The 57,671-nt window shown below is 41.4% G+C and carries 45 protein-coding genes, 3 pseudogenes and 1 other annotated feature (1 of these 49 running past the window's edge); of the genes and pseudogenes, 28 read left to right on the top strand and 20 right to left on the bottom strand.

What is annotated here, in order from left to right:
• Positions 1 to 565: 565 nt before the first annotated feature.
• Both Xvie_RS08960 and Xvie_RS08965 read left to right on the top strand, forming a co-directional pair.
• Positions 566 to 1,381, top strand: a complete 816-nt coding sequence (locus Xvie_RS08960; RefSeq protein WP_086108985.1) for a BPSS1780 family membrane protein — start codon at positions 566 to 568, stop codon at positions 1,379 to 1,381.
• An 89-nt stretch (positions 1,382 to 1,470) separates the two neighbouring features.
• Entirely contained in the window at positions 1,471 to 2,301 is an 831-nt protein-coding gene (locus Xvie_RS08965; RefSeq protein ID WP_086108986.1) for a BPSS1780 family membrane protein, read from the top strand.
• 71 nt (positions 2,302 to 2,372) lie between these two features.
• Here the strand turns inward: Xvie_RS08965 and serS are convergent, their stop codons facing one another.
• The 6 genes and pseudogenes from serS to lrp form a co-directional block, all read right to left on the bottom strand.
• Positions 2,373 to 3,662 carry a serine--tRNA ligase gene (gene serS / locus Xvie_RS08970; protein WP_086108987.1) on the bottom strand — a complete coding sequence of 430 codons (1,290 nt, stop codon included), beginning with the start codon at positions 3,660 to 3,662 and terminating at the stop codon, positions 2,373 to 2,375.
• A 190-nt stretch (positions 3,663 to 3,852) separates the two neighbouring features.
• Complete coding sequence (locus Xvie_RS08975; RefSeq protein ID WP_086108988.1) at positions 3,853 to 5,196, bottom strand: replication-associated recombination protein A; 1,344 nt, start codon at positions 5,194 to 5,196, stop codon at positions 3,853 to 3,855.
• A gap of 7 nt (positions 5,197 to 5,203) precedes the next feature.
• Positions 5,204 to 5,815 (bottom strand): outer membrane lipoprotein periplasmic chaperone LolA, encoded by a 612-nt coding sequence (gene lolA / locus Xvie_RS08980; protein WP_086108989.1) that lies wholly within the window; start codon positions 5,813 to 5,815, stop codon positions 5,204 to 5,206.
• A 72-nt stretch (positions 5,816 to 5,887) separates the two neighbouring features.
• Positions 5,888 to 8,215: pseudogene (locus Xvie_RS25710) on the bottom strand (DNA translocase FtsK); the annotation flags it as partial.
• A gap of 795 nt (positions 8,216 to 9,010) precedes the next feature.
• Positions 9,011 to 9,412 (bottom strand): annotated as a pseudogene (locus Xvie_RS25715) (DNA translocase FtsK 4TM domain-containing protein); the annotation flags it as partial.
• Positions 9,413 to 9,655: 243 nt separating this feature from the next.
• Complete coding sequence (gene lrp, locus Xvie_RS08990; protein ID WP_004256338.1) at positions 9,656 to 10,150, bottom strand: leucine-responsive transcriptional regulator Lrp; 495 nt, start codon at positions 10,148 to 10,150, stop codon at positions 9,656 to 9,658.
• A gap of 779 nt (positions 10,151 to 10,929) precedes the next feature.
• Between lrp and trxB the strand changes: the two genes are divergently transcribed.
• The 5 genes from trxB (at position 10,930) to infA (ending at position 16,610) form a co-directional block, all read left to right on the top strand.
• The gene (gene trxB / locus Xvie_RS08995) at positions 10,930 to 11,889 is read left to right on the top strand and encodes a thioredoxin-disulfide reductase (protein WP_086108991.1); all 960 of its coding nucleotides are present in this window, start codon (positions 10,930 to 10,932) and stop codon (positions 11,887 to 11,889) included.
• A 105-nt stretch (positions 11,890 to 11,994) separates the two neighbouring features.
• Positions 11,995 to 13,764 (top strand): heme ABC transporter permease/ATP-binding protein CydD, encoded by a 1,770-nt coding sequence (cydD, locus tag Xvie_RS09000; protein ID WP_086108992.1) that lies wholly within the window; start codon positions 11,995 to 11,997, stop codon positions 13,762 to 13,764.
• Between the two features lie 2 nt (positions 13,765 to 13,766).
• Entirely contained in the window at positions 13,767 to 15,527 is a 1,761-nt protein-coding gene (gene cydC / locus Xvie_RS09005; protein ID WP_086108993.1) for a heme ABC transporter ATP-binding protein/permease CydC, read from the top strand.
• Positions 15,528 to 15,535: 8 nt separating this feature from the next.
• Entirely contained in the window at positions 15,536 to 16,225 is a 690-nt protein-coding gene (aat, locus tag Xvie_RS09010) for a leucyl/phenylalanyl-tRNA--protein transferase (RefSeq protein WP_086108994.1), read from the top strand.
• Between the two features lie 163 nt (positions 16,226 to 16,388).
• Positions 16,389 to 16,610 (top strand): translation initiation factor IF-1, encoded by a 222-nt coding sequence (infA, locus tag Xvie_RS09015; RefSeq protein ID WP_086108995.1) that lies wholly within the window; start codon positions 16,389 to 16,391, stop codon positions 16,608 to 16,610.
• A 132-nt stretch (positions 16,611 to 16,742) separates the two neighbouring features.
• Here the strand turns inward: infA and clpA are convergent, their stop codons facing one another.
• Together clpA and clpS are read right to left on the bottom strand one after the other, a co-directional pair.
• Positions 16,743 to 19,028, bottom strand: a complete 2,286-nt coding sequence (gene clpA, locus Xvie_RS09020) for an ATP-dependent Clp protease ATP-binding subunit ClpA (RefSeq protein ID WP_086108996.1) — start codon at positions 19,026 to 19,028, stop codon at positions 16,743 to 16,745.
• Between the two features lie 31 nt (positions 19,029 to 19,059).
• Positions 19,060 to 19,380: an ATP-dependent Clp protease adapter ClpS gene (clpS, locus tag Xvie_RS09025; protein ID WP_086109132.1), complete on the bottom strand. Its 321-nt coding sequence runs from the start codon at positions 19,378 to 19,380 to the stop codon at positions 19,060 to 19,062.
• 324 nt (positions 19,381 to 19,704) lie between these two features.
• On the opposite strand from clpS, the gene cspD reads away from it, so the two are divergent.
• Positions 19,705 to 19,935 carry a cold shock-like protein CspD gene (gene cspD / locus Xvie_RS09030; protein WP_086108997.1) on the top strand — a complete coding sequence of 77 codons (231 nt, stop codon included), beginning with the start codon at positions 19,705 to 19,707 and terminating at the stop codon, positions 19,933 to 19,935.
• A gap of 62 nt (positions 19,936 to 19,997) precedes the next feature.
• On the opposite strand, the gene macB is transcribed toward cspD, so the two are convergent.
• The 3 genes and pseudogenes from macB to Xvie_RS09045 form a co-directional block, all read right to left on the bottom strand.
• The gene (macB, locus tag Xvie_RS09035) at positions 19,998 to 21,953 is read right to left on the bottom strand and encodes a macrolide ABC transporter ATP-binding protein/permease MacB (RefSeq protein WP_086108998.1); all 1,956 of its coding nucleotides are present in this window, start codon (positions 21,951 to 21,953) and stop codon (positions 19,998 to 20,000) included.
• A 2-nt stretch (positions 21,954 to 21,955) separates the two neighbouring features.
• Positions 21,956 to 23,101 carry a macrolide transporter subunit MacA gene (gene macA, locus Xvie_RS09040; RefSeq protein WP_086108999.1) on the bottom strand — a complete coding sequence of 382 codons (1,146 nt, stop codon included), beginning with the start codon at positions 23,099 to 23,101 and terminating at the stop codon, positions 21,956 to 21,958.
• 232 nt (positions 23,102 to 23,333) lie between these two features.
• Positions 23,334 to 23,573 (bottom strand): annotated as a pseudogene (locus Xvie_RS09045) (DUF2813 domain-containing protein); the annotation flags it as partial.
• Between the two features lie 216 nt (positions 23,574 to 23,789).
• Between Xvie_RS09045 and Xvie_RS09050 the strand changes: the two are divergent.
• From Xvie_RS09050 to artM, 5 genes are all read left to right on the top strand, one after another.
• Positions 23,790 to 24,692 carry a LysO family transporter gene (locus tag Xvie_RS09050; protein ID WP_086109001.1) on the top strand — a complete coding sequence of 301 codons (903 nt, stop codon included), beginning with the start codon at positions 23,790 to 23,792 and terminating at the stop codon, positions 24,690 to 24,692.
• Between the two features lie 226 nt (positions 24,693 to 24,918).
• Positions 24,919 to 25,647, top strand: coding sequence for an arginine ABC transporter ATP-binding protein ArtP (gene artP, locus Xvie_RS09055; protein ID WP_086109002.1), 729 nt, complete (start codon positions 24,919 to 24,921; stop codon positions 25,645 to 25,647).
• A 99-nt stretch (positions 25,648 to 25,746) separates the two neighbouring features.
• Positions 25,747 to 26,484, top strand: a complete 738-nt coding sequence (gene artJ / locus Xvie_RS09060) for an arginine ABC transporter substrate-binding protein (protein WP_086109003.1) — start codon at positions 25,747 to 25,749, stop codon at positions 26,482 to 26,484.
• An 11-nt stretch (positions 26,485 to 26,495) separates the two neighbouring features.
• A complete protein-coding gene (gene artQ, locus Xvie_RS09065; RefSeq protein ID WP_086109004.1) occupies positions 26,496 to 27,209 on the top strand; it encodes an arginine ABC transporter permease ArtQ in 714 nt (237 codons plus the stop codon).
• Positions 27,209 to 27,877 carry an arginine ABC transporter permease ArtM gene (artM, locus tag Xvie_RS09070; protein WP_086109133.1) on the top strand — a complete coding sequence of 223 codons (669 nt, stop codon included), beginning with the start codon at positions 27,209 to 27,211 and terminating at the stop codon, positions 27,875 to 27,877. Before artQ ends, artM begins: the two co-directional genes overlap by 1 nt.
• 87 nt (positions 27,878 to 27,964) lie before the next feature.
• Here artM and rlmC read toward each other — a convergent pair whose 3' ends face one another.
• From rlmC to Xvie_RS09085, 3 genes are all read right to left on the bottom strand, one after another.
• Positions 27,965 to 29,098 carry a 23S rRNA (uracil(747)-C(5))-methyltransferase RlmC gene (rlmC, locus tag Xvie_RS09075; protein WP_086109005.1) on the bottom strand — a complete coding sequence of 378 codons (1,134 nt, stop codon included), beginning with the start codon at positions 29,096 to 29,098 and terminating at the stop codon, positions 27,965 to 27,967.
• 24 nt (positions 29,099 to 29,122) lie between these two features.
• A complete protein-coding gene (locus Xvie_RS09080; protein ID WP_086109006.1) occupies positions 29,123 to 29,638 on the bottom strand; it encodes a type III secretion system chaperone family protein in 516 nt (171 codons plus the stop codon).
• 88 nt (positions 29,639 to 29,726) lie between these two features.
• Positions 29,727 to 30,032 (bottom strand): YbjC family protein, encoded by a 306-nt coding sequence (locus Xvie_RS09085; RefSeq protein ID WP_086109007.1) that lies wholly within the window; start codon positions 30,030 to 30,032, stop codon positions 29,727 to 29,729.
• Positions 30,033 to 30,243: 211 nt separating this feature from the next.
• On the opposite strand from Xvie_RS09085, the gene Xvie_RS09090 reads away from it, so the two are divergent.
• From Xvie_RS09090 to Xvie_RS09100, 3 genes are all read left to right on the top strand, one after another.
• The gene (locus tag Xvie_RS09090) at positions 30,244 to 30,507 is read left to right on the top strand and encodes a GrxA family glutaredoxin (RefSeq protein ID WP_086109008.1); all 264 of its coding nucleotides are present in this window, start codon (positions 30,244 to 30,246) and stop codon (positions 30,505 to 30,507) included.
• A 502-nt stretch (positions 30,508 to 31,009) separates the two neighbouring features.
• Positions 31,010 to 31,618: an undecaprenyl-diphosphate phosphatase gene (gene ybjG / locus Xvie_RS09095; protein WP_086109009.1), complete on the top strand. Its 609-nt coding sequence runs from the start codon at positions 31,010 to 31,012 to the stop codon at positions 31,616 to 31,618.
• A 972-nt stretch (positions 31,619 to 32,590) separates the two neighbouring features.
• Positions 32,591 to 33,901, top strand: a complete 1,311-nt coding sequence (locus Xvie_RS09100; RefSeq protein ID WP_086109010.1) for an HAAAP family serine/threonine permease — start codon at positions 32,591 to 32,593, stop codon at positions 33,899 to 33,901.
• Positions 33,902 to 34,031: 130 nt separating this feature from the next.
• Here Xvie_RS09100 and Xvie_RS09105 read toward each other — a convergent pair whose 3' ends face one another.
• Positions 34,032 to 35,240 carry a serine hydrolase gene (locus Xvie_RS09105; protein ID WP_167376251.1) on the bottom strand — a complete coding sequence of 403 codons (1,209 nt, stop codon included), beginning with the start codon at positions 35,238 to 35,240 and terminating at the stop codon, positions 34,032 to 34,034.
• 195 nt (positions 35,241 to 35,435) lie between these two features.
• Between Xvie_RS09105 and Xvie_RS09110 the strand changes: the two genes are divergently transcribed.
• Entirely contained in the window at positions 35,436 to 36,056 is a 621-nt protein-coding gene (locus tag Xvie_RS09110) for a glutathione S-transferase family protein (protein WP_086109012.1), read from the top strand.
• Between the two features lie 19 nt (positions 36,057 to 36,075).
• Here the strand turns inward: Xvie_RS09110 and Xvie_RS09115 are convergent, their stop codons facing one another.
• Positions 36,076 to 36,930, bottom strand: a complete 855-nt coding sequence (locus Xvie_RS09115) for an SDR family oxidoreductase (RefSeq protein WP_086109013.1) — start codon at positions 36,928 to 36,930, stop codon at positions 36,076 to 36,078.
• A 332-nt stretch (positions 36,931 to 37,262) separates the two neighbouring features.
• Positions 37,263 to 37,384, top strand: a sequence feature (His leader region).
• 56 nt (positions 37,385 to 37,440) lie between these two features.
• Between Xvie_RS09115 and hisG the strand changes: the two genes are divergently transcribed.
• The 8 genes from hisG to hisIE are packed head-to-tail and all read left to right on the top strand — an operon-like array spanning position 37,441 to position 44,624.
• Positions 37,441 to 38,340 (top strand): ATP phosphoribosyltransferase, encoded by a 900-nt coding sequence (hisG, locus tag Xvie_RS09120; RefSeq protein WP_086109014.1) that lies wholly within the window; start codon positions 37,441 to 37,443, stop codon positions 38,338 to 38,340.
• Between the two features lie 2 nt (positions 38,341 to 38,342).
• Positions 38,343 to 39,689: a histidinol dehydrogenase gene (gene hisD, locus Xvie_RS09125; protein ID WP_167376252.1), complete on the top strand. Its 1,347-nt coding sequence runs from the start codon at positions 38,343 to 38,345 to the stop codon at positions 39,687 to 39,689.
• Between the two features lie 9 nt (positions 39,690 to 39,698).
• Positions 39,699 to 40,817, top strand: coding sequence for a histidinol-phosphate transaminase (gene hisC / locus Xvie_RS09130; RefSeq protein ID WP_086109016.1), 1,119 nt, complete (start codon positions 39,699 to 39,701; stop codon positions 40,815 to 40,817).
• Positions 40,814 to 41,881, top strand: a complete 1,068-nt coding sequence (hisB, locus tag Xvie_RS09135; RefSeq protein WP_086109017.1) for a bifunctional histidinol-phosphatase/imidazoleglycerol-phosphate dehydratase HisB — start codon at positions 40,814 to 40,816, stop codon at positions 41,879 to 41,881. The genes hisC and hisB overlap by 4 nt, the downstream gene beginning before the upstream one ends.
• Before the next feature lie 23 nt (positions 41,882 to 41,904).
• A complete protein-coding gene (hisH, locus tag Xvie_RS09140; protein ID WP_086109018.1) occupies positions 41,905 to 42,495 on the top strand; it encodes an imidazole glycerol phosphate synthase subunit HisH in 591 nt (196 codons plus the stop codon).
• Positions 42,496 to 42,499: 4 nt separating this feature from the next.
• Positions 42,500 to 43,237, top strand: coding sequence for a 1-(5-phosphoribosyl)-5-[(5-phosphoribosylamino)methylideneamino]imidazole-4-carboxamide isomerase (gene hisA / locus Xvie_RS09145; RefSeq protein WP_086109019.1), 738 nt, complete (start codon positions 42,500 to 42,502; stop codon positions 43,235 to 43,237).
• Positions 43,219 to 43,995: an imidazole glycerol phosphate synthase subunit HisF gene (gene hisF / locus Xvie_RS09150; protein WP_086109020.1), complete on the top strand. Its 777-nt coding sequence runs from the start codon at positions 43,219 to 43,221 to the stop codon at positions 43,993 to 43,995. Before hisA ends, hisF begins: the two co-directional genes overlap by 19 nt.
• Positions 43,989 to 44,624 carry a bifunctional phosphoribosyl-AMP cyclohydrolase/phosphoribosyl-ATP diphosphatase HisIE gene (gene hisIE / locus Xvie_RS09155; RefSeq protein ID WP_086109021.1) on the top strand — a complete coding sequence of 212 codons (636 nt, stop codon included), beginning with the start codon at positions 43,989 to 43,991 and terminating at the stop codon, positions 44,622 to 44,624. Before hisF ends, hisIE begins: the two co-directional genes overlap by 7 nt.
• A gap of 150 nt (positions 44,625 to 44,774) precedes the next feature.
• Here the strand turns inward: hisIE and yiaY are convergent, their stop codons facing one another.
• Positions 44,775 to 45,926: an L-threonine dehydrogenase gene (yiaY, locus tag Xvie_RS09160; protein WP_086109022.1), complete on the bottom strand. Its 1,152-nt coding sequence runs from the start codon at positions 45,924 to 45,926 to the stop codon at positions 44,775 to 44,777.
• A gap of 169 nt (positions 45,927 to 46,095) precedes the next feature.
• On the opposite strand from yiaY, the gene Xvie_RS09165 reads away from it, so the two are divergent.
• On the top strand, positions 46,096 to 46,587 hold the full coding sequence (locus tag Xvie_RS09165) for a YbaK/prolyl-tRNA synthetase associated domain-containing protein (protein ID WP_086109023.1): 492 nt from the start codon (positions 46,096 to 46,098) through the stop codon (positions 46,585 to 46,587).
• Between the two features lie 361 nt (positions 46,588 to 46,948).
• Here Xvie_RS09165 and gndA read toward each other — a convergent pair whose 3' ends face one another.
• Positions 46,949 to 48,355 (bottom strand): NADP-dependent phosphogluconate dehydrogenase, encoded by a 1,407-nt coding sequence (gndA, locus tag Xvie_RS09170; protein ID WP_086109024.1) that lies wholly within the window; start codon positions 48,353 to 48,355, stop codon positions 46,949 to 46,951.
• A 290-nt stretch (positions 48,356 to 48,645) separates the two neighbouring features.
• Here gndA and Xvie_RS09175 point away from each other — a divergent pair, with 290 nt between their 5' ends.
• A complete protein-coding gene (locus tag Xvie_RS09175) occupies positions 48,646 to 50,226 on the top strand; it encodes a TerC family protein (protein WP_086109025.1) in 1,581 nt (526 codons plus the stop codon).
• A gap of 270 nt (positions 50,227 to 50,496) precedes the next feature.
• Positions 50,497 to 55,191 (top strand): phage tail protein, encoded by a 4,695-nt coding sequence (locus Xvie_RS22220; protein ID WP_086109026.1) that lies wholly within the window; start codon positions 50,497 to 50,499, stop codon positions 55,189 to 55,191.
• Positions 55,192 to 55,358: 167 nt separating this feature from the next.
• On the opposite strand, the gene asmA is transcribed toward Xvie_RS22220, so the two are convergent.
• Positions 55,359 to 57,227 (bottom strand): outer membrane assembly protein AsmA, encoded by a 1,869-nt coding sequence (asmA, locus tag Xvie_RS09185; protein ID WP_086109027.1) that lies wholly within the window; start codon positions 57,225 to 57,227, stop codon positions 55,359 to 55,361.
• A 63-nt stretch (positions 57,228 to 57,290) separates the two neighbouring features.
• Positions 57,291 to 57,671, bottom strand: partial view of a dCTP deaminase gene (dcd, locus tag Xvie_RS09190; protein ID WP_086109028.1) — the 3' portion only. The gene runs 201 nt beyond the window's last position; only the last 381 of its 582 coding nucleotides appear in the window; its start codon lies off the right edge, out of view — the gene reads right to left on this strand; its stop codon occupies positions 57,291 to 57,293.

Here is a 57,671-nt window from a genome sequence, read left to right on the forward strand (position 1 = left end):
TTTCATGTCACGTTGCCAGAAAAAGCCAGTGAACTCATTACCCGTCTGACTGATAATTTCCAGATTTTAAAACCCGCATCTTCAAGTTAATTGCGTATATGTAGATATCCTAAATATTATTGCTAGTTACCACCCATTTTTAAGTAAAATCAATTCACTATAAGCAATTAATATCTAATGCATTTTGTTATTCTATCCATTAGAAGGAAATTATCCCTCTATATTTAGAGGAAAAAAATCGAAATAATCTACTAACAGTAGTGTTAAATACTTTATTTAAAAAAATACAATACCTGATAACCAAAATAAAATCATTTACCTTCAGTAAAAATAATATTAGTAACTAAACGTCATATCAGCATAAGTAATAAAGAACCTAAAATCATTCGTTATTACCTATAAAAATGCACCTTTCTCTGTTGATAAAAATCAAAATTAATACTTGTTGATTAATAATTTTTATATGATAATCCCGACGTTTTCTCTAACAATTCGTGTTAACAGGATGGAAATAGAGAAAAATCAATTCGGAAGTTGCCATTCAATAAGATAAACCGGAAAAAAGATGGATAATCAAGAGATTAATTTAAACTCAGGAGAGAACAACGTTTCCCTGAGTAAAGAAAAAGATATATTTATTCCAGGTGGTCGTGCCGTAGGAGCTGGAGCAGCAACAGAGTGGATTGGTAGTGCATGGGAAATATTTAAAGTAAACCCAATGAAATGGATACTGCTAACCTTAATTTACTTAGCTATCCTGACCGGAGTTCAATTCATTCCTTTCTTCGGTATCGTCACGATGCTATTTGGATCTGTATTTGTTGCTGGTTTTATCGCCGTAGCTGAAAAACAACGGACGACAGGTGACTTTGACATAGGGCTAATCTTCTATGGATTTAAGAATAAATTAGGTTCACTTGTTGCTGTTGGGGGGCTATTCTTTGGTATATATCTGCTTGGTATGATAGCTGCTATGATTGTTGGCGGAGCAAGTATATTCCAATTAATTTTATCAGGACAAAATTCAGATCCTGCACTGTTACTAGGTAGCCTATCTACTTTATTTTTGGCAATCCTTATTCTATACCTTTTCATGATGGTTGCTCTTGCATTTAGCTGGTTTGCTCCTGCTCTGATTATCATTAATGATTTAAAATTTGGTGAAGCAGTATCAATGAGCTTGAGTGCTGTAAAGAAAAACCTATTCGGTGGTTTTCTTTTCTTCTTGTTGATGGGAATTCTGATGGTTATTTCTGCAATTCCATTATTATTAGGTCTGCTTATTACTTTTCCTATGTATATGGCAACTTATTATACAACTTATCGCAGTATTTTTTATGCGCCAGAGCCCCAAAAGACTAAATCTCGCTTGATCAGCTAAACATTTTTCAATAGAAATTTATATTTAAAGAGCGCTAGAGATAGCGCTTTTTTACTATTCAATGTCATATGTATTGAGATGAAAAAATAATGAATAACAAAGATATTCATCTAGGTTTGGAAAAATCACCCAATAATTCAGACAATAAAAACAGTATCTTCACTCCCAATGGCCAATCAATTGGAGCAAGTGCAGCTATTGCCTGGATAGGCGATGCATGGGATTTTATATCACCTAAATTTGGTATGTGGATATTGATGGGAATTATCTATGGTGTTATCACTGTAGGTATTGAATTCATTCCCTATTTCGGCTTTATCCTTTCTAATTTACTGGAACCTTTATTTTTTGCTGGAATTATTGCCATTTGTGAAACACAAAGAATAACTGGTAAATTTGAGTTAGGAAAATTATTCTATGGTATCCATAATAAATGTGGTGCTCTGCTGACAGTCGGTATCATTATTTGTGGAATAAAGACATTAGGGAGTCTTATTTCTGCTCTGCTAGATGGTAACGATCTCTATCAATCTATTTTAAATGATCTCTCTTTATATAGTAATTATGATTCAATGCACATTGGTTATAATTCAGAAATATCATTTTTATCTTTCTTTACTCTCCTAATTTCCTTGTTTTTATCTAGCGCGAGCTCTTGGTTTGCATCTGCATTGATTATACTGAACGGTTTTAACGTAGAAAAAGCTCTTTCAACCAGTCTAAAAGTTATATGGAAAAACCTCTTAGGGGTATTACTATTCCTTCTCTTTATGTACCTTTTGATCTTTATTTCTGCAATTCCTCTATTCTTGGGGCTTTTTTTCACAATACCATTGAATCTGGCAACATCTTACACCTCTTATCGCAGTGTTTTTTATAAACAAGAAACAAAAAGAGATGAAGACACCATGATAAATTAATTCATGATATTTACTCATAAAAAAAGCGCCATTATTCGGCGCTTTTTTATTAAGAATAAGAATAGATGGAATTAACCAATGTATTCCAATCCCTTCATATAAGGACGCAATACTTCCGGAATTTCAATGCGGCCGTCAGCCAATTGATAGTTTTCCATTACTGCAACCAGAGTACGACCTACCGCAAGACCAGAACCATTCAATGTATGTACCAATTGAGTTTTCTTGTCATCTTTACCGCGGAAACGCGCTTGCATGCGACGTGCCTGAAAATCCCACATATTAGAGCAAGAGGAGATTTCGCGATAAGTATTTTGCGCAGGTAGCCAAACTTCCAGATCGTAAGTTTTTCTTGCGCTCGCTCCCATGTCACCCGTGCACAACAGCATTTTACGATAAGGCAGATTCAGTAATTGCAATACCTTCTCTGCATGCCCTGTCAGTTCTTCCAGTGCATCCATAGATTTCTCAGGATGAACAATCTGAACCAATTCAACTTTATCAAATTGGTGCATACGGATCAGACCACGGGTATCACGGCCATAAGATCCCGCTTCGGAACGGAAACAAGGTGTATGTGCCGTCATTTTCAGTGGTAATACGCTTTCATCCAGAATCTCATCACGAACTAAGTTAGTCACTGGTACTTCAGCAGTTGGAATCAAGGCATAATGACTGCCAGATTCTTCTTCCAATGGCCTAGTATGGAACAGATCCTCACCAAACTTAGGTAACTGGCCTGTACCATATAAAGAATCATGGTTAACCAGATAAGGAACATATGTTTCCAAATAACCATGCTGCTCTGTATGCAGATCCAGCATAAACTGCGAGATGGCACGGTGCAGACGAGCAATCTGACCTTTCATTACCACAAAACGTGAGCCAGTCAATTTAACCGCAGCAGCAAAATCAAGACCGCCAGCCAGTTCACCCAGTGATACATGATCTTTGACTTCGAAGTCATATTGGCGTGGTTCACCCCAACGACTAATTTCCAGATTATCACTGTCATCTTTTCCATCTGGAGAAGAGTCATCTGGCATATTCGGCATACTTAATACGATGCTACGGATCTCAGCCTGCAGGGTTTCCAGCTCAGCTTTTGCTGAGTCCAGTTTTTCGCCCAACTGATTAACTTCCTGACGCAGTGGTTCAATATCTTCACCACGGGCTTTCGCTGCACCAATAGCCTTCGATCGGGAATTACGTTCTGCCTGCAGGGTTTCAGTTTCAACTTGTAAAACTTTGCGGCGCTCTTCTTGTTTGCGCAGCGTCTCCACATCAAGGGTATAACCCCTGCGAGCCAGTTTTTCGGCGACTGCGTCTAGCTCATTACGCAGTATATTTGGATCGAGCATGCTAGTCCTGTGCTTGTTGTTATTGAGAAAATTGTTATTAAAAAATCGTTCTTGAGAAAAAGTGGCGCGCTCAGCTTGGATAAATTACCCAAACTAATACCTTTACCGTATATACCCTTCATTTTCAAAAATACAGTTTTGTAGCTGCAATTTGAAATTGCTGATTACAAACCTTACCGTATCAAGAAAATTAACGGTAGCGTTTTATTGGGCTATTTTGATCCTGTTCCATTAGCCAGTTTAATTTCTCACCAATCTTGCCCTCTAGCCCCCTGGCAGTCGGATAATAATAACGTGTTCGCTGTATTTCCGGTGGAAAATAAACTTCTCCGGCAGCATACGCGTTCGCTTCATCATGGGCATAACGGTACTCCTCGCCAAATCCAATTTCTTTCATCAACTTAGTCGGAGCATTACGTAAATGATCAGGAACATCATAATCTGGCTTGTTTTGTGCATCCGCCATAGCTGCTTTAAATGCTGTATAAACCGCATTGCTTTTCGGTGCACATGCAAGATAGACAATCGCCTGTGCAATTGCCCTTTCTCCTTCTGCTGCCCCTACACGCGTAAAACAATCCCATGCAGCAATAGCTATCTGCATTCCGCGTGGATCAGCATTGCCCACATCTTCAGAGGCAATTGCCAGTAACCGGCGAGCAACATAAAGTGGATCACCACCAGCAGTAATAATTCGGGCATACCAGTAAAGCGCTGCATCAGGTGCTGAACCACGGATTGATTTATGCAAGGCAGAAATTAAATCGTAATATCGATCACCTTTATTATCAAACCTCGCACTCCTTTCCCCACTTACTTCTTTCAGCAATTCCGGTGTCAAAACCCGCAGCCCTTGCGCATTGGTTTCCGCCATATCCGACATCATTTCTAATAAATTCAGTGAGCGACGAGCATCTCCTGCAACAAGCTCTGCTACCATTTGACGAGTATTGTCCGGTAATACGATATTTTGCTCACTAATACCACGTTCTTTATCGTTCATGGCCTGAATAAGCACCTGTTCAATTTCAGCCGTCGAAAGTGATTTCAATAAATAGATGCGAGCCCGTGACAACAAGGCTGAATTTAATTCGAAAGAAGGGTTTTCGGTTGTTGCACCAATAAATGTGATCGTACCATCTTCAATATGTGGTAAAAACGCATCCTGCTGACTTTTATTAAATCGATGAACCTCATCGACAAATAAGACTGTTCTGCGCCCTGCATTACGGTTTTGTCGTGCTTTTTCTATGGATTCACGGATTTCTTTAATGCCCGAAGTGACTGCAGAAATGCGTTCAATATCGGCTTGCGCGTAATAACCGATAATTTCAGCCAACGTTGTTTTCCCTGTTCCGGGTGGCCCCCATAAAATCATGGAATGGAGGTGGCCGGCTCGGATTGCCCGTGGCAAAGGTTTTCCTTCCGCCAATAAGTGTTGTTGGCCGATATAATGATCTAATGTGGCTGGCCGCATTCTTGCGGCCAGTGGCTGAAATTCATTCTGTGAAAAATCAAGAGAAAGATTGTTCACTTAAACCTCACTGGCGTTGATCATCCAGCGTGACACCTTCTGGTACGGTAAACTTAAATTTTGCCGCATCCGCGTTTGTATTTTGCTGCCCTTTCAATTGATAAGCACTTTTTTGCCCATCCTGTTCAACAGCAGTAAATTTTTGGATAGTTCCCTCTGGAGTCACGGTAATTGAAAAATGTTTTAAATTGCCATTGGCATTATGAGGAGTCAATTCAAAGCTATTGCCATTCTGCACAACCTTATACTGCTTCCAGTCAGCCGGATCATTACGCGCAATTAGCATAAATGGCGTATTCCCTGTTGCTTCTTTTAACCAATTTGCTGTCACCTGTTCAACAAAAGGATTATAAAACCACAGAGTTTTACCATCAGACACTAAAACACTCTCATCAGGTGATATCATATGCCAGTTAAACAAATTAGGCCGTTTGAGCCAAAGTTCCCCTTCTCCTTTTTGGATCGTTGAACCATCATTACTCGTGACTGTTTGAGTGAAACTAGCATGAAAACTATTCACTTTCCCCAAACGCCCTTGTAGATCCTGCGTCACATCAGCCCACGCAGAACCTATGCCCACCCCCATCACCAAGCAACCAATCAACATCAGTTTTTTCATGTGCGAGATACCTTTAATTCGTTTAATTATCAGCCATTAATTGCCAATACTGTATTACATTTCAAGTGGTAATTAATGTTCATGCGGCGGAGGTGCCAAAACTTCACGATTACCATTATGCCCTGGTGCACTGACTATCTGCTGTGCTTCCATTTGTTCGACAATCCGAGCGGCTCGGTTATATCCGATACGGAATTGGCGTTGTACACCCGAAATAGAAACACGACGTTTTTCAACCACAAATTCAACAGCTTGATCAAACAGGGGATCCAGTTCTTCATCACTATCAAATCCCATGCTGCCTTCACCGTCTTCTCCCCCTTTGATAATACTATCTATGTATTGAGGGCGACCGCGAGCTTTCCAATCATTCACGACTTCATGAACTTCTTGATCTCGCACAAATGCTCCATGAACACGCACAGGAATGGAAGAGTTTGGTGCTAAATAAAGCATATCTCCCATGCCAAGCAATGATTCTGCACCACCTTGATCAAGAATGGTACGGGAATCTATTTTGCTGGATACCGTAAACGCAATACGCGTCGGAATATTCGCCTTAATCAGCCCTGTAATAATATCAACAGAAGGGCGCTGTGTTGCCAGTACCAAGTGAATCCCTGCTGCCCGTGCTTTCTGGGCTAAACGTGCAATTAACTCTTCCACCTTTTTCCCGACTGTCATCATCAAGTCGGCAAATTCATCAACCATTACCACAATATAAGGCTCTTTTTTCAGCATAGGATGCGTTGCATCCATACTGTCACCCGGCTTCCAGAACGGATCAGGAATCGGACGCCCCATATTTTCCGCTTGCTTTATCTTGTCGTTATAGCCCGCAAGATTGCGCACCCCTAAAGCTGACATCAGCTTGTAACGTCGCTCCATTTCATTTACACACCAACGCAAGGCATTGGCTGCATCTTTCATATCGGTAACAACTTCAGTCAATAAGTGCGGAATGCCTTCATACACTGACAATTCAAGCATTTTCGGATCAATCATAATAAAACGAACATCTTCAGGTTTCGCTTTATACAAAATGCTGAGGATCATTGCATTGACCCCTACCGATTTACCTGAGCCAGTAGTTCCCGCTACAAGTAGGTGAGGCATTTTACCCAAGTCAGCCACAACCGGCTGGCCCGCAATGTCTTTTCCTAAAACGATAGTTAACGGTGAAGGATTATCACGGAATTTCTCACAATCCAGAACTTCCCGCAGATAAACTGTTTGACGTTTTTTATTGGGTAATTCCAGACCAACATAAGGTTTCCCCGGGACAACTTCCACGATACGAACAGCTACCGCTGAAAGCGAGCGAGCAAGGTCACGCGATAAGTTAGAAATACGGGAGGCTTTGACTCCCGGAGCCAAATCCAATTCAAATCGTGTAATTACAGGCCCTGGAGAGAATCCAACAACATCCGCTTTGACACGATAATCATTCAACCGCACTTCAATTAAACGAGAGATTTGCTCAAGCGCAAACATATCAACCGGTTCTTCTTCCGCTGGAGGTTCCGCAAGAAGATCCAGAGAAGGCATCGGTGTTGTTGGTTTTGGCAATAGCTGATCATTACGTACCAAAAATGGATGGAACAAGCTATCTTGCTGCGGTTGCTGCGGTTGCTGCGGTTGCTGCGGTTGCTGCGGTTGCTGCGGTTGCTGCGGTTGCTGCGGTTGCTGCGGTTGCTGCGGTTGCTGCGGTTGCTGCGGTTGCTGCGGTTGCTGCGGTTGCTGCGGTTGCTGCTCAAAAATATGCTTATTTTTCAATTCGTGAGAGTCAAGATCAATAGGTTTATTTTTTCCCTGAATTTGTTGAAGTGCTGATTCTATTGGCACACATGCAGATTCAGCAGGTCGAAATGTATTAAGATCACTAACCTGAGAAAAATAATTGGGCTCTGATTTTACATCCTGAGCTGAAACTTGTTTTGAAGGGGTAGTCTGACCCATTTGGTAACGTTCACGTTGCTGCTGTTCAAATGCTATTCTCAGCGCTTCTTCCTGTGCATGCTGTTCATCTAGCCCTTCATCTACATGTTCACCTGCTACCTGTTCATCTACGTTATTTTTCGTAAATTCTGCTACTGATGGTTGTTTATGTGTCAACGAGTCTTCTTCGCGATGCTCTCTATTTTCTTTTTCAAAATTGGCACCATAGCGTTCACGCTGCTGCTCAAGAAATTGTTGGCGCAACATATCTTGCTGTTGAGCATCTATTTGCTGTTCATTGGCTTCTGCAATCAACTCATCTTGTTTTTCCTTTTCCTCCCGTTGCATGTGTTCTGCTAAACGATGAGAAGGCACTTTAATACCATACAATTCTCGGCGTGTTGGGATCCTAACAGGATTAGGGCGAGGCATTTCAGGACCAATACCTTGTTTAACCTGTGGATTTTTTGCCACAACGGCAGAACTGGCAACATCTGCTACCGTATTATTCAAATTGGCATTATCATTTGGAGGAAAAACAAATACATCTGTTACATTATCTTGTAACTGCGTATTCGTATCAGTAAGGTTGTCTGTAGATCGCTTCGAAACAGTTTGGGAAACGTGACCCACTTCTGGATTTGTATCTAATTGGTGATTATCAGGTAATTCAAAAGAATAACGAACCGGTTCATGTTCCTTACGCTCCTTTTCCTTATTTTCCCTTTCCCAATATTGTAATTCAGGTAAATCTAATTCCGGAGAGGTTACAACTGTCGATGTATTTGACTGTAGTGCATGTTGGTGGACAAGTGAATGTTCGCCTGTTTCGGATGATCCGTTTTTTTGTGCAACTATTTCTACTAAGTCTGTAGAGTAAGATTCTTCTGAAATATTTTTTTGAGGTTTTTCACTCTCTTCCATAGTCAGAGAAGCTAATGTAGGTTGTAAATCTGGCTGTGCATTAGCTAATTCGACCACTGTTGGAGCTGTCAATAATACATCATTTTCATCTGCGTCTAGCGTTTCAGTAGCAATCGCAGATTTATCCATATCATGTTTATCTACATGCTCCGCTTGTTTCTGTTCATTGGTTGGGTGTTCGGAAACTAACGCATCTTCTGCACTATTTTCATCATATTCAGCATCATTACGACTACGGTTGATCACAAAACTCAGTGAGTCCAGAATAACTGCACCAATTTTTTCTGCAATCGTAAGCCATGACCACCCTGTAAACAACATGAAACCAACGGCCCAGACACCAAGCAGAGCTAATGTTGTTCCAAGGGGGCTAAACCAAGGCAGAATCGCATTACTGAATAAATTGCCAACAATTCCACCTGCAGAAAAATTATTTAGATCATCAACATTAAGTGCAGCCAAGCCGCATGAAGTCAGTATCAGGGCTAAAACGCCAATGACGCGCAATGCAAGTGTGAAGAAATCAATATACTCTTGCCTATCTTTCTGACGGAAAGCATTCCAACACCCTAAAAACATAAACGGCGGGACTGCATAGGCAAGAATACCAAATGCCGAGAACAGTGTGTCAGATAACCAAGCACCAACACTACCACCCCAATTTTGAACAGGCTCATGCCATGATGTTTGTGACCAACTGGGGTCGGATGGGTTGAAACTAATAAGTGCGACCATCAAGTACACTGCACAAATAGCAACAATCAACAAAACAGCTTCCAGAAGCCGACGGCCGCTGCTTATTTTCTTTAATTTAACACGTTTGTCTTCTGTATATTCCTGGTTCAAGAAAGGCTCTCCAGGTTTTCCTGTTGATTAAACGGAACAACGCTGAGGATAGCTCAGCGTTGAAACTGTATACATAAACAGGAGTGTACCTAAGTTTTTCCTGTTTTGCATCTGTACATTTTAGACAAAAGCTTAACGAGTCTTAATTACCAAACGGTTACTCTGTTTCACTTCTTCCATTACAACATAGGTACGGGTATCGTTAACGCCAGGAAGACGTAACAGGGTTTCACCGAGCAATTTACGATATGCAGACATGTCTGGCACACGTGTTTTCAGCAAGTAGTCAAAATCACCAGAAACTAAATGGCATTCTTGGATTTCTTCTAGTTTCTGCACAGCAGTATTAAATTGTTCAAATACATCTGCTGCACCGCGATTCAGTGTAATTTCAACGAATACCAGCAATGATGCATCCAAATAATGAGGATTCAGCAAAGCTGTGTAGCCAGAGATAAAACCTTGACGTTCCAAGCGACGTACACGCTCCAAACAAGGTGTTGGTGACAAACCAACCCGCTTGGATAACTCCACATTAGAAATACGACCGTCTTTCTGCAACTCATTAAGGATATTACGATCTATACGATCAAGATCTTTTCCTGGGCGTTTTTTATTATCTATCATTTTATTGCTCTCTCTTTCATGTTCCTACACCTATAACATTTTCCCTATCTCTTTCAATCAGTTGAGCTGGAAAAGATGTCTTCAAAGACTAAAGCTCAATTTATAACCAAGGTTTGAGATCTATCATAATGTCCCAGAATACAACCCTCTGGTATTCGACTGATTAACCCTTTTATTTTCCAAGTTGCTGCTATATTGGCTGCACTCCTCACCCCAATCACTAATATAGCTTTGTGTTCTGAGGCTTCGTTCTTTTACAGCCGTACTGCAACTTACAAATCTATTAGGCATACAACACGATTTTCCAGAACAATATCTTCCAAAACACTCATCCCAACACACTGTTCCCTAAAATGCTGCCTCCTAAAACACCAGGTCTTTTGAAAACAACTAAACAGCAATTTTTAATATTTAATGAGAAAATCATCCACACTAAATTGTCTATTCTACAGAATCAATTGATTAGCGAGGAAAATAATTGCTTTTTACATAAACTTTATCGCTAATGCACAGCTGATTGTCAAAGAAAATGAGCAAAAATCAGGATAACCTACCAATCTTAACTTAATCAACAATTCGTTTCATATTTCATATGTATAAATTATGTGTGATTCAGCAAGTTAAACCTATCTCCTTACAATTAGATTGCATCATAATGACTATTTATCGGTAATATTGTTAATAACATGAATATTTTATCTGATAATCGCTTTTTTTAACTTATTATTTCTCCTACAATCCCTAAATCCGCAATATGCGATAATGGAAATGAGGTATTCATGAGCACAGCCAAACATAGTAAACTTATCATTCTTGGCTCAGGTCCTGCTGGTTATACCGCTGCTGTGTATGCAGCCCGCGCTAATCTAAGCCCCGTCCTCATTACAGGGATTGAAAAAGGCGGCCAATTGACCACCACGACTGAGGTTGAAAACTGGCCCGGTGATCCTGAAGGGTTGACTGGCCCAGGTTTGATGGAGCGCATGTTCCAACACGCTGAAAAATTTCAAACAGAAATTGTTTCTGACCATATTCAGAAAGTTGATTTCTCAAATAGACCATTCCGTTTATTTGGTGATGAACAGGAATATACCTGTGATGCTTTAATCATCGCGACAGGTGCCTCAGCCCGTTATCTCGGATTACCTTCCGAAGAAGCTTTCAAAGGTCGTGGTGTATCTGCTTGTGCAACATGCGATGGTTTTTTCTATCGTAAACAAAAAGTTGCTGTAGTTGGTGGAGGTAATACTGCTGTTGAAGAAGCGCTGTATTTAGCGAACATTGCCTCTGAAGTGCATTTGATTCACCGCCGTGATACTTTCCGTTCAGAGAAAATTCTGATTGATCGCATGATGGAGAAAGTGAAGAATGGCAATATCATTCTGCATACTGATCGTACTCTGGATGAAGTTCTAGGTGATGATATGGGGGTTACGGGTATCCGCATTCGTGATACAAAAAGTGACAATATTGAAGAACTGGATGTCACTGGGGTTTTCATTGCCATCGGCCATAGCCCGAATACTGGCATCTTTAACAGTCAATTGGAACTGGAAAATGGATATATCAAAGTCCAATCTGGATTGCATGGTAATGCCACCCAGACCTCTATTCCAGGTATCTTTGCCTCTGGAGATGTTATGGATCATGTGTATCGCCAAGCTATCACCTCAGCAGGTACAGGTTGCATGGCTGCACTGGATGCAGAGCGTTTCCTTGACGGATTGGCAACCAAATAATCTATCTTTCTCCAAAAGCGCTATCGAAATAGCGCTTTTTAACAGGTAACATACAGCTTGTTTTGATATTCCGTATCATCACCCGCTTAATCAGACATTTTTCTTATGGACAAAGCAAGACAATCTGAACTTGTTCGATGGCTGAAGCAACAAACCGCTCCTGCCCGTCGGTGGCTTCGTTTATCAATGCTACTTGGCCTAATCAGTGGATTGCTGATTATCTCTCAGGCCTGGCTACTGGCTACCATCCTTCAAGCCTTGATTATGGACAATATTCCCCGCGAAAACCTTATCAACCAGTTTCTCATGTTGGCAGCCACCTTTACATTACGGGCAATTGTCAATGGCATTCGAGAGCGTATCGGGTTTATCTGTGGCAAGGTTGTACGTCAACAAATCCGTAATATGGTACTGGATAAGCTTGAACAACTGGGGCCAGTGTGGGTTAAGGGGAAACCAGCAGGAAGCTGGGCAACCATTATCTTAGAGCAGATAGAAGACATGCAAGATTTTTACTCTCGCTATCTGCCTCAAATTGCTCTTGCTACGATGATTCCTATCTTAATCCTGATTACCATATTCCCAATTAATTGGGCCGCAGGATTGATTTTATTTGTAACCGCACCATTGATTCCTCTATTTATGGCTTTGGTTGGATTAGGAGCCGCAGATGCCAACCAGCGCAATTTTGTTGCTCTCAGTCGATTAAGCGGTAATTTCCTCGACCGTTTACGAGGTTTGGAAACGTTGCGTCTGTTCCACAGAGGCGAAGCTGAAGTTAAACAAATCACTGAGTCAACAGAAAACTTTCGTCGTAGAACGATGGAAGTACTGCGCATGGCATTTTTATCTTCAGCTGTTTTAGAGTTTTTTGCCGCAGTTTCCATTGCTGTTGTTGCTGTTTATTTTGGTTTTTCCTATTTGGGAGAATTGCATTTTGGCAGTTATGGGATGGGTGTAACGTTATTTGCAGGATTTCTCGCTTTAATCCTCGCACCTGAATTTTTTCAACCTCTGCGCGATTTAGGTACGTTTTATCATGCAAAAGCTCAGGCAGTCGGAGCAGCAGAATCACTGTTCACTTTGCTTAGCAGTGATGGAGAACAGAGCATAAACAGTGGTGAGAAAACACTATCAGATAAAGAATCAGTCACCATTGAGGCCTGCAAGCTGGAAATTATGTCCCACGAAGGTCATCGCCTTGCTGGTCCCTTGAATTTTACGATTGATAAACACCAACGAATTGCTCTGGTTGGAAAAAGCGGGGCAGGCAAAAGTTCGTTGATCAATGTATTACTGGGATTCCTGCCTTACCGTGGTTCCTTGAGAATTAATGGAATTGAGTTGCATGAACTTGATTTTACCACATGGCGCGAATGTTTAAGTTGGGTTGGGCAAAACCCACATCTGCCAGAACAAACACTGCTCGATAATATTCGTCTTGGTCAGTATGATGCAACACAAGAGCAAATCACAGATGTAATGAAACGTGCTTATGTCAGTGAGTTTATCAACGAGCTTCCGGATGGAGTCAATACGGTGGTAGGTGACAATGCTGCTCGCCTGTCTGTCGGGCAAGCCCAGCGTATCGCAGTGGCGCGAGCGTTATTGAATCCTTGCCAATTATTGCTATTGGATGAGCCAGCAGCCAGCCTTGACGCTCATAGCGAACAACGAGTGATGATGGCTTTAAATCAGGCATCTCATCAGCAAACCACATTGCTGGTGACTCACTTGCTGGAAGAAACACGATCATATGACCTGATTTGGGTAATGGAAAATGGATTACTCATTGAGCAAGGTGATTATCAAACTTTAAGCCAGTCTCAGGGCGTATTCTCCCGTTTGTTGTCTCACCGTAGTGTGGAGCTTTAATCATGCGTGTATTACTCCCATTTCTCGCACTCTATCGCCGCCATTGGTTTCTCATTAGCTTAGGCATGATATTGGCAATTGTAACTCTGCTAGCCAGTATTGGGCTGCTAACACTATCAGGTTGGTTCCTTGCCGGTACAGCACTGGCCGGATTCGCGGGATTATATACATTCAACTATATGCTGCCTGCTGCTGGCGTTCGTGGAGCTGCTATTTTCCGTACTGCTGGCCGTTATGGAGAACGGCTTGTTAGCCACGATGCAACATTCCGTGTATTGGCTCATTTACGTGTTTTTGCTTTTCAAAAAATACTGCCTCTTTCTCCCGGGGGGATTGCCCGTTTTCGTCAAGGTGAGTTATTAAATAGGCTTGTTGCTGATGTCGAAACACTGGACCATCTCTACCTGCGGGTTCTTTCTCCTATCCTCGCCGCATTTATCGTAATTATGGTGCTGACGTTTGGCTTAGGATTCCTTGATATCACCCTCGCCTATACTATTGGCGGTATCATGTTAGGGCTACTGCTGATATTGCCTTTCGTGTTTTACCACGCAGGAAAACCCTACGGCAGAAACATTACCCAACAACGCGCTCAGTATCGTACATTACTTACCAGCACCTTACAGGGACAAGCCGAATTGAGTGTATTCGGTGCACTCAAACGCTTTCGTCAATCCATGACAGAAGTTGAAAACAATTGGTTAAAAAGCCAGCAAAAGCAAGCTGATTTAACCGGTCTTTCACAAGCTCTCATGATTTTTTCCACGGGCATGACAGTAACTTTGATACTTTGGCTTGCTGCGGCGGGTGGGGGTGAAAATAGTCAGGCGGGGGCATTTATTGCGCTCTTTACATTCTGTTCCCTTGCCGCTTTCGAAGCGCTTGGGCCAGTCACAGTAGCATTCCAGCATATGGGGCAAGTAATTGCATCTGCAACTCGCGTTTCCCAGTTAATGTATCAGAAACCGGAAGTTACCTTTCCTTCGCATGGACCTCAAGCGAATAATGAGCTTAGCCTTGATATAAAAAATGTCGATTTCACCTATCCAAATCAACCGATGCCAGTATTGAAAAATATTTCTCTATCCCTGACATCAGGCGAACATATTGCTTTATTAGGAAAAACAGGGTGTGGTAAATCTACACTCTTGCAGTTATTGACCCGTGCGTGGGATATCGATAGTGGTGAGATTCAGCTTAATCATCACCCTATTTCCCATTATGATGAAACAACGCTGCGTTCAATGATGTCTATCGTGCCCCAACGGATACATGTATTTAGTCATACCTTGCGTGAAAATCTTTTATTGGCAAAACCAGATGCTAATGACGATGAATTGACAACCGTATTACAACAAGTAGGTTTAGAATACTTGCTGGAGACTGATAAAAAACTAAACTGTTGGATGGGGGAAGGTGGGCGTCAACTTTCTGGTGGAGAACAGCGCCGTTTAGGTATTGCCAGAGCATTATTACATAATGCTCCTTTAATGCTTATGGATGAGCCGACTGAAGGACTTGATGCAGATACAGAACAACAAATACTGTCGCTGTTACATCGTAGTTGTCAGCATAAGACACTAATTATTGTTACTCATCGACTCACAGGCTTACAACACATGGATCGAATTTGTGTGATGGATGGGGGGCGTATTATCGAGCAAGGCAAGCATAATGCGCTACTAGAGCAACAAGGGCGTTACTATCAGTTTTATCAACGGCAACAATTTTATCAGCCACAGAGCTATCCTGAGCAAGAGTGATTCAACTTATGTCAATAGCTCAATTGGATAACTCATATGAATTTCCCCACCCCACCAATGCACTAGCTGAACCCAATGGTTTACTGGCATTTGGAGGAGATCTAAGTGCAGAACGTTTACAAGTAGCGTATTATGAGGGGATTTTTCCATGGTATTCGCCTGATGAACCACCTTTATGGTGGTCTCCCGATCCTCGGGCTGTACTGATTCCAGGAGAATTACATACTGGCCGAACACTGCGTCGTTTTATTCGCAAACATAGTTACCAAATTACGGTAAACTATGCTTTCGATGACGTGATATATAATTGTGCCCAACGACAAGAAGGTACTTGGATTGTGCCAGACGTTCAAAAAGGTTATCAAACCTTGCATAAGGAAGGTTTGGCTCATTCAATTGAAGTTTGGTATGGGCATCAACTTGTGGGTGGCTTATACGGCGTTTGTGTCGGCACACTATTTTGCGGTGAATCAATGTTTAGCAAAATGGAGAATGCGTCCAAATGCGCTTTTGTAGCATTCTATTACCATTTTTTACGTCATGGCGGTCAATTGTTTGACTGCCAAGTGTTAAATCACCACACAGAATCATTGGGTGCTAAAAATATTCCGAGAGACAAGTTTCTCCAGCACCTTTATCAATTAAGAAGACAGTCATTGCAATCAGGATGCTGGTCTGTACAAAGACTGGATTTATAAGCATCTCTTAGAGATTAATGCTGTTTACGGTGGGAATGTCATTAATCATCATCTTATCGTATATAAAATGATGGCTTAAAATACGACATTCCTTTACATGATGATGGTTTTTCGGCATTATCTTGCCGATTAAAAACTATGGTTGTTACATTTAGAGGATTAGATGGCCAAAGAAGACAATAATTTTGAAATGCAAGGTACCGTGTTAGAAACACTGCCAAATACTGTGTTTCGCGTTCAATTAGACAACGGGCACGTTGTTACTGCTCATATCTCAGGAAAAATGCGTAAAAACTATATCCGCATCCTGACTGGAGACAAGGTGACAGTTGAGCTAACTTCATATGATCCGGAAAAAGGACGAATCACTTTCCGTAGCCGCTGATATAAGATATCTTTAGCACCACAGGTGATTGTATATTTCAATATTCACCTGTGGTGTGGCTATGGTTTTATACATAAGTACCAGCTTCTATCACTGATACTGTTTATATCTTATACTTATCACTCGTACTCACTATAATACGGCATCTTCTGATTTCTTTTTATTCGATTTTTGAGCACTCTTAAAATCAAATAATAATCCTTGTTTTACTTTGTCGAGTTTGATCCTAACCGATCCCCCATGCACCAAAGAGCCAAATAACAGCTCATTCGCCAATGGTTTTTTGAGGTTATCTTGAATGACACGAGCCATAGGACGAGCCCCCATAGCCTTATCATAACCTTTGTCACATAGCCACTGGCGGGCATCTGCACTGATTTCCAGAGAAACACCTTTTTCATCCAATTGTGCTTGTAACTCGACGATAAATTTATCCACAACTTGTTGAATAACTTCAGAAGACAGTGCATCAAACCAGATGATGCTATCAAGACGATTGCGGAATTCAGGTGTGAAAATCCGTTTTATCTCTTCCATTCCATCCGTGCTGTTATCCTGTTCAGTGAATCCAATGGATTTACGCTGTATTTCACGGACTCCCGCATTGGTTGTCATCACCAGAATAACATTGCGGAAATCCGCCTTACGACCGTTATTGTCGGTCAATGTACCATTATCCATAACCTGTAACAACAGGTTAAATACATCAGGATGGGCTTTTTCAATCTCATCCAGCAACAGTACAGAATGAGGATGTTTGATGATTGCATCAGTCAATAATCCGCCCTGATCATACCCAACATAACCCGGTGGAGCACCAATCAAACGGCTGACAGTATGTCGTTCCATATATTCTGACATATCGAATCGCAATAGTTTGACACTCAATACCTTGGCAAGTTGGACTGTTACTTCCGTTTTCCCCACTCCCGTAGGCCCTGCAAACAAGAAAGATCCTACTGGTTTGTGATCCTGCCCCAATCCAGCACGGCTCATCTTAATGGCTTCCGCCAAGGCACCAATAGCCCTGTCTTGACCAAACACCAACATTTTCAAACGATCATCCAATGTTCTCAATACATCTTTATCACTGGCTGACACAGTTTTTTCTGGAATTCGGGCTATACGAGCAACAATCGACTCAATATCAGAAACATTAATTGTCTTCTTACGACGACTAACTGGTACTAGTCTGGTTCTTGCCCCAGCTTCATCAATGACATCAATAGCTTTATCTGGCAAATGACGATCAGTAATGTACTTCACAGATAACTCAACTGCAGCACGAATGGCTTTCGCTGTATAACGAACATCATGATGTGCCTCATATTTAGCACGCAGCCCATTGATAATCTGCACCGTTTCTTCAGAAGAAGGCTCAAGAATGTCAATTTTTTGGAATCGCCGAGCCAAAGCCCGATCTTTTTCAAAAATATTGCTGAATTCGTGATAAGTCGTTGAACCAATTACCCGTATACGTCCACTGGACAATAGCGGTTTAATGAGATTAGCTGCATCCACTTGCCCACCCGAGGCGGCACCGGCTCCAATAATAGTATGAATTTCGTCAATAAAGAGAATACTTTTACTGTCTTGCTCCAATGTTTTTAACAAAGACTTGAAGCGCTTCTCAAAATCACCGCGATATTTTGTACCCGCCAGCAATGAGCCGATATCCAGAGAGTAGATGGTACAATCCAGCATCACTTCAGGAACATTTTTTTGTACGATGCGCCATGCGAGTCCCTCAGCAATAGCCGTCTTACCAACACCTGATTCCCCAACAAACAAAGGATTATTCTTCCGGCGGCGGCACAGTACCTGAACTGTTCTTTCCAATTCATTCTGACGACCGACAAGCGGATCAATTTGTCCTTTCTGTGCTAATTGATTCAGATTAGTAGTGAAATTTTCCAATCTATCTTCACTAATTACCTGCTCTTCCTGAATCGGATTGATACTATGGTGGGAATCATTATCTGATTCATCTTTGCGCGTTCCATGAGAGATAAAATTCACAACATCCAAACGACTGACATCGTGCTTACGGAGTAAATACGCAGCTTGAGATTCCTGTTCACTAAAAATAGCAACTAAAACATTCGCCCCTGAGACGTCCGAGCGTCCCGAAGACTGAACATGAAATACTGCGCGTTGTAAAACACGCTGAAAACTTAATGTAGGTTGCGTGTCCCTGTCATCATTCTCAGATAACAAGGGGGTAGTTTGTGCAATAAAACTTTCTAATTCCTGGCGTAACATTGCCAGATCGACTTTACAAGCCTCCAGTGTTTCTCGCGCTGATGTGTTACTTAACAACGCCAGCAACAGGTGCTCTACAGTCATAAATTCATGTCTGTTATCCCTTGCTTTGGCAAAAGCAATGTTGAGACTAAGCTCCAGTTCTTGATTGAGCATAAGCACCTCCTCCTAAATTCAGTGAGCCAGATCAGACCTTTTCCAGCGTGCAAAGTAACGGATGCTCGTGCTCCTTAGCATACATGTTCACTTGCGCAGCTTTAGTTTCTGCGACCTCTGCCGTATAAATTCCGCAAACTGCTTTCCCTTTGTGATGGACATCCAGCATTAGTTGCGTTGCTCGTTCAACATCATAAGAAAAGAACTTTTGTAATACGTCAACCACAAACTCCATAGGGGTATAATCGTCATTGTTAAGAATAACCTTATACATTGATGGTGGTTGCAGTTTTTGTTTTGTATCATCCCTAATAAATTCTTCAATTTTCAAATCGTTATAAAACTCAGTCATTATTCTTCCGCTGGGCATTAACTTTCCACTGGATTTTAGTATGAACTAATTAATTTTACTTCTATATATTTTATCACTTCATAAAGCACTCTGCTTACCCCTCTTTGATGAGTGAATAAGGATTTTGCTTAAGAAGCAGATATCGTTATCTATATCAAACTTTGGTCATTTGAGACAGCTTGACGTTGTTTATATGCTTGACGACGTAATGAATTTCACTACAGTATATTTTATGAACACCGCCTTCTGTTTAGGTGTCTGTTCATGTTTCAAAATTTTTAGTGACTCCTAAACCCGAAATCGAGATATGAGGGATAGAGAAGTATGGAAACAGGTACTGTTAAATGGTTCAATAATGCAAAGGGCTTTGGATTTATTTGCCCAGCCAGCGGGGGTGAAGATATATTCGCTCACTATTCAACCATTCAGATGGATGGTTATAGGACGCTGAAAGCTGGGCAGAAAGTGAACTTTAGCATTCATCAAGGCCCCAAGGGTAATCACGCCAGCCTTATTGTACCTTTGGACGATGGCTCAAAATCAAAACAAGAGTGACCCGATAAACTCGTAATTTCCACGCCACAAATAAACACGTAGCCTATTTGTGGCGTGCTATTTTATTCCCTTGCAAGAGCCTCTATCGGATTGAGCCGGGCTGCATTTCTCGCGGGCAGGAAACCAAAGATTACCCCTATTGCTGTTGAACAACCAAACGCGATGACAAAGGCAATGGGATTATAAGCAACATCCCATTTTGGTAATATCCAATGTGCAATCAAAGAAAGGCTATATGACAGCGCAATCCCCAGCATTCCCCCTATCAAACAAACTAAAACGGCTTCAATGAGAAATTGCTGCATAATATCACTGGTTCTGGCACCAACAGCCATGCGAATACCAATCTCACGAGTACGCTCGGTAACGGATACCAACATGATATTCATGACACCAATTCCCCCTACAACCAAGGATATTACCGCAACTAACGTTAAGAATATTTGCATCGTCCGTGTTGTTTTATCCATTACTTTAATAGCACGATTCATATTGTAAATGTGGAAGTCTGTTTTGCCATGACGGAATATCAACAACTGATTAAGTTTTTTGTCCACTTCATTGGAAGAGTAGCCATCTTTCTGTCTGACAGAAATTGAATTCAAAAAGCTTTGATTCATCAAGCGGCTATTCATAGTACTGTAGGGAATCCAAATTTGTAATGAATTGCCTCTATCAAGACTTTGCCCACTGGCAACTACACCAATCACTGTCAACGGTATATTTGCTAACAATAATTGTTTTCCTATTACATTATTCTGATAGGGAAAGAACTTCTTACGAGTATTATTGTCAATGATAACCACTTGAGACTGACGATAAATCATTTCAGCAGTAAAAGGCATGCCTTGGGAAAACTGCATGGCATACACCTGAAAAAACTCACTCCCTACACCAGATATCTGTGCATTAGCATCTATACTGCCTTGACGCAAACGCCCGCTATACGTGAATTCAGGTGAAACAGCTTGAACATAGGGCTGAGATTTTATTGCGGAAATATCAGCAAGTTTCAGTGCCTGCATATCCAAAGTCTTATAGCTGCCAAAATCTTTTCCTGGATAAATCAATATAGAATTAGTTGCAATAGATTTAATATGTGATAACACCATTGATTTTGCCGCATCACCAATCACTATAATTGTTACTACAGAAGCAATACCTATTATAATTCCAAGCATTGTCAACAGGGTACGTAATTTATTAACATTCATGGCGCGCCACGCCATCAATAAAGCTTCGTTAAAACGCCCCCAGACTTGTTGAACCGAAGAGTTTTTCGTATCTGCAATTTTATTCCCCAAAGGAAACATATGAGGCAATATTTGATTCTCAGAGGAACGTGAATCATGAATGATTCGCCCATCTTTAATTTTAATCACTCTTTGCGCCTGTGCAGCAATATTAGAATCATGAGTCACAATAACAACCGTATGCCCTTGTTGACAGAGTGTCTTCAAGATGCTCATCATTTCCTGACTAGACTCACTATCCAATGCTCCCGTCGGTTCATCAGCAAGAATAACTTGACCACCATTAATAAGCGCTCTGGCAATGCTGACCCGTTGTTGCTGTCCACCTGAAAGCTGGCTTGGCCGATAGTTAATCCGATTTTCCAGTCCAAGACTTTTTAGCAATTCAATTGCCTGCTCACGGCGTTGTATTTTGGGAATACCGATATAAACTGCCGGAACTTCCACATTTTGTTCGGCTGTTAAATGAGCTAATAAATGATAACGCTGAAAAATGAACCCAAAATATTCCCTGCGCAGCTCTGCCAATTGATCGCTATCCAAGTCAGCAATATTTATCCCTGCAACCCAATATTCTCCGCTGCTGGATTTATCTAAGCAGCCAAGTATATTCATCAAAGTGGACTTACCAGAGCCGGAAGCGCCAACAATAGCCACCATTTCCCCAGCCTGTATAGATAACGAAATATTATCCAAGACTTTGATTTGCCCTTCTCCAGACTGATAACTACGGCTAACACCTTTCAGTTCCAATAACGCACTCATTATTAGTCCTCTATGCTATTGTCACTGCGATTGGTGATCACAAGCTCGTGTTCCTTCAATCCAGAGAGCACCTGAACACTAGTGTTATCAAAAGCACCTATCGTAATTTTGCGTTTCTCGGCTTTTCCATTATGTAAGACACTAACTTCATATTGGGTAGAAAGCCCATGTTGAGTTGAGAGCTCATATTGGTGAGAAGATATTTCCAAAGCTGAAATTGGGATCATTAATACATTATGCAGCGACTGTAATTCTATTTTTACTTGTGCAGTCATCTGTAAACGTAAAATATGGCTGGGATTAGGTACTTCAAAACGGGCATAGTAGAAAATAGCATTATTCACAATTTGTGGTGTTGGCTGAATATCTTTCAAAACGCTATGGAATTGCCTTCCCGGTTCTCCCAAGATGGTAAATAATACTTTCTGTCCGGGCTTTAAATTTATGACATCAGCTTCCGATACTTCCGCATTAACAATCATGGTATCAAGATTTGCAAGTGTCAGAATAGTTGGTGCTTGTTGTACAGCAATCACAGTTTGCCCCTGCAATGTTTTGATCTCTGTCACTGTACCCTCTATAGGGGCAGTGATTCTGGTATATTGCAAATTCGTTTTTGCTGTATCAAGTTTGGCTTTATTTTGTCTAATTTGCGCCATTAAGTCGTCGATTCTGGCAGCTTTAGACTGCATATCTGTTATGCTGATATCTAATTCTTGATGGGGTGTTAAACGTAACTTAAACAAATGGTTCAGGCGATTAACTTTGAGCTGAGCAAGCTTTAATTCTGCCTTTGCCCCACGGAGATTCGCACTTAGTGACTTTGCAGTTTCCTGGATTTCTGACACAGTATTTTTTGCTGTTTGTGGGTCAATCAATGCCAGTAATTGGCCCTGTGTAACCTTATCTCCCAATTTCACATAAAGTTCTTTCAGCTGGCCGCTAACCTGGGCCCCTACGTCAACTTTACTAACAGCATCCAACCTCCCTATCGCTAGCACACTTTTTTCTAAATCCTTCTTAATTACTGCGCTCGTCTGGTATGTAATTGGTTTCGGCAGATAAAAGAAATAGAACAGTACAAAGACAATAGCGATAAAGATGAGTCCAGTTCCAGTCCAGCGATACTTGGTAGAGAGACGGTTCATCACAAGTTCCCATCATTAGAATATGACTTCTAGTTATTTCATCTTACTGTAGACAACATCAACGTAACCTATCAACAGGATATTTCTAATAAGAAAAATGTCTGATTATTTTCTTCTACCCCAGATTTTACCCTAAACAGGTTCAAACGGAAGTAGCCAAAATTCAACGCTCAATTGACTTCCCCCTCGCCAGACAAACAATTCTAGAAAGCATCTTCATTAAAAGTAATGGGAATGTCAGGATAATTTGTAAATCACATTTTCTTTCGGAGTTTTCATCCCAAGTGTGATAAAAATCAAACTCATTAAAGTAATAAAGTTCCGGTTTGGGTGACAATAAGACCGTAAAGGCACCTAAAAGTCTGGATTTACCCCACGCATTTTCACCAATCAGAATCATATTCTCATCAAATACCAGTGATAATTGGTTTATACCTCTAAAACCGGAAATTTCTACACGTTCCAGAAACATACCTTTTTCTTTTCCACATCGGATTTACTTAATTTTATTTATAACACCCATTCTATTAGAGATTAAAAATGCGTTGAGTTTCAGTGTGTTTCCCTTTATCCTATTTGTTACTTTAGTGTAAATTTTTTGTTTCCGTGTATTTACTGGCCTTTATGACTGGTTTTAGTTATCAGAACTAGATAAAAAGATGTTTTTTATTAGATAAGGATGTGAATCATGTATTCAGGACTGTTTATTATTCTCCTGCCTTTGGCTCTGGGCTACCTTATTCATCTGAATAATAAATCGATGCTAATCCTTGTGCATCGGCTACTCAATGTCATGGTTTATGCCATTCTCATTCTGATGGGCGTCAGCCTCGCCATCCTGGAAAATCTGGGCAGTAATTTACTTTCTATTTTGCTGTATGCTATGACGTTTTTCCTATGCACTTTTATAATTAATATATTAGCGCTTTACCTCTTGGATAAACGAGATCCGTGGATTATTAGTGCACATAAACAGGAAAAACCGCCTTCCCAGTTACATATGGCATTAGATTCCGTCAAATTATGTGGTGCATTAATATTAGGATTTCTTATTGGGTTAACAAACTGGTCATGGTTTCATTTTTCCAGCCGTGCCAGTGAAATTACCCTAATTTTTTTACTATTTCTGGTTGGAATTCAACTACGCAATAATGGTATGAGCTTAAAAAAAACGCTGTTAAATCGCCGTGGCACGATTATCGCTATCGTTGTTGCCATAAGCTCTTTGCTTGGCGGTGTGTTGGCCGCATTTATTCTGGGATTGCCCATCAAAACAGGCCTTGCCATTGCATCTGGGTATGGTTGGTATTCACTTTCCGGCATTTTAATTTCTGACGCTTATGGGCCAGTGCTTGGTAGTACTGCATTTTTCAATGATCTGGCTCGTGAACTGGCATCAATCATGCTCATTCCTATGTTAATAAACCGCTACCGTTCAACCGCATTAGGTTTAACCGGCGCTACTTCAATCGACTTTACCTTACCAATATTACAACGCTGTGGCGGTATAAGTATCGTGCCAGCAGCCATCGTTAATGGTTTTATATTGAGCTTAATGACTCCTTTTTTCATCGCATTTTTTACTCAATAAAGAGCAATTTTGCTTTGATGCACAGACTGAATGGAAAAACTTTTTTGATATAAAAATCAGACTATCAGACCAATAAACAAGCAAAAAACAATCTAAAAAAACTCCACCGACTTGATTAATTAACTTACCAATTCGATTAAAATAACAATTTTTCACGGACATTATTGCATAGTTATGCGTACAAGATTAATATCACATCAATCAATTAACTATTCATATTTTTCGCATGAGCATTCAATTAAAAAACATCAATTGTTTCTATGGCTCACATCAGGCTCTGTTCGATATCAATTTTGAATGTACATCGGGAGAAACTGTTGTGTTACTGGGACCCAGTGGTGCCGGGAAGAGCTCTTTGCTGCGTGTCTTGAACCTACTGGAGATGCCTCGTTCCGGGCTGCTCAATGTGGTAACGCACCAATTTGATTTCAAACAACAGCCTAACTACAAAGAAGTTCTAGCATTACGACAAAAAGTTGGTATGGTCTTCCAACAATACAATCTGTGGCCACACTTAACTGTGATGGATAATTTGATTGAAGCGCCTTGCCGAGTATTGAAACAATCTAAACAACAAGCACGGGAAAAGGCAGCAAAACTACTTTCCCGACTTCGTTTGGACGAATTCTCCAACCGTTTTCCACTGCACCTTTCTGGTGGACAACAACAGCGGGTTGCTATTGCCCGTGCATTAATGATGGAGCCTCAGGTTCTATTATTTGATGAACCCACTGCCGCACTCGATCCCGAAATCACCTCTCAAATTATTGACATTATTAAAGAATTAGCCGAAACCGGTATCACTCAAGTTATCGTAACCCATGAAGTGGAGTTCGCCCGTAAAACAGCAAGTCAAGTTGTATATATGGAGCAAGGGCATATTATTGAAAAAGGTGACACAACTCATTTTATTCGCCCTCAGACAGAAGCTTTTGCTCATTATTTATCACACTGAAATACCATACTGAACCTGTAAACCCGATAGATTTCAAGCAACGACATAACCAATACAGTAGTTATCAGCCATAAAGTTCATGAACAACAGGATATTGCTATGAAAAAATTATTGTTTGCAGCTCTGTTGAGTGTAGCAACCTTATCAGCAACCGCAGCAGAGAACCACACTCTCCATTTTGCAACAGAAGCGTCTTACCCTCCATTTGAATTTATTGATGCAAACAATAAGATTCAGGGATTCGACGTCGATTTGGCGAATGCCATATGTGCAAAGCTCAACACAAAATGTACTTTCACCAATCAAGCTTTCGATAGCCTCATTCCCAGCCTGAAATTCCGCCGTTTTGATGCTCTGATGGCGGGTATGGATATTACACCAGACCGCCGGAAACAAGTTGATTTCACCCACACCTATTATGATAACTCTGCCATTTTCGTTGCGCTCAAAGGAAAATTTGATCAAATCTCAGCTCTCAAAGGTAAACAAGTAGGGATCCAGAATGGAACTACACATCAGAAGTATTTGATGGATCAGCATAAAGAGATTAAGACCATACCTTATGACAGCTACCAAAATGCAATCCTTGATTTGAAAAATGGTCGTATTAATGCTGTATTTGGTGATACTGATGTTGTCAATGAATGGCTGAAAAAGAACAAAGAATTAAGCACTGTTGGCGATAAAGTGACAGACAAAAACTATTTTGGTATCGGTTTAGGAATTGCGGTTCGCAAAGGCAATACTGAATTGCTAGATAAACTGAATAAAGCACTAGCAGAAGTTAAACAAGACGGTACTTACGATACCATCTATAAAAAATGGTTCAAACAATAAACTAAATCCTAATGAATGAACTTCAATCTTTAATCAATGCCGCCGGAATTACCGTCGGCCTTGCTATTTCTTCGCTGATCATCGGTTTAATTCTGGCAATGCTTTTTGCCACATGGGAATCCATTCGCTGGAAACCTATCGCGTTTTTAGGCTCCTGCTGGGTTACATTGCTCCGAGGGCTACCTGAGATTTTAGTTGTTCTCTTCATCTATATTGGAGGTTCACAACTTCTGATTATGTTGTCCAACGGTTTTGATATCAATCTTATAGTCTGGCACTTTAGAGTACAGATGAAAACTAACAACTCTATTAACCCTTTCCTATGCGGCATTATTGCCCTGTCCCTGCTCTATTCCGCTTATGCTTCACAAACACTACGGGGGGCATTAAAAGCTGTCCCAATAGGGCAATGGGAAGCTGGACAAGCTTTAGGATTAAGTCAAAGTCGCATCTTTTTTCGCTTGATTATGCCTCAGATGTGGCGCCATGCCCTGCCAGGGCTTGGCAATCAATGGTTAGTTTTGTTAAAAGATACCGCCTTGGTTTCATTAATCAGTGTTAATGACTTAATGTTTCAAGCAAAAACTATTGCAACCCGAACTCAGGAACCATTCACATGGTATATGATTGTTGCTGCAATCTATCTGATAATTACCTTGGTCAGTCAGTTTATTCTCAAACAAATTGAAATGCGCACCACCCATTTTGAACGGAGTGTTTCATGATGCTTGAGCATATCAAGGAAATTTTACCCGGTTTGCAAACCAGTCTCAGTTTGACTTTCGCAGCACTTTTGACCGCATTCATGCTATCCATTGTCCTGACCATGATTTTGACAATGAAATTGCCTGTGCTTTCTCAATTGATAAAAGTCTATATCACGTTATTTACTGGAACCCCACTCCTCGTTCAGTTTTTTTTGATTTACTACGGGCCGGGACAATTTCCTTCGCTCAAAGAATATCCATGGTTATGGCAATTAATATCAGAACCGTGGTTATGTGCAGTGGTTACACTGGCATTGAATAGCACTGCCTATTCGACCCTGCTATTTTACGGGGCTGTCAAAGCAATTCCTGTGGGACAATGGCAATCTTGCCAAGCTCTCGGTATGTCTAAAGCACATTCTATGCGCATTCTGTTGCCTTATGCTTTGAAGCGAGCGCTCTCTTCCTATTCCAATGAAGTCGTATTGATTTTCAAGAGTACTTCGCTGGTTAGTACAATCACCCTATTAGATATTATGGGATATAGTCAGCTTCAATACGGGCGCAATTATGATGCGATGATATTTGTTGCTGCAGGTATTATTTATCTCTGCATCAATGGTCTTTTAACACTGCTGATGCGCATGATTGAACAACGTTCCTTATTATTTGAACATCGTAATTAATCAATCTTTATACTGAATTACCTGCCTTTACTTCTCTTTCCCGTGATAACGATAAGTTATCACGGGATAATCATATAAATCAGGCTATTAATTTACATCAAGAACTAACAGTGCCAATGTTTCATAATGTTCGGTATGAGGAAACATATCGAATAATTGAATTTTCTCTATTCGATATTGTTTAAGCATGGTTATATCTTTTGCCATCGTCTGAGCATTACAACTCGAATAGAGCACAAATTTTGGTGCCATCCGGCTAAGATATTCACAAAGTTCCTTACCAATTCCTCTCCGAGGAGGGTTGACCAGTACTAATTCAGGTATTTGTGATTTATCAAGGGCGAAATGTGTCGAATCCAGCGCCTGAAAGTCCACCTGTTCCAATCCAAGACTTTCAGCGGAATTTTTGGCACAACTAATCGCTTCTGCACTAATCTCAATACCCGTCAGCCTGGTCTTTTTATCTGCACAATGCAGACCAAAACCACCAGCACCGCAAAACAGATCCCACATACTGCTGATACTCAATTCCCTAACCCAACGTCCGGCTGTTGCATACAGTTCAGAAGCAACATCTGGATTCGTTTGGAAAAAACTGCGCGGACGAATATACAGCGGAATACCGTTAAAAACTTCCATCAACATCTTGCGTTCAGTAAAAATGATTTCCTTTTCACCTTCCAGAATCGCCATATGAGTTGGTTGAATATTGGCGGAAATTACTGCTGCTTGTGGTAACTTTTCCTTTAACCAAGGTAAAGCCTGCTCCAACTGAACCAATTTTGTTTCTGAACGCAAGACAAAACGCAGCATCATTTCACCATTAGCGCAACTTTCTGTCAGAAGAATATATTTTAATTCTCCTTTCTTACGTTCGACGTTGTACGGAACCAGACCAGCTCTGGCGATAAAGGTTTTTATTACGGCAAATACTGTCTGAAAATATTTTGGATACAGCGGGCAATCACAAAGATCTACCGTTCTACCATCACGATGCAACATACCAAGCAAGGGGCGCTCAACACTGCCACTGACTACCATCTTGGCTTTATTACGAAACTCTCTAGTTTTGCTGGTCACTGGCGATAGCCAATGTACTACTGATGATTCCTGTAAAAGTTGTTTTAAATGTTTTTGTTTATCAGATAATTGTTGTGAATAGGACTTATCGAGCCACTGGCAGGAGTGACAATGCCCCGCGGTATACTGCACACATTGCATTGTAAAAAACCGTATTAAAAAATATTAGTGCAAAGTAAATGTTGATGTTTCCGTTGAGGTCAAAGATTCTTCATCTTCATTTTCAACTTCTACCTCACTTTCCATATCATGACTGACATAGAGAAGATTATTGCTGTGAATCTCAAAAATCACATTAGCAATTTGTTCTTCACCCTGCTGTATAAAATTGGAAAATTGTTTGAAAGTCATTCCAGCTGCAACTGGGAATGCCTGACAAACAATCAACTTAGGCAAGTTTTCATCCTGAACATCAAGAAATGCCTTCACAGTGAGGGAGCTGGCATTAATCTGACTCAAATTAGCAACCAGTGGAATTATCGCAGTTGGCCTGACCTCAGCCAGAGCAGACAGCAATACTACATCACCCAATAGATCGATCTTGGCATCAAACAGGCCATCAATATTCTGCATATGAGGCAAATGCAAGACTGAGCCTGAATCATTCTCAAAATAAGAGATCTTGAGTTGTTCAAGCCACGTGCGCAAAATTGACAAATCGGGAATAACCATAGAATCCATCGAATTAACCTCATATGACCGAGAAGTTATACATACTACCTAAGGGAAATTACCAGTGAGTAGCAGAATGAACAATAACTAATCTACTTTATTTTTCATCATCAGTGATAGTCTGATGGTTTTTATCCGCTTTCTTATGATCTATTCCCAAAAAGGAAAGATTATAGACCGCACGCCAGATAATATGGATAGCTGCGGGTATCAAACAACCAATGCCCAATAAGATCATAGCAATGTGCGCTTCTGTCGTCATTAATAAAGGTGATAGAATTATGCTATCAGTTATCGACAAGTAAGCCAGAACTAATAGGCCAACCCCCAATACCTCAAATAAAATTAACAACTTAGGCATATCAGCCAATGAGCGCATCTCTTTTGATGGGTTAATACTCATTCTTTGACCTGTTCCAGCCTAAAAAATAGATTTTTCATTACTTAATAGACTTCAGTAAATTACAGTAAGCCTATCATACCTGAATCTCTCTTATTGGCGTGGCTAATTACAATAAAAGGTAATTCCTGCTTTTTTTTATTAAAACTTGCAGGCATAGTAACTTTAGATGACATTCTATGAAGTTCATAATTATTACCACTAAGGAGTTTGTATGTACACTGTCATTTTTGGCCGCCCTGGTTGCCCATATTGTGTTCGTGCCAAAGAGCTAGCGGAGAAACTAAAAACAGAGCGCGATGACTTTGATTATCGCTATATCGATATCTGGGCCGAAAACATCACCAAAGACGACCTATCAAAAACAGTGGGCAAACCTGTTGAAACTGTTCCTCAGATATTTATTGACGAGAAACACATCGGTGGTTGCACAGATTTTGAAGCTTATGCCAAAGAAAATTTGGAACTATACAAATAACCGAACCAAATAACTAGCCAGAAAATCGGTCGTCAAAAACCTGCTATCCAGTCATAAGCCTTTCTCCTACTGGATAGTAATAACCCTAACCATACCATCCATCAAAAAAGACTCCATACTCTTGAAAAAATTTTGTGATTTTTTTCTCAAGGATGAGAACTTTCACATCATAATGTAGTCTTAACTATTGCCACTGCTTTTCTTTGATGTCCCCATATTGAGGAGCCCGATAGTCATCCACTTTGGTTAAAGACTATCGGGTTTTTTGTTGTTCGCGACAGTTGTTCATAACGCCAGTTACGAGTTACTTGCAAGATAGCAGTTATCTTTAGTGACTATCATAATCTCTGTGTTATTAACTTATGCAACATCAATAAATATTAAATAAAATTATGGTTCTCTTTTTTATGAGCTATATATTGTAAAATTACTGTTTTTAACGAGCAAGTTGATAAAATAGAATCATCCTGTTTGCGTCAATATCTCGCTTGTGAGGCTTACTTTGCTAGAACAACTTAACCACAATTTGTTTACTTTTATCAATGCCACGCCAGTTTCTCCACCAGCAATGATTTCGCTTGCCATCTTTATAGCGAAATATTGCGTATTTATTTATCCTATCACATTGGGTATTTGCTGGCTTTGGGGAAAAGAAAAGGCCATTGCATCTCAACGCATAGTTGTCAGTAAATCTTGCATTGCTTTTGCCTTTGGCATGACTGCCTCCTATATTATCGGAACAATTTTTCCACATCCCCGACCATTTGTTGAAGGTTTTGGCTATAACTTTCTCTACCACGCTCCTACGGCATCTTTTCCCAGCAATCACGGTATAGCTGTCTTTACTTTCGCCTTAGCATTTGTATTTTGGCACCGGATTTGGTCAGGCTTATGTTTAATATTCCCTGCCTGCGTGATTGCTTGGTCTCGTGTCTACGTGGGGGTTCACTGGCCAATCGATATGGTGGGCGCATTTTTAGTCAGCCTGTTAGGGTGTGCTTTTTCCCAAATACTTTGGAACCAATATGGAGAGCATTTACAAAATAAACTAATTCAACTTTACCAATTCTGCTGTGCATTTATGATTAAAAAAGGATGGGTAAAAAATTAATCAAATGCAACCTCGATAGATTTCAAATAGCGTCATAGAAACAAGCCTCCCATGTATATGGACAACTATGCACCAGCTACATAAACAACTATGTGGCCGGTGCCATTGGTATGGTTGAATATGGTATTATTCCACCCAATAAATCATTAACATTTATTTTACTTTTCATGGTGAATCCACATATTAGAATAAAATCTTTCATTATATTTAACAATATACAACAGAAAAATGATTACTATTTCTTTATAAATCAAAATAAAACAAAAAAACTTTTCACGTAAAAATTGCTTATCTTTAAATCCTTATGAATGCATAATCAATAAAATCTACATATTCATTTAAAGAATGAATACCATACAAAACAAAAAAATATAAAATTTACTCTTATTTATCAATAAATTGAATTTATTTCATTACAAATTAAAATAAAAATATTGACAGTTATGATTTAATTTCAATCTATACTAACATCAAACAAGAACTTTCATTAATGTGTAAATATTATTAAGTAGAAAATCAGATAGATATTAGAATTTAAGATGAAAATAATGATACACTCTATTAACAGATATTGAACTTTACTTCATTTAATATTTCATCAACATTTAGGAAAATATTTATAACAACTTTCATTTTCCATATAAATCTTGCAATTGCGAGAGTGATCACGGTACATTTCAATGAAAATAACTATATTCTTTTATCAAAATTCCGAGGTTAGATTTTTAGATTAAGAATCAAAAAAGCAAAGTAGATGAGTTGGAAAATCCTTTGTTTTTAATAAGCAGCTAAATGAACAGATTTCAGTCAACTTATTAATGTAACAATAATGTAATAAGAAAGACGTTTAGATAAACACCAGCGCAATATCTGACAACTTATACATATAAAAAATCTGACTCGTGCATTTAATTAATGTGCGGGTTTAGCAGTTTTTAAATTTTACTTTACCGCGTTATTTCGGAGATATTTATGGACACGTCTCAATCAGGTTCAATCGCATCCTCTGCTTCTTCTGGTAAAAGCGATTACACTACCTGGCGTAAATCAGACACTGTATGGATGCTAGGATTATATGGCACAGCGATTGGTGCCGGCGTTTTATTTCTTCCCATCAATGCCGGTATTGGTGGTTTGATTCCACTCATCATCATGGCAATTCTTGCTCTTCCTATGACATTTTTTGCTCACCGTGGAATGTGTCGTTTTGTTTTATCAGGTAAAAGCAGCGGTGAAGATATCACCGGCGTAGTAGAAGAACATTTTGGTAAAGTTGCAGGTTTTCTGATCACTATCCTCTATTTCTTTGCCATTTATCCTATTCTGCTTGTATACAGTGTTGCGTTAACCAATACGGTAGAAAGCTTTATTGTGCATCAGTTGCAAATGAGTGCCCCTCCACGTGCATTGCTGGCGTTGGCATTACTTCTTGGTGTGATGAGCATTATCCGCTTCGGTGAAAAAGCCATAGTTAAGGCTATGAGTGTATTGGTATTCCCATTTGTCACCGTTTTGATGCTACTGGCGCTGTATTTAATTCCTCATTGGAACACCACTATCTTTGATACCTTGACGTTGGACAATACTATGTCTTCCGCAAGCAATCATGGCCTGCTGTTTACTCTGTGGCTGGCAATTCCTGTTATGGTTTTCTCCTTTAACCATTCGCCAATCATCTCAGCCTTCGCAGTTGCAAAACGTGAAGAGTATGGTGAGCATGCAGAAAAAAAATGTTCACGTATTCTGGCCTACGCCCATATCATGATGGTGTTGACAGTAATGTTCTTTGTTTTCAGCTGTGTACTGAGTTTATCACCTGAAAACTTGGCAGAAGCAAAAGCACAGAACATCACTATTCTGTCCTATCTGGCTAACCACTTCCGCGTACCAACTATTGAGTATATTGCCCCACTTATCGCTTTTATTGCTATTACCAAATCTTTCCTTGGCCACTATCTCGGTGCTCGTGAAGGCTTTAACGGCATTGTAAACAAAGCAATGATGAATACTCGTGGGAAAACTATTCAGCACAAGACACTGAATCGTATCACCAGCCTCTTCATGTTAATCAGTGCTTGGTTCGTGGCTACACTTAACCCGAGTATCCTGAATATTATTGAGTCACTGGGTGGGCCGATTATTGCGATGATCCTGTTTATCATGCCAATGTACGCAATCAGCAAAGTTCCAGCTATGCGTAAATATGCAGGTAAACCAAGCAATATTTTTGTTGTTGTGACGGGTTTAATTGCTATTTCAGCAGCAGTTTACTCCGTGATGTAATCAAAACCCATGCGCTGATCTTTTCAACAACCGTACCTAAAAAATGCCAGTCACCAAAAAAAATTGACTGGCATTTTTTTATTTATACAGCGTTATATAGCGATGTGGATTTCTTTTGTCTTTTAAATACCTACTTACCGAAAATCGAGTTAAACCAGCCAATAACCGTTTTTACAACGAGATCCCACATACGCCCAAAGAAACCACTTTCTTCCACTGCTTCTTTAACTACTAATGGACGCTGGTCAATGACTTTATTATTCAGCACAAAGTCCACTGTACCTACAACTTGATTCTGAACTAATGGTGCTTCAAGTGAAGCATTATTCAAAGTAAAACTCGCTTTCAAATTTCCTATTTGTCCACGGGGAACTATCACCGAAGCATCTTTTTCCACTCCCAATGCGACTTCCGAACGAGTTCCATACCATACTTTTTCCGTCACCAATGTATTACTGGCCTTTAACGGTGTAGCAGACTCATAAAAACGAAATCCCCATGACAAAAGTTTTTCACTGTCAGAAAAACGCACACGATCACTGGGAGCGCCCAAGACTACTGAAATCAAACGCATTGGTCCCTCAGTTGCCGAGGCCACAAGATTATAACCAGCCCCACTTGTATGTCCGGTTTTAACACCATCTACGTTCATGTTCTTATTCCACAACAGACGGTTGCGGTTAGGTTGGCGGATGTTGTTAAAAGTAAATTCTTTTTCTTTATTCAAGGCGTATTCTTCCGGCACATCACGGATCATGGCCTGACTCAAAAGAGCCATATCATGGGCGGTGCTATACTGCCCTGCCGCATCCAGACCATGCACTGTCTTAAAGTGGGTATTCGTCAATCTTAGTGTTTTCGAGTACTTATTCATCAAATCAACGAAAGCATCCTGACTGCCTGCTACATAATCTGCAAGTGCAATGCTGGCATCATTACCGGATTGAATTACAATACCGCGGTTCAGATCAATCACCTTAACCCGGTCACCCGGCTTCAAAAACATCAGGGATGAACCCCTAAGTATTGGATTTCCTGTAGCCCAAGCATCTTTACCAACGGTTACCATACCTTCCATAGAAATTTTCCCTGACTTAATCGCCTGCCCAATGACATAGCTGGTCATCATCTTCGTTAAGCTGGCTGGATCTAACCGTTCATCCGCGTTATGTGAAGCTAAGATTTTTCCACTGGAATAATCCATCAACACATAAGCTTTTGCATCAATTTCAGGTGCTGCGGGCTGTTCCATTGCGTATACGTTGACACTTGTCAACCAAAAAACACTCAAGCCAAAAGTAAAAAATTTAATTATCGGTATTTGCTGCTTTTTTTTCATAATCGCTCACCTTTTTCTCTACTATTCAACTTTGTGTCGTGTCTACAGAGTAAATATAAAAATAAAAACTCTATTAATATAGGATGTTATGAGGAAAGACTCCAACCCAATAACGTAAAGATTTTTCTGTTATCCAACTGGTTTTATTGTCATATTATCAATAGATAAGAATGTTCTGACATTAAGGAGAAAATCATGTTGACAATCTGGGGCCGTAAAAATTCATCAAACGTAAAAAAAGTTCTTTGGTGCTTGGAAGAGCTAAGTGTGCCATATCAACAAATTGATATCGGTGGCAAATTTGGCAAACTCAACGACCCTGAATACCTGCGGATGAATCCCAATGCAGTTATTCCTTGTTTACAAGAAGACGACTTTATCTTATGGGAATCCAACGCAATTATTCGTTACATTGCTGCAAAATTTGGCAAAGATAGCCTTTACCCGTCCGATCTTCAAGAAAGAGCCAGCATTGAAAAATGGATGGATTGGGTAGGCTGCAACCTCTTCCCTCCCATTAAACAATTTATGATCAGCTTTGTCAGAACACCGGAAGAACAACGCGATCCTAAAATCATCGCCCAATCCTTAGCAGAGATTGAAAAATTACTGAAAATTGTCGATAACACCCTAAGCAATCAACAATATCTTTCCGGCGACAAATTTGGCATGGCTGATATTGCCCTAGCCCCACTGGCCTATTTATGGTTAAGCGTAGAAGTAGAGCGCCCATCTCTGCCAAACCTAGAACGCTGGTATCAATTACTGACCCAAAGACCTGCTTTTAAAAAGATTGTTATGATAGAAATAAACTAAGCTTTTACTGGTTATTTCATTAGCTCATTGGCATTCTGCCGGGATCTGGGAACTGATACTTAAATTCTAGCTCCCGACAGATACGACTACCATCAACAATCTTGCTTTCGATTTCGGCCCGGCTTCCAATTTCTACCTTGTTTTCGATTTCCGACTGCAAAAATTCTGGCGGAGTCAGATTGAGCTGACGACTGGCTAAAGGATAAAACTCAGCTCTTTTCGGATGTATTGGTGCACATAAATTAAAAATATGCCCGCCCTCCGGTTGTTGAATTAGAAGCTTAATGGCAGAAATGACATCATCTTGATGGACCAAATTGACCGCATTTTCTCCCCCTTTGAGTGCCCTTTTTCCTGCGAGAAAACGCCCTGCATGGCGCCCATTCCCCACCAAACCAGCCAAACGTATTATATCGACCGATGTATTCGGGAGTCGATGCAGCCAATTTTCCAACTCAACTAACGCTTTTGCTGATTCAGTCTCAGGGCGCAATGGTTCATCTTCATTGAGATAACCAACAGACGAGCCATAAACTGAAGTTGAACTAGTAAAAATAATCCGCGGAACCGAATATGAAAGCGCAGTATCAACAACCAACTGCACTGCTTTTACATATTTTTCCCCACCGCCAACACCACTAACAGGCAATGTTAAAACCAACACATCAACAGACATTAATTGATCAAGAGTGTCTGCATCACAGGTAATCTGAGGATCCAAATCCAATAGGTAGCAATCTATCCCACACATACATGCAGCTTCAACACCATCTGGTGTTGTTTTACTACCAACTACCTGCATCCCTCCGCTTTGTAGTGCTTGTGCCAATGGCATTCCTAACCAGCCCAATCCAATAATGGAAATTTTTCTCACTATGATTCTCCCAAGAGCAATACTATTTTTATTCTTAGGCCATTATGTGACCATAACTAACATTACTCATATAACCACTTAATGACAACTAAACAAATTTTGATTTTAAAACAATACCTTAATACAAGATAAACATCTTTTTTAAAAAAAGTTTGCTTTTCATACATAAAATCGTATAGGTTAAACAACAAGCAAACAATTCTTGATCGCAAATATAGCGTTGGGTATTTTCCTCATTAAATACAGCGTATTTTTGTATGAAAAATAGCACCTAACATAATGTCAAGGCGTAAACAATAGAGCTTAATGTATATGAACTGTATTCAATTTAATCATCATCACCATCATCCTGACTAGTCTTTCAGGCTGCTGTGTGCTGGAAGACATTTAACCTGTCTTCCGGTGGTATGAATACGATAAAAACCCTCGGAAGATTTTCCGGGGGTTTTTTTATTTCTGATTTCTAAGAATTAGTTACTGACTGAACACTGAGATAGGGTAAAACACAACATGCTAGATAAAACACGCTTACGCATAGCCATTCAAAAATCAGGCCGTCTTAGTGATGACTCCAGAGCATTGCTGGCTCGCTGTGGTATTAAAATCAATTTACAGCAACAACGCCTGATTGCATTCGCTGAAAATATGCCCATCGATATTCTGCGTGTCCGCGATGATGATATTCCAGGTCTTGTCATGGATGGTATTGTCGATTTAGGTATTATTGGGGAAAATGTCCTTGAAGAAGAATTACTGACTCGTCGGGCACAGGGAGAAGATCCTCGCTATTTAACACTACGTCGCCTTGATTTTGGCGATTGTCGGCTTTCCCTGGCAACACCTTTTGATTGTGATTATACAGGCGTGGAATGTCTGCAAGATTCCCGCATTGCTACCTCTTATCCGCACTTATTGAAACGTTATTTAGATCAAAAAGGCATCCGTTTCAAATCCTGCCTTCTCAATGGCTCAGTCGAAGTTGCTCCTCGTGCCGGACTTGCCGATGCTATCTGCGATTTAGTTTCAACAGGTGCAACGTTGGAAGCCAATGGCTTGAGGGAAGTTGAAGTCATTTATCGCTCAAAAGCCTGTTTGATCCAACGTGATGGAGAAATGCCAGAAGCCAAACAACAACTCATTGACAAACTGATGCTCCGCATCCAAGGCGTCATTCAGGCACGAGAATCCAAATACATCATGCTACATGCTCCCAGCGACAAACTGGAAGAAATTATTTCCCTGCTTCCGGGTGCAGAACGCCCTACTATTTTGTCATTGGCAGGTGCACAAAATCGTGTAGCCATGCATATGGTCAGTAGTGAAACACTATTCTGGGAAACAATGGAAAAACTTAAGGCATTAGGTGCCAGCTCCATTCTGGTTCTGCCAATTGAAAAAATGATGGAGTAGCTTTGATGAACACCAATTTTAAGACCATCATCCGCTGGCAAGAATGCACGCCAGAACAACAAAAAATATTGCTGACACGTCCGGCAATTGCTGCATCCGACAATATTTCCAACACAGTTAAACAGATTCTGGAAACCGTAAAAACACGCGGAGATCAAGCATTACAAGAATTCAGCCAACGCTTCGATAAAACAACTATTGAAACCATTCAGATTCCTGCAAATGAAGTGAATGCCGCCGCTGATCGCCTGACTCCAGAAATCAAGCAGGCCATGCAGCTGGCCATGAACAATATTCGCCAGTTCCACGAGGCTCAAAAACCAGCAGAGATTGATATTGAAACACTACCAGGCGTTCGCTGCCAACAAGTTACACGTCCGATAGATTCAGTAGGACTCTATATTCCCGGAGGCTCTGCCCCACTACCTTCCACGGTCTTAATGCTAGGTACGCCCGCCAATATTGCAGGTTGCCGCAAAGTCATCCTATGTTCTCCCCCCCCCATTGCAGATGAAATACTCTATGCTGCGCAACTATGTGGGATCAGCGAAATATTTCAAATTGGTGGGGCACAAGCGATTGCAGCTATGACATTCGGAACCGAATCCGTTCCCAAAGTAGATAAAATTTTTGGCCCCGGAAACGCATGGGTTACAGAAGCCAAACGTCAGGTAAGCCAACAAATCGACGGTGCAGCAATCGACATGCCCGCCGGCCCATCCGAGGTACTGGTTATTGCTGACAGCAGAGCCAATCCTATATTCACAGCAGCGGATCTACTTTCACAAGCGGAACACGGCCCAGATTCCCAAGTAATACTGGTAACCCCCGATGAAAACTTGGCAGAACAAGTTATCCGTGAAATTGAAACCCAGCTCGCAACTTTGCCACGCCAGCAGATCGCAATACAAGCCTTGCAAGCTAGCAGGATCATTATTACTGAAGATCTTACTCAATGTGTGATCATCAGCAATCAATATGGCCCTGAGCACCTGATTATTCAGACTTGTCAGCCTGAACAACTGGTTGAGCAGATTACCAACGCTGGTTCCATTTTTCTCGGTGACTGGTCACCTGAATCCGCTGGAGATTACGCTTCTGGCACTAATCACGTTCTGCCTACCTATGGCTATACTTCAACCTATTCTAGCCTCGGCCTGGCTGATTTCCTGAAAAGAATGACCGTTCAGCGGCTCACTCCCCAAGGATTAAGAAATCTCGCACCAACTATTGAAACACTGGCACAGGCAGAGCAGCTCATCGCGCACAAAAATGCTGTTACGTTACGCATGACCGCTTTGAATAACGCAGATTTAGAACCACGGGGTTTGATAACCATAAAAAGTTAAGGAACAATCATGAGTACGGTTTTTGATATCAATTCATTGGCAAGAGAAAACATTCGCAAATTAGTCCCTTATATGTCTGCCCGTCGTCTGGGTGGTCATGGTGATATTTGGTTAAATGCGAATGAATACCCCATTGCACCCAATTTCCAACTCACTGAAAACACACTCAATCGCTATCCGGAATGTCAACCAGCAACAGTAATTCAACGTTATGCTGATTACGCTGGCCTGCTACCTGAGCAAGTTCTTGTCAGTCGTGGAGCAGATGAATCTATCGAATTACTGATCCGGGTTTTTTGCGAGCCAGGGCGTGATGCTGTAATGTTTTGCCCACCAACCTATGGCATGTACGGCGTTAGCGCCGAAACCTTCGGTATAGAGCAGAAAAAGATCCCTGTCAGCACCAACTGGCAACCAGATATCACCTCCATCAAAAATAATTTGGATCGCGTCAAATTAATTTACATCTGTAGTCCCAACAACCCTACAGGCAATCTCATTGATCCTGCGGCATTACGCCAGATCCTTGAATTGGCCCGTAACCGTGCCATCGTTGCTATTGACGAAGCCTACATCGAATTTTACCCACAACATGTAACTACCCATGCTACCACTCGCTGGCTACAAGACTATCCTCACTTAGTCATTTTGCGAACCCTCTCGAAAGCTTTTGCTTTAGCTGGATTGCGTTGTGGATTTACGCTGGCTTCTGCCGATATCATCGCGCTGATGCTAAAAGTGATTGCGCCTTATCCACTTGCTGCACCTATCGCAGATATTGCAGCACAAGCGCTGACTGAAACGGGTATCCAAACAATGAGAAACCGAGTGGAAGAGATCATCAGCAATCGGGCTTATCTTCAGCAAGCGCTCAGTAAGTTGACATTGGTTGACAACGTGTTTCCAAGCGAAACTAATTATATTTTGGTGAAATTTATTAATGCAGAGTTCGTATTCAGAACGCTATGGGAGCAAGGGATCATCTTGCGTGATCAAAGTAAACAGCCGGGGCTAGAGAATTGTCTGCGCATTACTATCGGCAGCAGGAGTGAATGTGAACAGTTAGTCAGTGCCGTTAGTGCACTTTCCAACCAAAATCAACAAATCAAGGAAACTGAGAACCCATGAGCCAGAAAATGCTTTTTCTTGACCGCGATGGAACATTAATCATCGAGCCACCTAGTGACTATCAAATTGATCGCCTTGATAAATTGGCTTTTGAAGCCGATGTGATCCCCGCCTTATTGTCCCTGCAAAAAGCCGGATATAAATTAGTGATGATCACTAATCAGGACGGATTAGGTACGGCCAGTTTTCCGCAAGCAAATTTTGAACCCCCTCATGCCTTAATGATGCAAGTTTTCACCTCACAAGGTATCCATTTTGAAGAAGTGCTGATTTGCCCACATAAACCAGAAGATAACTGTCATTGCCGTAAACCAAAACTCGGATTGGTACAAAAATACCTGATCGAAAATACTATTGATACTGAAAACAGCTATGTCATCGGGGATCGGGAAACCGATCTGCAATTGGCCCAGAACATGGGGATCAAGGGTATTCGTTATCATCCCGAATCATTGGGGTGGTCGTCCATTTGTGAACAACTGACCCGTATAGATCGTTATGCTCACGTTGAACGAACAACCAAAGAAACCACCATTGATATTGAAGTTTGGTTAGATCGCGAAGAAAAAAGTTGTATCAATACAGGCGTCGGTTTCTTTGATCACATGCTGGATCAGATCGCGACTCACAGTGGTTTCCGCATGAATATACAAGTCAAAGGCGATCTCTACATTGACGATCATCATACTGTTGAAGATACCGGCCTCGCATTGGGAGAAGCTCTAAAACAAGCATTGGGAGATAAACGTGGCATTGCCAGATTTGGCTTCACATTGCCAATGGATGAATGTCTTGCACGCTGTGCTCTGGATATTTCCGGTCGTCCACATCTCGAATATAAAGCCGAATTTAAGCATCAGCGTGTTGGAGATTTAAGCACAGAGATGATCGAACACTTCTTCCGTTCCCTCTCTTACACCATGGGATGTACCCTACACTTGAAAACCAAAGGCAAGAACGATCACCATCGGGCAGAAAGTCTGTTTAAAGTCTTTGGCCGGACATTGAGGCAAGCCATTCGCATAGAAGGCGATACTTTACCGAGTTCTAAAGGTGTTTTATAGGAAATGTTATAAAGGACATCATGATGAACGTTGTTATTCTAGATACAGGTTGCGCTAACCTTGCTTCTGTTACCTATGCCATCCGTCGCTTAGGCTATAAGCCTATTGTGAGTTTAGACGCGGATATTGTACAAACAGCCGATAAACTATTTCTACCGGGAGTGGGTACAGCTACTGCCGCAATGAAACAACTTGAACAGCGACAATTAATCCCTTTGATTCATTCTCTTACCCAACCTGTATTGGGTATCTGCCTCGGCATGCAATTACTTGCCAAAGTCAGTGCAGAGGGAGATAACATTCCTCTACTGAAATTAATTGACACACCAGTCGAAAAAATAATGACCGCAGGTCTGCCATTACCACATATGGGCTGGAATCAAGTAAAAGCACAGGCAGATAACCCACTGTTCCGCAATATTGTCAATAATTCCCGTTTCTATTTTGTTCATAGCTATGCTCTGCCTGTTGGTGAGTTTACGATTGCCCAAACCGAATATGGCAATACATTCAGCAGTGCCATTGCAAAAGATAATTTCTTTGGTGTGCAATTTCATCCTGAGCGCTCAGGTGCATCAGGCGCACAATTACTAAAAAATTTTTTGGAGATGTAAGCGCATGATTATACCTGCATTAGATTTAATTGATGGAAATGTAGTGCGCCTGCATCAAGGAAATTATGACCAACGTCGGGATTATGGCAGCTTTCCACTCTCCCGATTACAACGATATGAACAGGAAGGCGCTAAATGGCTGCATTTGGTGGATCTCACTGGCGCAAAAGATCCCGCCAAACGCCAAATTGCACTTTTGAAAAAGCTCCTGGCAGGAGTTACTATTCCCGTTCAAGTCGGTGGAGGAATTCGTTCAGAGGCAGATGTAAAAGCATTACTTGAAGCAGGAGCAAGCCGAGTTGTAATTGGCTCTACTGCAATTACACAACCTGAATTAGTCAAGCAATGGTTTCAACAATATGGGGCAGAAGTAATTGTACTGGCGCTGGACATCCGCATCAATGCAGAGGGGGTTAAACAAGTTGCCATCAGTGGTTGGCAGGAAAACAGCAATGCCACTCTTGAGTATATTATTGAACAATATCTCCCTGTTGGGCTAAAACATGTTTTATGTACCGATATTTCCCGTGATGGCACATTAAGCGGCTCTAATATTGCACTCTATCAGGAAGTCAGCCAAAAATATCCACAAATCCAATTTCAAGCCTCCGGTGGTATTGGCAGCCTCACCGATATTTCTCCCCTGCCTGCATCTGGTGCCGCAGGTGTTATTGTCGGACGTGCATTACTGGAAGGAAAATTTACACTGACGGAGGCTATCCAATGTTGGCAAAACGCATAATTCCATGCCTGGATGTCCGTGATGGGCAGGTTGTCAAAGGCGTACAATTCCGTAACCACGAAATTATTGGTGACATTGTTCCTCTCGCGCAGCGCTATGCCCAAGAGGGCGCTGATGAGTTGGTATTTTATGATATTGCCGCCTCTTCCGACGGTCATGTGGTCGATAAAAGCTGGGTATCGAAAGTCGCTGAAGTCATCGATATTCCTTTCTGCGTGGCGGGTGGTATTAAAACTGTCGAAGAAGCCGGACAAATCCTCGCATTTGGTGCAGATAAAATTTCCATCAACTCTCCAGCCTTAGCTGATCCAGATTTGATTAACCGTTTGGCTGATCGCTACGGTGTCCAATGTGTCGTCGTGGGTATTGATACATGGTTTGATGAAAAAACAAACAGCTATCAGGTTTATCAGTTTACAGGAGATGAAAAGCGCACAACCGCAACACGCTGGCAGACTTTGGATTGGGTCAAAGAAGTACAACAACGTGGCGCTGGTGAAATCGTTCTGAACATGATGAATCAGGATGGTGTCCGTAATGGCTATGATCTTACCCAGCTAAAATTAGTGCGTGATGTCTGTTCTGTGCCGCTGGTTGCTTCCGGGGGAGCAGGTGCACAAGAACATTTTCTGGATGCTTTTCAACTTGCAAATGTTGATGGAGCTTTGGCTGCTTCCGTTTTCCACAAACAGATCATTAATATCTGTGAACTCAAACAATATCTTGCTATACAGGGGGTAGAGGTTAGAACATGTTGACAACACGACGATTAACAACTCAAGAAATTGAGAAACTGGATTGGAAAAAAGTGGATAACCTGATGCCCGTCATCGTCCAACATGCCACCTCTGGAACAGTGTTAATGATGGGCTACATGAATCAGAAGGCACTGAATGTAACGCTCAATTCTGGCAAAATAACTTTTTTTTCCCGAACTAAACAGCGATTGTGGACAAAAGGCGAAAGCTCCGGTCATTTTTTGAATCTGGTAGAAATCTACCCCGACTGTGACAACGATACTCTACTTGCTTTAGTGAATCCTGTTGGTCCAACCTGCCATAAAGGTACTGAGAGCTGCTTTGCTCCCGCACAAACCGAATGGGCTTTTCTCTATGAATTGGAACAGCTACTGGCAAGCCGAAAAAATTCCCCACCGGACAGTTCCTATACCGCTCGCTTATATGCCAGTGGAACAAAACGCATCGCCCAAAAAGTTGGCGAAGAAGGTGTAGAAACCGCGTTAGCAGCTACAGTGAATGACAGAGAAGAGTTGACTAATGAAGCCGCAGATTTGATCTATCACCTGCTAGTTTTACTCCAGGATCAAGAACTCAATCTCAGTAGTATCATCCGCCAACTGCGGGAACGGCACTCAACCAAAGAATAATTTTAGTTGCAGACAATAACGTTTAAAAACAACAGCCACTTCACTCATGAGTGCATACCTAAACGAAGTGGCTTCTTTAGTGCCAGTTCACCATAAAAATGGCGAAATTACTGGAATAACCTTACTGTTTGTTACATTGCGATGAACTGACTACATTGCCGCTTTAAAGATAGCAACGATTTCTTCATGTGAAGCTTGAATCGGATTGGTGAATCCACAAGCATCTTTCAACGCATTAGTCGCCAATGTAGGCAGATCTTCCTCTTTTACATTTAATTCGGACAAACCTGATGGAATATTCACATCTTTTGCTAATTTACTGATCGCTTGAATACAGGATTCAGCACCTTGCTCATCGTTTAGAAAATTAACTTCAATTCCCATAGCTGCGGCAATCTCTTTCAGGCGTGCAGCAGAAACTTTTGCATTGAATTTCTGTACGTGAGGCAGTAAGACCGCATTACAGACACCATGTGGCAAATCATAAAATCCACCTAACTGATGTGCCATTGCATGAACATATCCCAAAGACGCATTATTAAATGCCATACCTGCCAAGAACTGGGCATAAGCCATATTCTCACGTGCTTCCATATCATTTCCATCTTCAACGGCACGCCGCAAATTATGACTAATCATTGTCACGGCTTTCAACGCGCAAGCATCAGTGATCGGATTAGCCGCCGTAGAAACATAAGCCTCAATTGCATGGGTCAATGCATCCATCCCCGTAGCGGCAGTCAATCCTTTTGGCATCCCTGTCATCAGTGCGGAATCATTGACTGACAAAATAGGCGTAACATTTTTATCCACAATTGCCATTTTGATATGACGTTCAACATCCGTAATAATACAGAAACGTGTCATTTCAGAAGCCGTTCCCGCGGTAGTATTGATGGCAATCAAAGGTAGCTGTGGCTTAGCTGAACGATCAACCCCTTCATAATCACGAATATCCCCGCCATTAGCTGCCACCAATGCAATACCTTTTGCACAATCATGCGGTGAACCACCACCTAACGAGATCACACAATCGCAACTATGCTGACGCAGAATTTCCAAACCTTTCTCAACATTAATCGTCGTTGGATTTGGATTTGTTCCATCATAAATTGCACTTTTTATTCCAACATTTGCCAGCAAAGCCTGAACTTTTCCAACAACACCAATCTCGTTTAACACACGGTCAGTGACAATCAAAGCCTGTCTGTAGCCATAATTTTTTATTAATTCGATGGCTTCAGTCATGCATCCCATGCCGATTTTATTCACTGGCGGGATAAAGAAAGTTGATGCTGTCATTTGAAACTCCTTAGATTCTACTGAAGTATTTCAAATCTCAATGTAAGAGAATTGAATTACAATGTGACACTTATCTCTCTCAGTAATTTTGACCAGAATCAATAATTGCCTATGTAAGATTAAAGAAATAGGTATCAATTCTTACTTTGAGTTTATACAGGAGAATATTTTGCTAAAAAACGATATTTTTGAATGCCTCATCACCTTATTAGATACTCACAATGCCCGCTATCGTGTTATGGAACACGCTACCGGTGGTCGTTCAGAAGAAGTGGCAAAAATACGGGGAACACATCTAGGGCAAGGTGCTAAGGGCTTGGTTTGTCATGTGAAAGGAAATGGCTATCGACAGTATATCCTTGCTGTCTTGCCTGCTGATCAACAGGCCGATCTTGCAATTCTAGCCAAACAAATGGGGGGAAGTCGGGCATCTTTGGCAAGCCCAAAAGAAGTGTCTGAGCTGACTTGTTGTGTTTTTGGTGCCATCCCACCATTTAGTTTTCATCCAGATTTAAAGTTGGTTGCCGACCCACTATTGTTTGAGCGCTATAACGAACTGGCATTCAATGCTGGAAGTCTGGAGCGTTCGATTATTTTGAATACGCAAGATTACCGTCGCATCGCTACTCCAGAATTAGTTGCTTTTCGGAAAAAAAACTGATTAAAGCTAGCTTTAAGAGAATACTAAATGAATTAAACCAAGCTTAAATCAAGTTTACATTTTGCTATAATTTAACCAGACGAAAATCGGTGATTATTATATGAATAATATTTTTCTTCTGGTAATACTTGGTTTCTGCATCCTTAGCCTAGCTGTATTTTTTTATCTCCACGATGCAGAGGTAGCACACTGGCTGGAGAGATTTGCACAACGATTGCTTAAGTGGCAACCTTCAATTTAATATTTTAATTCAATAGCTTAATTTAATACTGTGATTCAATACTTTGATTTAATAAAAAAGGTGCTGATAATTCAGCACCTTACTACACAAATGCTTATATTTTATACATAAATATAATAATCAAGCCAGCCATTCAGTGTGGAAAACACCTTCTTTATCTGTACGCTTGTAAGTATGCGCACCAAAGTAATCACGCTGCGCCTGAATCAAGTTAGCTGGCAATACAGCAGAACGATAGCTGTCGTAATAAGAGATGGCAGCAGAAAACGTCGGTGTTGGGATACCATTCTGTATGCCGTAAGAAACAACATCGCGCAGAGCTTGCTGATATTCATCTGCTATTTGTTTGAAATAAGGTGCTAACAGCAAGTTAGCGATAGCTGGATTTTCATTGTATGCATCCGTGATTTTTTGCAAGAATTGTGCACGAATAATACAACCAGCACGGAAGATCTTAGCAATTTCGCCATAATTCAGATCCCAATCGTGCTCATCTGATGCTGCCTTCAACTGTTGGAAGCCTTGCGCATAGGAAACAATCTTGCCCAAATACAGAGCACGGCGAACTTTCTCAGTAAATTCAGCTTTATCTCCGTTGAATGGCTGAGCTTCCGGGCCTGACAGCACCTTGGATGCAGCCACACGCTGATCTTTCAGGGAAGAGATATAACGTGCAAATACAGATTCAGTGATAAGTGTTACCGGCACACCCAGATCCAGCGAGCTTTGACTGGTCCATTTACCAGTACCTTTGTTGGCCGCTTCATCCAGAATCACGTCAACCAGATACTTCCCTTCTTCATCTTGTTTACGGAAAATATCGGCAGTAATTTCGATCAAGTAGCTGCTTAGCTCGCCTTGGTTCCAGTCACTGAACACTTCAGCCAATTCCTGATTACTGAGATTCAATGAATTTTTCAACAAAGAATAGGCTTCTGCAATCAGCTGCATATCACCATATTCAATGCCATTGTGAACCATCTTCACATAATGGCCTGCACCATCTGCCCCGATATAAGTAACACAAGGTTCGCCATCAACCTGAGCAGCGATCTCTTTCAGAATTGGCGCCACTAACTCATAAGCTTCTTTCTGACCACCCGGCATAATTGAAGGGCCTTTCAATGCGCCTTCTTCACCGCCAGAAACACCAGTACCGATAAAGTTAAAACCCTGAGCAGACAACTCACGATTACGGCGGATAGTATCCTGAAAATAGGTGTTGCCACCATCGATCAGAATGTCACCCTTATCCAAATGTGGCGTCAGTGATGCAATGGTCTTATCCGTAGCTTCACCAGCCTTAACCATCAACAGAATACGACGTGGCTTTTCCAGCGAATCGACAAACTCTTCAATGGAATAACTTGGAACTAATTTTTTCCCTGGATTTTCAGCAATAACTTCATCAGTTTTATCGCTGGAGCGGTTAAAAATAGATACAGAGTAACCACGGCTTTCAATATTCAACGCCAGGTTGCGCCCCATTACCGCCATACCGACAACACCGATCTGTTGTTTGGACATGAATGACTCCCGTCTAATAATGACTGCTACCCACCCAAGATGCATATCGTAATACCACATGTATTACATGCCGTATGCAACAAAACAGAGTGAGTAATTTGTTAATGAGGTCACATGTTAACTCAGGAAAGGTCATAGAGGGTAGTTATTGATGCAACCGATACCGTCAAGACGTTTTTTTGCTGAAAAAATTTCCAACTGAGATAAATCACCTATTGATATTTCGCACTTCAGTACGCATTATTTAATAGTCGGCAAATGCCGTCCTATTAAAAGGTAAAACAAACTGTATGGAATGGATCGCTGATCCGACGATATGGGCAGGTCTGGCCACACTTATCGTTTTAGAAATTGTTCTCGGAATAGACAACTTAATTTTCATTGCCATTCTGGCAGATAAACTTCCTGAAAAAGAGAGAGATAAAGCTCGCCTGACAGGGCTTTCCTGTGCCCTTATCATGAGGATACTGCTGCTATTCAGCTTATCCTGGCTTATTTCCTTGACCAGTCCATTGATTACTTTAGGGAAACATTCTTTCAGCGCCCGTGACTTAATTATGCTGGTAGGAGGTATCTTCTTGCTGTTCAAAGCAACAATGGAATTGAATGAACGGTTAGAAGGAAAAAACCTGCATACCAATCAACAACGCAAAGGAGCTAAATTCTGGGCGGTAGTTGTGCAAATTATTGTCTTGGATGCCGTATTTTCTCTCGATTCTGTTATCACTGCCGTGGGGATGGTTGATCACATTGGTATTATGATTGCTGCCGTGATCATAGCCATGACCCTGATGATATGGGCCAGCAAACCTCTGACAAAATTCGTCAATGCGCATCCCACTATCGTTATTCTGTGTCTCAGCTTCTTACTGATGATCGGCTTCAGCTTGGTTGCTGATGGCTTTAACTATCACATTCCGAAAGGCTATCTCTATGCAGCCATCGGCTTCTCCATCATGATTGAAGCACTGAATCAGTTCGCTCAGTTCAATCGCCGCAAATTCTTGAGTGCATCCCGCTCCCTGCGCGAAAGAACCGCAGAAGCAGTTCTTCACATTTTAAATGGTAAACGTGAAAACGCTGCACTTGATGACCATACTTCCAACCTGATTGCGGATCATACAGAGAACAAAGAAGTCTTTGAGCCTCAAGAACGTCAGATGATCGCCCGCGTTCTCAGCATGGCCCAACGTACTGTCAGCAGTATCATGACTTCACGCCACGATGTGGTTTATCTTGATGTCCATGCCCCTACAGAAAAATTAACTACGCTACTGGAACAAAAGCCACACACGCGAATTGTGGTCACAGACGAACAGACCAGTGATGAACCTCTTGGCGTTGTGCATGTGATTGATATCCTTAATCAACAACTGACTCACAATACTTTTGATTTAAGGACTTTAGTCCAGCAACCGTTGATTTTCCCTGAATCTCTCTCCCTGCTACAAGCGTTGGAACAGTTCCGTCAGGCACAAACACACTTTGCTTTTGTCGTTGATGAATTCGGTTCTGTTGAAGGGGTAGTTACGGTAACTGATGTGATGGAAACCATTACAGGCAATCTCCCTGCCGGTAGCGGAGAGCTTGATGCTCGCCATGATATTCAGGTTATGGAAGAAGGATATTGGATTGCCAATGGATTTATGCCACTGGAAGATTTAGTGCTTTATGTGCCATTGCCATTGGATGAAAAACGAGAATATCAGACATTGGCAGGCCTGCTAATGGAATATCTGCAACATATTCCACAACAAGGTGAGCAACTGAAGATTGGTGAATATTTGTTTGAAGCATTGGAGATCACCAGTCACCGCATCAATAAAGTGAAGATTACTTCATTGAAAACGGAAGAAGACGTGGAAATCTAATCAAAAATATTAAACTAAATTACCTACTGAGAAAAAACCGGCATAACACCGGTTTTTTTTATTCCTATAAGTTTTATCAGTTTGATTTAATTTTTAGGGTATTTGCTCATGATAACCCTAAGTACAATAAGCCCCATTCAATAGCAGTTAGCAGAGATAGTAATTAGCGGGGATGTCATACCGCCTTCATCTGGTCCGAGAGCTTTACAAAGCTTCTTTTGTGGCTGAGTTAGCAATACATCTATTTATTGTTGATAAGTGAGGGTTTATATGAGTACAAAATATTTCGCATTATTAACACATGCTGGTACAGAAAAACTGGAAAAAGCGGCTTCATCAGGTACCAAACTTGAAATTACCCATATGGCTGTAGGCGATGGTGGTGGTAGTTTACCTACTCCCAACGCCAGCCAATCCGCCCTGATTAATGAAAAGCATCGTGCTGAACTTGATGCCTTGACCATCGCTCCCCAAAAGCCCGGCCAAATTATTGCCGAACAGGTAATTCCTGAAGGTAATGGTAATTGGTGGGTTCGTGAAATGGGTCTGTTCGATAAAGATGGAACACTGATTGCGGTAGGAAACTGCGCCGACCTCTACAAATCAGAATCTCAGGAACAAGCCATTAGTATGGCTCTGAAAGTGGACGATAATGGCCAGGCAGCAGAATGGATAAAAGAATTCATTTCTGGCCTTGCAACTCGCAGATATGTGAGAGAAAAAATTAAAGAACATGCCGAAAGCCGTGATCATCCTGATGCAACCTTAAAAGAAAGAGGATTTGTTGCGTTAAGTAACGCAATAAACAGTGACAGCGAAGCTCATGCTGCAACGCCCAAAGCAATAAAAACGGCATATGAATTAGCCAATAAAGCTTATGAATTGGCCACATCGATATCTTCAACAGAGAAATATGTACCATTAACACGTAAAGTTAACGGTAAAGAATTATCTAAAGATATTGAATTGGTAGCAGTAGATGTCAATGCCTACGACAAGAGCCAGACAGATTCCCTTGTCGATGAAGTTAAGACATTGGCCAATAAAGCTCTTGATCTTGCAAATACCAAAGTGCCATTAACCCGCAAGGTTAATGGCAAGGAGTTGGTAATAGATGTCGAACTTACAGCGCTTGATGTGGATGCCTACAGCAGGAAGGAAACCGATGGACTTATTGCTCCCGTTGAGGCATCGGCTAAGACTGCGAATCAGAATGCTATTACTGCTCTTAAAGAGGCTGAAAGCAAAGTTCCATTAACCCGCAAGATCAATAACAAAGAGTTGATAACTGACATTCAACTGACAGCAGCAGATATTGATACCTACAATAAAACCGAAATCGATGATCATATCGGTAAAGTGGATAAATTGGCTGAAACCGCCAATCATAACGCCACTACAGCCATTCAGGATGCCAACAACAAGGTTCCATTAACCCGCAAGGTCAATGGTAAGGAGTTGACTACCGATATTCAGCTAACGGCGACGGATGTTGATACCTACAATAAAGCCGAAATTGATGATCGTATCGGTAAAGTGGATAAACTGGCTGAAACCGCCAATCATAACGCCACTACAGCCATTCAGGATGCCAACAACAAGGTTCCATTAGCCCGCAAAATCAACGGGAAAGAGCTGATATCTGATATTGAATTACGTGCGGTTGATGTCGGTGCTTATGGTAAAGAAGAAACTGATAGCATTATCAAAGATGTCAGAACACAGATCGATAATGTCAATAATTTGGCGGAAACTGCCAATACTAATGCCATCAAAGCTATTCGGGATGCAGATGGCAAAGTCCCATTAACCCGTAAGATCAATAACAAGGAACTGACCAGCGACATTCTGTTGACGGCGGCAGATATTGATACCTACAGTAAAGTGGAAGTCGATGAGCGTATCAGCAAAGTGGATAATCGGGCTGAAACCGCCATTCAGGATGCCAACAGCAAAGTCCCACTAACCCGTAAGATCAATAACAAAGAACTGACCACTGATATTCAGCTGACGGCGGCAGATATTGATACCTACAGTAAAGCGGAAGTCAATGAGCGTATTGACGGCGTGCAGAAACTGGCAGACACCGCCATTCAAGATGCCAACAGCAAAGTCCCACTAACCCGCAAGATCAATAACAAGGAGCTGACCACCGACATTCAGCTGACGGCGGCAGATATTGATACCTACAATAAAGTGGAAGTCGATAATCGTATCGACAGTGTGCAGAAACTGGCGGAAAACGCCATTCAAGACGCCAACAGCAAAGTCCCATTAACCCGTAAAGTCAATGGAAAAGAGCTGATCACCGACATTGTACTGGCTGCATCGGATGTTGATTCCTATAACAAGAAGGAAAGTGATGATCTTATCAGCGGCGTCAAGGCACAGGTCGATAATGTCCAACAGCTGGCTAATACAGCCAATACTAATGCCATCAAAGCTATTCAAGATGCAGAAGGTAAAGTTCCAGTCAACCGCAAGGTTAATGGCAAAGAGCTGACCACCGACATTCTGCTGACGGCGGCAGATATTGGTACTTACAATAAAGTGGAAGTCGATGATAGTATCAACAGCGTACAAAAACTGGCGGAAAATGCCATTCAAGACGCCAACAGCAAAGTCCCATTAACCCGTAAAGTCAATGGCAAGGAGCTGATCACCGACATTATACTGGCTGCATCGGATGTCGATTCCTATAACAAAAAGGAAACGGATGAGCTTATCAGCGGCGTCAAGACACAGGTCGATAATGTCCAACAGCTGGCTAACACGGCCAATACTAATGCCATCAAAGCTATTCACGATGCAGACGGCAAAGTCCCATTGACCCGCAAGGTTAATGGCAAAGAGCTGACCACCGACATTCTGCTGACGGCGGCAGATATTGATACTTACAGTAAAGTGGAAGTCGATGAGCGTATCAGCAAAGTGGATAATCGGGCCGAAACCGCCATTCAAGATGCCAACAGCAAAGTCCCACTAACCCGTAAGATCAATAACAAGGAACTGACCACCGACATTCAGCTGACGGCGGCAGATATTGATACCTACAGTAAAGTAGAAGTCAATGAGCGTATTGACGGCGTGCAGAAACTGGCAAATACCGCCATTCAAGACGCCAACAGCAAAGTCCCACTAACCCGTAAGATCAATAACAAGGAGCTGACCACCGACATTCAGCTGACGGCGGCAGATATTGATACCTACAGTAAAGTGGAAGTCGATAATCGTATCGACAGCGTGCAGAAACTGGCGGAAAACGCCATTCAAGACGCCAACAGCAAAGTCCCATTAACCCGTAAAGTCAATGGCAAGGAGCTGATCACCGACATTGTACTGGCTGCATCGGATGTTGATTCCTATAACAAGAAGGAAAGTGATGATCTTATCAGTAGTGTCAAGGCACAGGTCGATAATGTCCAACAGCTGGCTAACACGGCCAATACTAATGCCATCAAAGCTATTCACGATGCAGAAGGCAAAGTCCCATTAACCCGCAAGGTTAATGGCAAAGAACTGTCAGCAGACATTCAACTGACTACAGCTGACATTAATGCTTACAACAAAGAAGAAACTGACGCTCATATCAAGGACGTTAAAGCTATCGCAGATGCGGCTAACCAGAAGGCGAATGATGCTCTTCAAAGTGCTGACAAAAAAGTCCCATTAACCCGTAAAGTCAATGGCAAAGAACTGTTAACTGACATTGATCTAAATGCGGCTGATATCGGTACTTACAATAAAGCAGAAATTGATGATCGTGTCAGTAAAGTGGATAAACTGGCCGAAACTGCTAATAATAACGCCACTACGGCCATTCAAGATGCTAACAGCAAAGTTCCACTAACCCGAAAAGTCAATGGCAAAGAATTGTCAGTAGATATTCAACTGATTGCAGCAGATGTTGATACCTACAATAAATCAGAAATCAATGACCATATCGGTAAAGTGGATAAACTGGCCGAAACTGCCAATAATAACGCGATTACTGCCATTCAAAATGCTGATAGCAGAGTACCATCAACGCGTAAAGTTAATGGCAGAGAGCTGGCAACGGATATTACATTAAATGCCAATGATGTAGATACTTATGACAGAGCACATATCGACATCATTATTGGTGAAGTTAGAGATCAAGCCAACGCAGCCAATAACAATGCAGATAGCAAGGTTCCATTAACCCGTACTATAAATGGCAAGGCTCTATTGTCAGATGTTAAGCTGACTGCATCTGATTTGAATACCTATACCAAAGGAGAGGTGGATCGTCACCTTGAAAGCCTTAACGATCTGGCAAATGTCGCTAATAACAATGCGGATAATCGAGTACCACTCACACGTACCGTAAACGGCAAGGCTCTGTTAACCGATATTAGGCTGACTGCCTCTGATGTAGGAGCTTATAGCAAAGTAGAAGTTGATACTCGCGTTGGCAAAGCTGAGAAATTAGCGAGTGATGCCAATGTCAATGCGATAGCAGCTAAAGCTGACGCTGAAAGCCGACTGGAGAAGAGTAAGAACGGGGCGGATATCCCAGACAAACAAGCCTTTGTAAGGAATTTAGGCTTGGGTGAGCTGGTTGGATTAAGCCTTGAGTCACGTAGAGTCGGGGAAGATCACACCATTATCAAACTGGGTGATATCTTCATGTTGAACGGGCTTGCAGTCGCCAGTGAACCGATTGGTGAATTTAACCAATCTGTAATCGGTGGAGTGGCTTACTATACCCACTACTACAAAATCAAGCTACCTACGGCCTTACCAAATGGCATCATCTCATGTCAGGCAAGTATTGTCGGAGATAATTTTGATAATCAACACCCTGGTTATTTGGCTGATGTCAAAACACGGCGAGATAATTCAAACGGAATAGGCTTGTCGAAGGACACACTGACAGTATCCGTCACGACTCCTCAACTGGGCTGGACTCCGCATTTTTATTATCAAGTTGTAGGGTATTAGCAGAAACAGAAGGTTCGGCACTAGTCCATTATTTTAGAATAGAGCAGTATTGTAAAATGGAATAGTTTCGCTAGAACCCCTAATAAATCAGGTGATCGCTAAGGCGATCACCTGAAACCGCAGATAAACCTAATCGTACAATCACTAAGTCCGTATTATGGCTAACCCTATTTTTTATTCAGTAGATCCTCTAGCTTCTTAAGCTCTTTATTATTACTGTTATCTTCGAGCCAATCTTTGATAGATTTTTTAACCTTCTGCTGTAATTCGTCACGCAACATGGATTCCACATTCAGTTTATATTGCAGGTTATCCCAGTCACCATAAACCCGCAGTGGAATTTTTAATTGCGACAGGCGACGTACAAATTCATTCTGCTTGCCCCATCCATTGGTCAATTGCACCCATAATGAAACATCAGTGTTTTGTTTCAGTAAGTCTGCTTCTCCGTGCCCTTTAATATTGAATACGCCTGAAGCCGCTGCAAGTTCACTAACTTTAATCTTGCCGTGATCCAATTGCGCTTTCACTAACAGGCTATTAGCTTCAGTGAAGTTCTCTGTATTCGTAGGTTGGCTGATTTGATCGGTTGCCCGTGCAAAAGATTGTTGAATAAGCTGAGGAATATTCAACCCTTTCAGACGTGCATTTTTCAGGTCAATATTCAAACCACCTTGCCAATAATGAGAAATGGCATATTCGTCATAACCTTCCCCTAAAAGATCACCATCTACATTAAGCTGACCACTAAATATTGATGGTAATGCCAGAGCGGTTAACAAAGGTTGTACCTCAATCTTCTGCAAGAGCGGCTTTGTATGCAGTTTTGCCGGAACAACCGTAGCATCAATCGTAGTCGGCAGCGCAAAATACCCACCAAACACGTTGCCACTTAATTTAGTGATTTTCGCCATGCCACTGTTATTGAGGGCTTTCAGATCAAAATGAGCAATATCCATCCCTTGATAAATGAAGTTATCTGCTGTGAACGAAATATCGCCATCAAATCCTTGCAAAAATGCAAGATCATAGTTGGATAATGCCGATACTGATGTCGCAATAACCGGTTTTAATGAATTATTTTCAATTCGATAATCATGTTTTTCCTGTGGTGTCTTTTTCGATAACACATCCCACCCCAGTAGATTATCCAGATTGAACTTTGGCGAGCTCAGGTTGATGGAGTAGTGCGGCTTATCTTTCAGGATTGCAGTAATATTCCCCTTAAGCTCATTCTTATCATTCAACGTCAACGCCATTTTTTGCAGCGAAATTGATTCAGGTGAAGCCTGATATTTTACTATGGCACTCCCTTTTCCCTGAATACCTGTGGACGGTAACCCGATTCCCTGTAATTGGTATTCAAAGGAATTAATGTCAGCCGATAATTGCTGCGGATAATCAGAAATATCTATTGACGAATTGAGTTCAAATGATAGTTCTTGCTGATTTTTATTGATTTTACTGCGGAGGCTGAGATCAACGTGATCTTTATCACTTCGCTCCAACAATAAATTAATATCACGGACATTTAATTGGGAATGTTCATTGGTTTGCCAGATCATTAAGCTATCAGCTACCCTGATTCTGGCAATATCCAGTTTCCAAGCCTGACTTCCTGCAATGATTGGATAGTGAGCATCACTTTCCGGTGCAATAGGAGCCTCTGGCTGTTTTTGTGGTTGGCTATCTGGAGTGAGTCGTAAGACAGCCCCTTTCAGCATCACCTCTTTAACCAAGAGCTGATGGGACAGCAATGGCAGCAATTCCACATCCAAACGCATATTTTCTGCCACAATAGCCGGTATCTTAGCATTCTCAGCGGTCAAAGAGATCTCACCGGTCAGAATGCTCAACTTTGGCCAAACGTGCCAGCGTAAGTCATCCCGGAACACGAGCTGGTAACCACTCTTCTTTTGTACCTGTTTGACTATGTAGCCACGAAAATCATTTGGATTAATCAGCACAACCAGTGCCGTTAAACCAGTAATAATGACTACCAACAAAATAATGAGTGTCGTCAACAATCTTTTCATGACTTCCCCAGCCTCATGTCCACAAGAAGACTATTTTTCACCAGACAGCTTTACCAGAAAAGATTAATCCTCACTGATACGGCTACCTACGGCTCCCTGCTGATTTTTATATTTAGCATCCTGACGTCGGTTATAAGGCCGATCAGCAGGGCCTGAAAGCGGTTCAAAGCTCAGTGCACCTATAACCATACCAGGGCGTAAAGCCAAAGGCAGTTTGCCTGAATTGTAGAACTCCAGAACAATTTGCCCCTGCCAACCCGGATCAATACGATGCGCAGTAACATGAACCATGAGGCCAAGACGCGCCAGAGATGAGCGCCCATCCAACCACCCCACTAAATTATCAGGCAGTGTGACAGATTCCAGCGTTACCGCCAAAGCCAATTCACCAGGATGGAGGAAAAATGCTTCCCCGTCCGGCAAAGTAATTTCATCGCTCATGAC

Source organism: Xenorhabdus vietnamensis (assembly GCF_002127535.1).
GTDB classification, from domain to species: Bacteria; Pseudomonadota; Gammaproteobacteria; order Enterobacterales; family Enterobacteriaceae; genus Xenorhabdus; species Xenorhabdus vietnamensis.

What these genes read in the sequence shown, in the direction of transcription:
- macB (WP_086108998.1), bottom strand. Translation starts at nt 21,953, where the DNA reads ATGAGTGCGTTATTGGAACTGAAAGGTGTTAGCCGTAGTTATCAGTCT.
- trxB (WP_086108991.1), top strand. Translation starts at nt 10,930, where the DNA reads ATGAGCACAGCCAAACATAGTAAACTTATCATTCTTGGCTCAGGTCCT.
- cspD (WP_086108997.1), top strand. Translation starts at nt 19,705, where the DNA reads ATGGAAACAGGTACTGTTAAATGGTTCAATAATGCAAAGGGCTTTGGA.
- Xvie_RS08960 (WP_086108985.1), top strand. Translation starts at nt 566, where the DNA reads ATGGATAATCAAGAGATTAATTTAAACTCAGGAGAGAACAACGTTTCC.
- lolA (WP_086108989.1), bottom strand. Translation starts at nt 5,815, where the DNA reads ATGAAAAAACTGATGTTGATTGGTTGCTTGGTGATGGGGGTGGGCATA.
- Xvie_RS09100 (WP_086109010.1), top strand. Translation starts at nt 32,591, where the DNA reads ATGGACACGTCTCAATCAGGTTCAATCGCATCCTCTGCTTCTTCTGGT.
- clpA (WP_086108996.1), bottom strand. Translation starts at nt 19,028, where the DNA reads ATGCTCAATCAAGAACTGGAGCTTAGTCTCAACATTGCTTTTGCCAAA.
- hisG (WP_086109014.1), top strand. Translation starts at nt 37,441, where the DNA reads ATGCTAGATAAAACACGCTTACGCATAGCCATTCAAAAATCAGGCCGT.
- Xvie_RS09085 (WP_086109007.1), bottom strand. Translation starts at nt 30,032, where the DNA reads ATGAGTATTAACCCATCAAAAGAGATGCGCTCATTGGCTGATATGCCT.
- hisIE (WP_086109021.1), top strand. Translation starts at nt 43,989, where the DNA reads ATGTTGACAACACGACGATTAACAACTCAAGAAATTGAGAAACTGGAT.
- hisH (WP_086109018.1), top strand. Translation starts at nt 41,905, where the DNA reads ATGAACGTTGTTATTCTAGATACAGGTTGCGCTAACCTTGCTTCTGTT.
- Xvie_RS09105 (WP_167376251.1), bottom strand. Translation starts at nt 35,240, where the DNA reads ATGAAAAAAAAGCAGCAAATACCGATAATTAAATTTTTTACTTTTGGC.
- Xvie_RS09050 (WP_086109001.1), top strand. Translation starts at nt 23,790, where the DNA reads ATGTATTCAGGACTGTTTATTATTCTCCTGCCTTTGGCTCTGGGCTAC.
- hisF (WP_086109020.1), top strand. Translation starts at nt 43,219, where the DNA reads ATGTTGGCAAAACGCATAATTCCATGCCTGGATGTCCGTGATGGGCAG.
- cydD (WP_086108992.1), top strand. Translation starts at nt 11,995, where the DNA reads ATGGACAAAGCAAGACAATCTGAACTTGTTCGATGGCTGAAGCAACAA.
- cydC (WP_086108993.1), top strand. Translation starts at nt 13,767, where the DNA reads ATGCGTGTATTACTCCCATTTCTCGCACTCTATCGCCGCCATTGGTTT.
- artM (WP_086109133.1), top strand. Translation starts at nt 27,209, where the DNA reads ATGCTTGAGCATATCAAGGAAATTTTACCCGGTTTGCAAACCAGTCTC.
- gndA (WP_086109024.1), bottom strand. Translation starts at nt 48,355, where the DNA reads ATGTCCAAACAACAGATCGGTGTTGTCGGTATGGCGGTAATGGGGCGC.
- Xvie_RS09080 (WP_086109006.1), bottom strand. Translation starts at nt 29,638, where the DNA reads ATGGATTCTATGGTTATTCCCGATTTGTCAATTTTGCGCACGTGGCTT.
- Xvie_RS09110 (WP_086109012.1), top strand. Translation starts at nt 35,436, where the DNA reads ATGTTGACAATCTGGGGCCGTAAAAATTCATCAAACGTAAAAAAAGTT.
- Xvie_RS09090 (WP_086109008.1), top strand. Translation starts at nt 30,244, where the DNA reads ATGTACACTGTCATTTTTGGCCGCCCTGGTTGCCCATATTGTGTTCGT.
- asmA (WP_086109027.1), bottom strand. Translation starts at nt 57,227, where the DNA reads ATGAAAAGATTGTTGACGACACTCATTATTTTGTTGGTAGTCATTATT.
- hisA (WP_086109019.1), top strand. Translation starts at nt 42,500, where the DNA reads ATGATTATACCTGCATTAGATTTAATTGATGGAAATGTAGTGCGCCTG.
- aat (WP_086108994.1), top strand. Translation starts at nt 15,536, where the DNA reads ATGTCAATAGCTCAATTGGATAACTCATATGAATTTCCCCACCCCACC.
- hisB (WP_086109017.1), top strand. Translation starts at nt 40,814, where the DNA reads ATGAGCCAGAAAATGCTTTTTCTTGACCGCGATGGAACATTAATCATC.
- serS (WP_086108987.1), bottom strand. Translation starts at nt 3,662, where the DNA reads ATGCTCGATCCAAATATACTGCGTAATGAGCTAGACGCAGTCGCCGAA.
- rlmC (WP_086109005.1), bottom strand. Translation starts at nt 29,098, where the DNA reads ATGCAATGTGTGCAGTATACCGCGGGGCATTGTCACTCCTGCCAGTGG.
- Xvie_RS22220 (WP_086109026.1), top strand. Translation starts at nt 50,497, where the DNA reads ATGAGTACAAAATATTTCGCATTATTAACACATGCTGGTACAGAAAAA.
- artJ (WP_086109003.1), top strand. Translation starts at nt 25,747, where the DNA reads ATGAAAAAATTATTGTTTGCAGCTCTGTTGAGTGTAGCAACCTTATCA.
- artQ (WP_086109004.1), top strand. Translation starts at nt 26,496, where the DNA reads ATGAATGAACTTCAATCTTTAATCAATGCCGCCGGAATTACCGTCGGC.
- lrp (WP_004256338.1), bottom strand. Translation starts at nt 10,150, where the DNA reads ATGATAGATAATAAAAAACGCCCAGGAAAAGATCTTGATCGTATAGAT.
- clpS (WP_086109132.1), bottom strand. Translation starts at nt 19,380, where the DNA reads ATGACTGAGTTTTATAACGATTTGAAAATTGAAGAATTTATTAGGGAT.
- Xvie_RS09175 (WP_086109025.1), top strand. Translation starts at nt 48,646, where the DNA reads ATGGAATGGATCGCTGATCCGACGATATGGGCAGGTCTGGCCACACTT.
- infA (WP_086108995.1), top strand. Translation starts at nt 16,389, where the DNA reads ATGGCCAAAGAAGACAATAATTTTGAAATGCAAGGTACCGTGTTAGAA.
- hisC (WP_086109016.1), top strand. Translation starts at nt 39,699, where the DNA reads ATGAGTACGGTTTTTGATATCAATTCATTGGCAAGAGAAAACATTCGC.
- artP (WP_086109002.1), top strand. Translation starts at nt 24,919, where the DNA reads ATGAGCATTCAATTAAAAAACATCAATTGTTTCTATGGCTCACATCAG.
- macA (WP_086108999.1), bottom strand. Translation starts at nt 23,101, where the DNA reads ATGAACCGTCTCTCTACCAAGTATCGCTGGACTGGAACTGGACTCATC.
- yiaY (WP_086109022.1), bottom strand. Translation starts at nt 45,926, where the DNA reads ATGACAGCATCAACTTTCTTTATCCCGCCAGTGAATAAAATCGGCATG.
- Xvie_RS08965 (WP_086108986.1), top strand. Translation starts at nt 1,471, where the DNA reads ATGAATAACAAAGATATTCATCTAGGTTTGGAAAAATCACCCAATAAT.